The organism is Atopobium sp. BS2 (assembly GCF_000565075.1).
Lineage (GTDB): Bacteria > Actinomycetota > Coriobacteriia > Coriobacteriales > Atopobiaceae > Lancefieldella.
On sequence record NZ_JDFG01000012.1, the window covers coordinates 1 to 57671 of the forward strand.

General features: G+C 47.3%; 47 protein-coding genes and 3 tRNA genes (1 of these 50 running past the window's edge). 18 read left to right on the forward strand and 32 right to left on the reverse strand.

Annotated elements, in window-relative coordinates:
* Window positions 1-438: 438 nt before the first annotated feature.
* The 7 genes from HMPREF1492_RS07160 to rnd form a co-directional block, all read right to left on the reverse strand.
* Complete coding sequence (locus HMPREF1492_RS07160) at window positions 439-1989, reverse strand: Cna B-type domain-containing protein (RefSeq protein ID WP_051479328.1); 1551 nt, start codon at window positions 1987-1989, stop codon at window positions 439-441.
* Window positions 1990-2193: 204 nt separating this feature from the next.
* Complete coding sequence (locus tag HMPREF1492_RS00885) at window positions 2194-3363, reverse strand: acetate/propionate family kinase (protein ID WP_035435007.1); 1170 nt, start codon at window positions 3361-3363, stop codon at window positions 2194-2196.
* A gap of 133 nt (window positions 3364-3496) precedes the next feature.
* Window positions 3497-3841: a histidine triad nucleotide-binding protein gene (locus tag HMPREF1492_RS00890; RefSeq protein WP_035428759.1), complete on the reverse strand. Its 345-nt coding sequence runs from the start codon at window positions 3839-3841 to the stop codon at window positions 3497-3499.
* Between the two features lie 10 nt (window positions 3842-3851).
* Window positions 3852-4115 carry an exodeoxyribonuclease VII small subunit gene (gene xseB, locus HMPREF1492_RS00895; RefSeq protein ID WP_035428758.1) on the reverse strand — a complete coding sequence of 88 codons (264 nt, stop codon included), beginning with the start codon at window positions 4113-4115 and terminating at the stop codon, window positions 3852-3854.
* Between the two features lie 14 nt (window positions 4116-4129).
* Window positions 4130-5479 carry an exodeoxyribonuclease VII large subunit gene (gene xseA / locus HMPREF1492_RS00900; RefSeq protein ID WP_035435008.1) on the reverse strand — a complete coding sequence of 450 codons (1350 nt, stop codon included), beginning with the start codon at window positions 5477-5479 and terminating at the stop codon, window positions 4130-4132.
* A gap of 2 nt (window positions 5480-5481) precedes the next feature.
* Window positions 5482-6168 (reverse strand): zinc metallopeptidase, encoded by a 687-nt coding sequence (locus HMPREF1492_RS00905; RefSeq protein ID WP_035435010.1) that lies wholly within the window; start codon window positions 6166-6168, stop codon window positions 5482-5484.
* Between the two features lie 103 nt (window positions 6169-6271).
* Window positions 6272-7411, reverse strand: coding sequence for a ribonuclease D (gene rnd / locus HMPREF1492_RS00910; RefSeq protein ID WP_198014324.1), 1140 nt, complete (start codon window positions 7409-7411; stop codon window positions 6272-6274).
* Between the two features lie 89 nt (window positions 7412-7500).
* Between rnd and HMPREF1492_RS00915 the strand changes: the two genes are divergently transcribed.
* The 9 genes from HMPREF1492_RS00915 (at window position 7501) to HMPREF1492_RS00955 (ending at window position 14543) form a co-directional block, all read left to right on the forward strand.
* Window positions 7501-8430 (forward strand): diacylglycerol/lipid kinase family protein, encoded by a 930-nt coding sequence (locus HMPREF1492_RS00915; protein WP_035435013.1) that lies wholly within the window; start codon window positions 7501-7503, stop codon window positions 8428-8430.
* 177 nt (window positions 8431-8607) lie between these two features.
* Window positions 8608-9189 carry an HD domain-containing protein gene (locus tag HMPREF1492_RS00920; protein ID WP_232215578.1) on the forward strand — a complete coding sequence of 194 codons (582 nt, stop codon included), beginning with the start codon at window positions 8608-8610 and terminating at the stop codon, window positions 9187-9189.
* A 5-nt stretch (window positions 9190-9194) separates the two neighbouring features.
* Window positions 9195-10034 carry a putative ABC transporter permease gene (locus HMPREF1492_RS07165; RefSeq protein ID WP_232215585.1) on the forward strand — a complete coding sequence of 280 codons (840 nt, stop codon included), beginning with the start codon at window positions 9195-9197 and terminating at the stop codon, window positions 10032-10034.
* 59 nt (window positions 10035-10093) lie between these two features.
* Entirely contained in the window at window positions 10094-10810 is a 717-nt protein-coding gene (locus HMPREF1492_RS00930) for an acyl-[acyl-carrier-protein] thioesterase (RefSeq protein WP_035435019.1), read from the forward strand.
* A 1-nt stretch (window position 10811) separates the two neighbouring features.
* Complete coding sequence (locus HMPREF1492_RS00935) at window positions 10812-11243, forward strand: (deoxy)nucleoside triphosphate pyrophosphohydrolase (RefSeq protein ID WP_035435022.1); 432 nt, start codon at window positions 10812-10814, stop codon at window positions 11241-11243.
* A 200-nt stretch (window positions 11244-11443) separates the two neighbouring features.
* Complete coding sequence (locus HMPREF1492_RS00940; protein ID WP_035435024.1) at window positions 11444-11692, forward strand: hypothetical protein; 249 nt, start codon at window positions 11444-11446, stop codon at window positions 11690-11692.
* A 78-nt stretch (window positions 11693-11770) separates the two neighbouring features.
* The gene (thyA, locus tag HMPREF1492_RS00945) at window positions 11771-12619 is read left to right on the forward strand and encodes a thymidylate synthase (RefSeq protein ID WP_035435026.1); all 849 of its coding nucleotides are present in this window, start codon (window positions 11771-11773) and stop codon (window positions 12617-12619) included.
* A gap of 149 nt (window positions 12620-12768) precedes the next feature.
* Window positions 12769-13257: a dihydrofolate reductase gene (locus tag HMPREF1492_RS00950; protein WP_035435027.1), complete on the forward strand. Its 489-nt coding sequence runs from the start codon at window positions 12769-12771 to the stop codon at window positions 13255-13257.
* A 242-nt stretch (window positions 13258-13499) separates the two neighbouring features.
* Entirely contained in the window at window positions 13500-14543 is a 1044-nt protein-coding gene (locus HMPREF1492_RS00955) for a putative endonuclease domain-containing protein (protein ID WP_035435030.1), read from the forward strand.
* 350 nt (window positions 14544-14893) lie between these two features.
* On the opposite strand, the gene adhE is transcribed toward HMPREF1492_RS00955, so the two are convergent.
* From adhE to HMPREF1492_RS01005, 10 genes are all read right to left on the reverse strand, one after another.
* Window positions 14894-17512, reverse strand: coding sequence for a bifunctional acetaldehyde-CoA/alcohol dehydrogenase (adhE, locus tag HMPREF1492_RS00960; protein ID WP_035435032.1), 2619 nt, complete (start codon window positions 17510-17512; stop codon window positions 14894-14896).
* 67 nt (window positions 17513-17579) lie between these two features.
* Window positions 17580-18371, reverse strand: a complete 792-nt coding sequence (locus HMPREF1492_RS00965; protein ID WP_353573409.1) for a PLP-dependent transferase — start codon at window positions 18369-18371, stop codon at window positions 17580-17582.
* A gap of 16 nt (window positions 18372-18387) precedes the next feature.
* Window positions 18388-20154, reverse strand: a complete 1767-nt coding sequence (gene thrS, locus HMPREF1492_RS00970; RefSeq protein ID WP_035435034.1) for a threonine--tRNA ligase — start codon at window positions 20152-20154, stop codon at window positions 18388-18390.
* Between the two features lie 137 nt (window positions 20155-20291).
* Window positions 20292-20723 (reverse strand): zinc ribbon domain-containing protein, encoded by a 432-nt coding sequence (locus HMPREF1492_RS00975; RefSeq protein WP_012808713.1) that lies wholly within the window; start codon window positions 20721-20723, stop codon window positions 20292-20294.
* Between the two features lie 86 nt (window positions 20724-20809).
* The gene (locus HMPREF1492_RS00980) at window positions 20810-22234 is read right to left on the reverse strand and encodes a bifunctional folylpolyglutamate synthase/dihydrofolate synthase (RefSeq protein WP_035435036.1); all 1425 of its coding nucleotides are present in this window, start codon (window positions 22232-22234) and stop codon (window positions 20810-20812) included.
* A 12-nt stretch (window positions 22235-22246) separates the two neighbouring features.
* The gene (gene folE, locus HMPREF1492_RS00985; RefSeq protein ID WP_035435038.1) at window positions 22247-22834 is read right to left on the reverse strand and encodes a GTP cyclohydrolase I FolE; all 588 of its coding nucleotides are present in this window, start codon (window positions 22832-22834) and stop codon (window positions 22247-22249) included.
* A 21-nt stretch (window positions 22835-22855) separates the two neighbouring features.
* A complete protein-coding gene (locus HMPREF1492_RS00990) occupies window positions 22856-23725 on the reverse strand; it encodes a bifunctional 5,10-methylenetetrahydrofolate dehydrogenase/5,10-methenyltetrahydrofolate cyclohydrolase (protein WP_198014325.1) in 870 nt (289 codons plus the stop codon).
* Window position 23726: 1 nt separating this feature from the next.
* A complete protein-coding gene (locus tag HMPREF1492_RS00995) occupies window positions 23727-24380 on the reverse strand; it encodes a cyclodeaminase/cyclohydrolase family protein (RefSeq protein WP_035435041.1) in 654 nt (217 codons plus the stop codon).
* Window positions 24380-26053: a formate--tetrahydrofolate ligase gene (locus tag HMPREF1492_RS01000; RefSeq protein WP_035435042.1), complete on the reverse strand. Its 1674-nt coding sequence runs from the start codon at window positions 26051-26053 to the stop codon at window positions 24380-24382. Before HMPREF1492_RS01000 ends, HMPREF1492_RS00995 begins: the two co-directional genes overlap by 1 nt.
* Before the next feature lie 76 nt (window positions 26054-26129).
* Entirely contained in the window at window positions 26130-28817 is a 2688-nt protein-coding gene (locus HMPREF1492_RS01005) for a valine--tRNA ligase (protein ID WP_035435292.1), read from the reverse strand.
* Window positions 28818-29114: 297 nt separating this feature from the next.
* On the opposite strand from HMPREF1492_RS01005, the gene HMPREF1492_RS01010 reads away from it, so the two are divergent.
* From HMPREF1492_RS01010 to HMPREF1492_RS01025, 4 genes are all read left to right on the forward strand, one after another.
* Window positions 29115-30833 carry an ABC transporter ATP-binding protein gene (locus tag HMPREF1492_RS01010; protein ID WP_035435046.1) on the forward strand — a complete coding sequence of 573 codons (1719 nt, stop codon included), beginning with the start codon at window positions 29115-29117 and terminating at the stop codon, window positions 30831-30833.
* Window positions 30834-30867: 34 nt separating this feature from the next.
* On the forward strand, window positions 30868-31602 hold the full coding sequence (locus tag HMPREF1492_RS01015) for a tRNA threonylcarbamoyladenosine dehydratase (RefSeq protein WP_035435048.1): 735 nt from the start codon (window positions 30868-30870) through the stop codon (window positions 31600-31602).
* Window positions 31595-32365 (forward strand): TatD family hydrolase, encoded by a 771-nt coding sequence (locus tag HMPREF1492_RS01020; protein WP_035435051.1) that lies wholly within the window; start codon window positions 31595-31597, stop codon window positions 32363-32365. The genes HMPREF1492_RS01015 and HMPREF1492_RS01020 overlap by 8 nt, the downstream gene beginning before the upstream one ends.
* An 86-nt stretch (window positions 32366-32451) precedes the next feature.
* A complete protein-coding gene (locus HMPREF1492_RS01025) occupies window positions 32452-33528 on the forward strand; it encodes a glycosyltransferase family 8 protein (RefSeq protein WP_035435053.1) in 1077 nt (358 codons plus the stop codon).
* 44 nt (window positions 33529-33572) lie between these two features.
* On the opposite strand, the gene clpX is transcribed toward HMPREF1492_RS01025, so the two are convergent.
* The 6 genes from clpX to carA form a co-directional block, all read right to left on the reverse strand.
* A complete protein-coding gene (clpX, locus tag HMPREF1492_RS01030; RefSeq protein ID WP_035435055.1) occupies window positions 33573-34871 on the reverse strand; it encodes an ATP-dependent Clp protease ATP-binding subunit ClpX in 1299 nt (432 codons plus the stop codon).
* Between the two features lie 26 nt (window positions 34872-34897).
* A complete protein-coding gene (locus HMPREF1492_RS01035) occupies window positions 34898-35506 on the reverse strand; it encodes an ATP-dependent Clp protease proteolytic subunit (RefSeq protein ID WP_035435057.1) in 609 nt (202 codons plus the stop codon).
* Window positions 35507-35637: 131 nt separating this feature from the next.
* Entirely contained in the window at window positions 35638-37047 is a 1410-nt protein-coding gene (gene tig / locus HMPREF1492_RS01040) for a trigger factor (protein WP_084054947.1), read from the reverse strand.
* A gap of 59 nt (window positions 37048-37106) precedes the next feature.
* Window positions 37107-37192 (reverse strand) — tRNA-Leu (locus HMPREF1492_RS01045).
* A 145-nt stretch (window positions 37193-37337) separates the two neighbouring features.
* Window positions 37338-40559, reverse strand: a complete 3222-nt coding sequence (carB, locus tag HMPREF1492_RS01050) for a carbamoyl-phosphate synthase large subunit (protein WP_035435061.1) — start codon at window positions 40557-40559, stop codon at window positions 37338-37340.
* Window positions 40559-41812 (reverse strand): glutamine-hydrolyzing carbamoyl-phosphate synthase small subunit, encoded by a 1254-nt coding sequence (carA, locus tag HMPREF1492_RS01055; RefSeq protein WP_035435296.1) that lies wholly within the window; start codon window positions 41810-41812, stop codon window positions 40559-40561. Before carA ends, carB begins: the two co-directional genes overlap by 1 nt.
* A 165-nt stretch (window positions 41813-41977) precedes the next feature.
* On the opposite strand from carA, the gene HMPREF1492_RS01060 reads away from it, so the two are divergent.
* Complete coding sequence (locus HMPREF1492_RS01060) at window positions 41978-42649, forward strand: DNA-3-methyladenine glycosylase (protein ID WP_035435064.1); 672 nt, start codon at window positions 41978-41980, stop codon at window positions 42647-42649.
* Window positions 42650-42805: 156 nt separating this feature from the next.
* On the opposite strand, the gene gdhA is transcribed toward HMPREF1492_RS01060, so the two are convergent.
* Complete coding sequence (gdhA, locus tag HMPREF1492_RS01065; RefSeq protein ID WP_035435066.1) at window positions 42806-44137, reverse strand: NADP-specific glutamate dehydrogenase; 1332 nt, start codon at window positions 44135-44137, stop codon at window positions 42806-42808.
* Between the two features lie 155 nt (window positions 44138-44292).
* Between gdhA and HMPREF1492_RS01070 the strand changes: the two genes are divergently transcribed.
* A tRNA-Pro gene (locus tag HMPREF1492_RS01070) sits at window positions 44293-44369 on the forward strand.
* Between the two features lie 23 nt (window positions 44370-44392).
* Window positions 44393-44468: transfer RNA gene (locus tag HMPREF1492_RS01075), tRNA-Gly, on the forward strand.
* Between the two features lie 564 nt (window positions 44469-45032).
* On the opposite strand, the gene HMPREF1492_RS01080 is transcribed toward HMPREF1492_RS01075, so the two are convergent.
* The 7 genes from HMPREF1492_RS01080 to HMPREF1492_RS01110 all read right to left on the reverse strand — a co-directional run bounded on the left by HMPREF1492_RS01080 (window position 45033) and on the right by HMPREF1492_RS01110 (window position 55291).
* Window positions 45033-46922: a SpaA isopeptide-forming pilin-related protein gene (locus HMPREF1492_RS01080; protein WP_035435067.1), complete on the reverse strand. Its 1890-nt coding sequence runs from the start codon at window positions 46920-46922 to the stop codon at window positions 45033-45035.
* 220 nt (window positions 46923-47142) lie between these two features.
* Window positions 47143-49407, reverse strand: a complete 2265-nt coding sequence (locus HMPREF1492_RS01085; RefSeq protein ID WP_035435069.1) for a glycogen/starch/alpha-glucan phosphorylase — start codon at window positions 49405-49407, stop codon at window positions 47143-47145.
* Window positions 49407-50900, reverse strand: a complete 1494-nt coding sequence (gene malQ / locus HMPREF1492_RS01090; protein ID WP_035435071.1) for a 4-alpha-glucanotransferase — start codon at window positions 50898-50900, stop codon at window positions 49407-49409. The genes HMPREF1492_RS01085 and malQ overlap by 1 nt, the downstream gene beginning before the upstream one ends.
* Window positions 50901-50961: 61 nt before the next feature.
* Window positions 50962-52155 (reverse strand): ABC transporter ATP-binding protein, encoded by a 1194-nt coding sequence (locus tag HMPREF1492_RS01095; protein ID WP_035435073.1) that lies wholly within the window; start codon window positions 52153-52155, stop codon window positions 50962-50964.
* A gap of 48 nt (window positions 52156-52203) precedes the next feature.
* A complete protein-coding gene (locus tag HMPREF1492_RS01100; RefSeq protein ID WP_035435075.1) occupies window positions 52204-53043 on the reverse strand; it encodes a carbohydrate ABC transporter permease in 840 nt (279 codons plus the stop codon).
* Complete coding sequence (locus tag HMPREF1492_RS01105) at window positions 53043-53897, reverse strand: carbohydrate ABC transporter permease (RefSeq protein WP_035435076.1); 855 nt, start codon at window positions 53895-53897, stop codon at window positions 53043-53045. Before HMPREF1492_RS01105 ends, HMPREF1492_RS01100 begins: the two co-directional genes overlap by 1 nt.
* A gap of 83 nt (window positions 53898-53980) precedes the next feature.
* Window positions 53981-55291: an ABC transporter substrate-binding protein gene (locus HMPREF1492_RS01110; protein WP_035435078.1), complete on the reverse strand. Its 1311-nt coding sequence runs from the start codon at window positions 55289-55291 to the stop codon at window positions 53981-53983.
* 294 nt (window positions 55292-55585) lie between these two features.
* Here HMPREF1492_RS01110 and HMPREF1492_RS01115 point away from each other — a divergent pair, with 294 nt between their 5' ends.
* Window positions 55586-56305: a GntR family transcriptional regulator gene (locus HMPREF1492_RS01115; protein WP_035435080.1), complete on the forward strand. Its 720-nt coding sequence runs from the start codon at window positions 55586-55588 to the stop codon at window positions 56303-56305.
* A gap of 7 nt (window positions 56306-56312) precedes the next feature.
* Here the strand turns inward: HMPREF1492_RS01115 and HMPREF1492_RS01120 are convergent, their stop codons facing one another.
* On the reverse strand, window positions 56313-57197 hold the full coding sequence (locus tag HMPREF1492_RS01120; protein WP_035435082.1) for an ABC transporter permease: 885 nt from the start codon (window positions 57195-57197) through the stop codon (window positions 56313-56315).
* A 173-nt stretch (window positions 57198-57370) separates the two neighbouring features.
* Between HMPREF1492_RS01120 and HMPREF1492_RS01125 the strand changes: the two genes are divergently transcribed.
* Window positions 57371-57671: the 5' portion of a diacylglycerol/lipid kinase family protein gene (locus HMPREF1492_RS01125; RefSeq protein WP_035435084.1), read on the forward strand. It continues 629 nt past the right edge of the window; the window shows 301 of its 930 coding nt (coding positions 1-301); the start codon lies at window positions 57371-57373; its stop codon lies off the right edge, out of view.

A 57671-nucleotide genomic window follows, 5' to 3' on the forward strand; every position in this document is an offset into this window, starting at 1 on the left:
AAGACGTATACATGACGCTGAAAATATCTAAAACATGCAGATTATCGTCATTAGATGTGTAAAATGCCCGCAATTGAGCAGAATATCTGACTTAAGTGTGTTCCTTAGGTGCGGAATTTATCTATAGTTAAATTTCTTATATAAGTCTATTCATGTATAAGCATATTAGATGAAGTTTATGCATAGAGATGCATATCAGGTAGTGCAACCGCCTAGCTGCCTGGCTATCTTGATTAGGAACATGTCAATTCTTTAGCAGAACCTACCAAAGCTGCGCTATTTTGTGCGCCAGGCCTAAAAGCCGACGCTAACACGCTGCAGAATCATAATCACCTGCATATGAACTGCCTCCCATTTCTTATGTCCAAGAAATGGAAGGCAGTTCAGAATAAATCTCACAGGCTCTTTTACGTTTAACTTACGTTGTTGTAGCGTGCGTTACTGAGCGCGCCTCTTACCAAGAACACCAGCTGCAATAAGAACAGAAGACGCAGCTGCTACAGACGCTGCAGCAAAGGAAGCATCACCAGTTGAAGGAAGCTTAGGCTCCTTCTTCTTTGGCTGCTTTGGCTTCTTAGGAGTCTCTGAAGGTGGAGTGGTTGGAGTTGGAGGAATGTGAGTATTAGTAATAGTAAAGCCACTGGTAACATCACCTGTTACCTCAGCCGTATAACCCTCAACCTCGTCCTCAACAACGGTGTACGTAATAGCTGTTGTAGTGCCAGCCTGATTCTTATCGAGGTTACTAAATGTTGCAGTCCAGCCATTTGCGTCAGAGAGAACCTCACTCTTACCAGTATCTACGCCGTCTGCATAAAGGTGTACGGTAACTGAAGTAGGACGAGTGCCGTCAACGTTATTCTGGTCATCCCAAACCTTAGACACAGAAACGCTTACCTGCTGCTCGCCAGTTGCAGTACCGGCACCGCGAGGATTAATCCACCAACCTTCACGAGTGAAGTTATCGGTGTTGCCATCAAAATCAAGAGTTGCTCTATTGTCTACCTGGGTAACGTTTGCTGGAACAATGGTCTTGTACTCAAGCCAGCAATCCTGGATAAGTGGTTGGAAACCAGCAAAATTAACCTGATCATTGAGTCGAGCAAAGTCAAGAGTGTAACCATTAGGGGTAAAGGTAATTGCAGGAAGGATCTGATCTGCAGAGAGAGTCTGAACAGCACCGTTAACAAGGTGGAGAACAAAAGAGTGCTTAAGATATGGACCAGCAAGCTCATCTGAAGGATTAACGCCAGTACCAGTAAGCTTTGATGCATCAACAGTATAAGGATTGACAATCTGATCCTTAACGGTGGCATTAAGCAGACCAACCTGGGTGATATCAGATGGAGTTAGGTTAACAACCCAGCTGGTAACGTAATAATCATTTCCAGTTGTAATAGTTGCACCAGAAGGAAGTGTATAAGTTGTCTCTGCAGTTGCACCAGTTCTGTTGTACTTAGTAATTGCAGTATCCATTGCAGCAATAGAACCGCCATACGTCATGTTAAGGCTGGTGTTACCAATATTGAGCGTAGTGCTGCCATTGCCTCTCTGTGCAATTGCGCTTGACCAATTGAGCGAGAAAGACATCTGGCCATGAACGTTAAGAAGACCCGCAATATTGTTATTGAAGGTAACAGTCATGGTATTAGGGTTACTGGTAGGAGTTGCCGTACCAACAGAAATACTATTTCCGTTTGCATCTACACCCATAACCTCAAAAGGAGCTGGAGTATTATTCTCTAGCTCTGGAGGAAGCGTAATAGTAAAGGTATCACCTGGTTGTGCAGGAGCACCATTGTTGAGAGCATAATCAAAATTTACACGCACGTTACTACCAACTAATGTTGTATAGCTAGCGTTTGAAATAGTTGGTGTGTACTCAACAGCTTGTGCCTTTGTGTTGAATACAGTGAGCGCAGCAAATACAGTGAGCACGAACATAACTGCAAAGCTCAAAGACCTGCTAACTAAACCCTTAGACTGCATGATGCTCCTCACGAATAGTTCAAAGATTAATTTATCTGCACACAAATAGCTGTACAAAACAATAAGATTTCTTTGAAACTCTAATTACCTACTTAATAATATAAAGTTCTAAAGTACTAATATCAAAGAACTATCTATATCTTCATAAAAAAACTCCCGCACAGCGTGCGGGAGTTAATAAATTGTTTGGATTGTAAGCAAAACTTACTTACCCAGAAGCTCCTGAACGTCAAGAGCGATCATGTACTCTTCGTTGGTAGGTACAACCAGGACGCGTACCTTTGAATCTGGAGCAGAGATGTCACGGATTTCGCCGGAGCGAACCTTGTTCTTCTCCTCATCAATCTTGACACCCATCCACTCAAGCTCTTTGACAACGCCAAGACGCATCTCATCGGAATTCTCACCAATACCAGCAGAGAATGCCATGGTATCAAAGCCGTGCATAGCCTGAGCCATCTCCATGATGAGCTGAGACGTACGGTAGTAGAACATCTCAAGTGCAAGCTGGCAGTTCTTATCGCCAGCATGAGCGCCATCCTCAATATCACGAGAATCGGAGTGACCAGACAGAGCGAGAAGACCAGACTGCTTGTTCATCATAGTGTCAATCTCATCGATGGAGTAGCCGCCAACGCGAGAGAGATAGAAAACGGTAGCTGGGTCAATAGTGCCGCAGCGAGTGCCCATGATAAGGCCATCAAGTGGAGTAAGGCCCATGGTGGTCTCAAGATCGCGACCATCCTCAATAGCGGATAGAGAAGCACCAGAACCAAGGTGGCAGCTAACCAGCTTGTGAGTCTGACCGTTGGTAAACTCATTGGTTGCACGCCAAATGTAGCGGTGAGAAGTACCGTGAGCGCCGTACTTGCGGACGTGGTATTTATCAACAACATCGCGAGGAAGAGCATAGCGATGTGCCTTCTCTGGCATATTGAAGTGGAAAGAAGTATCGCAAACGATTACATTGCCAACCTCTGGGAAGAGCTCACGGCAAATCTCAATAACATCGGCCTCAGCATAGTTATGAAGAGGAGCAAGTGGAGCAACCTCACGAACCTGAGCCAAGACCTTATCGTCTACAACAGCAGACTCTGGGAAGTACCAACCACCCTGAACAACACGGTGACCAATGCCATCGATTGGCTTATCAATAGTCTTAAGGATGTCAAAGACATGCTTAATAGCAGTCTTGTGATCAGGAAGAGCAACCTCAAGCTTCTGCTTCTCTCCACCAAGCTCCTCGTGACCAACAAAAGAACCTTCGATACCGATACGCTCGCAGTTTCCTTTTGCGTAAACCTCGCGGGTGTCAACGTCAAGAAGCTGATACTTAAGAGATGAGCTACCTGCGTTGATAACCAGTACGTTCATGTGACTCCTCTTTCCGTGAAGCAGTGCAGACTATTAGGTCTTACTCTCCTACTTCAAATAAACATAACCGCATGACATCATAAACCCCAAGATACCCCGGAGTTAAATAGACGAGCAAAAAACTTGAATATTTTTATTTTCCGCCCATAGAATCATTCAACTGCTTGCCACCTAAAACGTGGAAGTGGACGTGATTGACTGACTGGCCACCATGCTTTCCGGTATTGGTAACAACGCGGAATCCAGTCTCCTTAATTCCTGTCTTTTCTACTACCGCAGCTATAGCCTTAGTAACACTCTCAAGGGTTGCAGCAGGAATACCATCAATGATGTTGTCGTAGTGGTTCTTTGGTACAACAAGAACGTGAACAGGAGTAATAGGATTTAGGTCATTAAAAGCTACAACGTTTTCATCCTCATAGAGAAACTCTGTAGGGATTTCTTTGTTAGCAAGCTTACAAAAAATACAATCAGACATAACCTCTCCTTTACTCGTCTAAATATGCAGTAGAAGGCGCTGCGGTTGTATCAGTAATTGCAGCTCCTGCCTGGGACTCATCAAGCAGAACCTTAACCTTCTGCTCTGCAGTATCAAGCCTTCCACGAAGATCCTTTACCAGCTCAACGCCACGAGCATACAGAGCCAAAGACTCCTCGAGCTCCAAATCTGTGCCCTCAAGCTTACGAACAATCTGCTCAAGCTCAATAGAAGCATCTTTAAAAGTCAGCTCTTCAGTCTTCTTAGTATCCATGTTGTTCCCCTTATCTATGAAAGCTCAATATCAGAAACAGTTGCCTTAATTGTTCCATCCGTCATTTTGACCAGCAATGAATCTCCAACCGAGGCATCTTTGGCCGTTTTAATGACAGACCCCTTTTCATCTTGGACATATGCATATCCCCTTGTAAGAACCTTTAAAGGAGAAAGTGCATCTAGTTTTCCTGCAAGCGAAGAAAGAGAAGCCTCATATGGATGAAGCATGGCTGCACTAGCTCTGGTAAGTCTTTGCGACTCAACAGAAAGCATCTCTTTTTTTCTTAAAAGAAGCGCTGGTAGAGCATCCATTAATCTTTGCTCTGTCTGATTAAGATCTTCCGTTCTCGTAGAAATAATATAAGCAGGATCTTTTAGACACGGACGATCAGACAGCTTCTCTAGCTGGAATTTTTTACTTGATAGGGCATTTCTCATTGCCAAGTTGGAACGCTGTGCAACAGTAGTTAGATCCGTCTTATAGAACTGCAAAATCTTTCTTGTTGCGTTTCCAAGGCGAGAAATTCTGTTGTTAAACGTAGTTTGTAGCTCACTAATAGCGGGCGCCACAGACTCTGCAGCAGCTGTTGGCGTTGAAGTTCTTCTATCAGAAACCATATCTGCAATGGTGGTATCTGGCTCATGGCCAATACCTGTAATAACAGGTACAGGACACGCTGCGATAGCACGCGCCACTCCCTCGTCGTTGAAGCACATAAGGTCTTCAAATGAGCCTCCACCACGCACCAGCAAGATTGCATCTGGACGTGTAGTTGCGGCCACCTGAAGCGCCCTAATGATAGTTGCGGGTGCATGAGTACCCTGAACAGCGCAGCCAGACACTTCAAGCTCTACTAGAGGGTTTCTACGCGCAAGCGTACGCTTAACGTCATCAATGACGCTGCCAGAAAGTGACGTAACTACACCAATGCGTGTACAGAACTCTGGAATGTAGCGCTTTCTGGAAATATCAGTAAGACCCTCTTTTTCTAGCTTTTTAGCAAGCTGGGCAACCTTTTGACGAAGGTCTCCTTCTCCGGCAATCTGAATAGTGCGAGCATGAAAAGAAAGCTTGCCGCTTGAAGCGTAAATATCAAACTTTCCTGTCATCTGAATCTTCATACCGTCTTGCAGCGTAATGCCGCTAGCAGCATAAATCTTTGACCAGACGATAACCGCCATAGAGCTAACAGGGTCTTTTACGTCAAAGTAGCAATGACCAGATTTGTAGTTTGGTCCTCTAAATCCAGAAACCTCTCCCACTACCGTCATAGATGGCATTGAAGCAACTTCATTTTTTGCAAAGAGCACTGCATCAGATACTGAAAGAACAGAATCTTCTTTCTCTTGAATCTGATCCATTACTAGTTCCTGTTTCTAGAAGAACCAAGTAGATATAAAAGCTGAAGTGCAGAAACCATTGCAGCAGCTACATAAGTAAGAGCAGCAGCAATTAGTACCTTTTTAGAGCCATTGTAGTCAAAGCCTGCGGGAGCGTTTGCCTTCAAAAAGGCCAATCCACGCCTTGAGGCATCAATCTCTACAGGAAGCGTAACTATATGGAACAAGAAGGTAAATGCATAGAGCCAAATTGCAAGCACAGTCATGCCTGAAACATTGAGCAAGACACCAGCAAGAAAGACATAAATCCACGCTGCAGATGCCAAATTAACAACAGGAACAAGAGCGGAACGAACGCGAGATGGCATATACATTTTGGCTGTCTGAACTGCATGGCCTGCCTCGTGACAAGAAACAGCAACAGAAGCTACGCTGCCCTCTGAGAAGTTTGCATCAGAGAGGTGCAGGCAATTGTCACGTGGATCATAGTTATCGGTAAGTTCACCAGAAATCCTCTTGATACCAACATTAGCTGCTCCATTTGTGTCCATCATGGCGCGAGCAACAGAAGCGCCGGTGGCATTAAACCCTGAAGGAACTAAAGAATACTTTTTAAATTCATGCTTGATGTACCACTGAGTGCCCAATCCGAGCACCAACGAGGCAACTACTAGAACAACGTATGGGATAAACGCACCAGAGTAATACATATTTTTCTCCTATCTATGTATAAAGATGAGTATACCCAACTCACCGGACAAAAAGTCAGATTTGAATGAGCAACCACACTTGCCTTAGATTAAAGCGCCTCAATTACAACAGCTCTACTCGACCATTTTTGACGGTAAGTCCTACCTCGCCATTGAGTAGTCCAACAAGCTGCTTGCCCACTAATTGATAGCGCCATCCAGTTTTAAGTCTTGCATCAACCTTGTCCAAAAGCAGATCAGTAAGATCGTCTTTATTGGCAATCAAAGGAGATGCAATTCCTTCTTTTTCTGAGACAATCCTGATAAGAGCATACATAAGCTCAACAACACCTTCAGAACCAGCTGAAGGATGAGCATGATGCTCAATTTTTGGACACTGATCAGCGGGAGTCTTTTGACCACGTTTGATTGCATCCAAAAGATGCACTACCCCACCTTGAGAAATCTGCTCGGTACCGCGAATTTTGCGTAGTCTATCAGGTGTTGTAGGCACACGACGACAAATCTCAATAATAAGTTCATCGGAAAGCACCCATTTACGTGGAACATCTCTTTTAGCCGCAGTATCTTCTCGCCAAGCACAAACCTCTCGAGCAATGGCAAGCTGTCTGCGTGTAAGCGAGCCAGAACGCTTCAAACGAAGATACGCCTGATAGGGGTCTCGACGATACTGCTCAATATTGGTGTGCTGGTCCATCTCTGGCTTTACCCAGCTTAAACGGTCAAGCTTGATGAGTTTCTCGATCATCTGATGATAAATTGCAGGAAGATATCTGACGTCATCCTCGGCATATACCAGCTGTTCTTTATCAAGCGGTCGCTTTGACCAGTCTGTTAAAGACTCTGCTTTAGCAAGCTTAACGTTAGCAAAATTTTCTACCAACCCGGCGTAGCTCACCTGCTGACGCATGCCTAAAAATGCAGCTGCTACCTGCGTATCAAATACAGGAGCGCACGCGCAATCCATTTTTTCTAGCAAGACTTCAAGGTCTTGTGAGCACGCGTGGAAAATCTTAACAATCTGCGGATTTTCCAGGAGCTCTTTAAGCGGAGTTAGGTCATCAATAAGTAACGGATCAATCGCAGCAATCTCTGAACCTGTGGAAACCTGTACCAGGCAAAGCTTGGGGAAGTAGGTTTTCTCGCGAAGAAACTCCGTATCAACTGCAAGGATATGCGAAGTCTTTGCTCGCTCACAAAATGCGGAAAGTTCTTCTGAGGTTGCTATATACAATGCGTCCATCCAATTGCCGATTAAGTACCTAACGTAAAGCGATACACTCATACGTATCAAAATGATATACCAGCTTGTCGCAAATCTTCGGAGGATATATGAGAACCCTCATCATTCACAATCCTTGCTCGGGTTTTAGCTCTGACGCAATCTTTGAATTTGAGCGCGCTCTTTTGAAAAGCGGCGACGAATGCCTGGTAAAGCTAGTTGAAAGCCATTGGCGCACAGATGAGGTTCTGAGTTCTGTTCAGCCTGAAGATTTTGACGTAGTGGTGCTCTCGGGCGGAGATGGAACCGTATCTAGCCTGCTCTACGGCCTTAGAGGATGCCAGACACCTATTCTTGTCTTCCCTTCTGGAACCGCTAATCTTCTAGCTGCAAATATTGGAAACGCTCCTGAACCTAACGCACTGGCGCTGGCCTGCAGAAACCTTCAGACCGCACAGCTTGATCTGGGTGAGATTACCTGGACCACAGTGTCGGGAGAAACCCATGTAGCTGGAGTTCCTTTAATGGCCGGTACAGGCCTTGACGCAGAAATTATGCGTTCAGCTATACCCCACAAACAAACCTTTGGAGAAGCCGCATACTTTACTGCGGCCCTAGCCAACCTTATGCCGCCAGTTCACGACTTCAAAATTACCGTTGACGGCAAAGTACATGAGCTTCAGGGCATTGGCTGCCTTATTGCAAACAGCTCCATGATGCAAGCAGGAATTGAATTAGCCCCTGGTAATCGTATGAATGACGGTTTGCTTGAGGTTATTGTCATTGAGACTCACATGACTGCAAAACTGGTACGCCCACTGCTTTCTGGTTTCTTTGATCGCACGGGAGACTCGCTTGGTAGGCCCTACCTCAATAGCTTTAGCGGCAAAGAAATTACCGTTGAATCAACAGCACCTATGCCACTGGAAGTAAATGGCGAGGTCACCTGCCACGACATATACGCCTATTCTGCTAGGTGTCTTCCTGGCGCGGTAAACGTAGTAGTGGACTACATGAGCCCTTACAGTAAGAAAGCATAAGAGCAGTTAAACAGCACAATAGGCACCGCCAAAGCTTGCGTTTTCTTTTCTTTCGTTTTCGTAACATTCAGCCAAAAAGATTGCACGTAACCGTCAGATTAACTAATCTTTTATAGATACATTGCTAAGGTACGCACGCAAATTTCTGATGTGTGCGCACAGTTGATGGGATATTTTTTGGTTGACGTTTCTAAAATTCGCGAGAGGTTCGATGAGCTTTCGACTCCTATTCTGAAGTCCGGAAGACTCTATCAGCTTGCAACTTTTACACAACATGGAACTACCAGCACGCTCGACCACGTTATTGCGGTTGCTTATAGCAGCCTTGCCTTTGCCATGAACGCTGGCATCAAAGTTGACGAGCATGCCCTTGTACGTGGCGCGCTTCTTCATGACTACTACCTCTACGATTGGCACGATCACGAGGCCGCGCCAGACAACTGGCACGGATTTACGCACCCTCGCCATGCACTTGATAATGCCCGCGAGGATTTCCCTGATTTAACCCCTGTTGAGGAAGACATCATCTTGCATCACATGTTTCCTCTGGTTCCTATTCCACCTCATACCAAAGAGGCTTGGATTGTAACAACCTGCGATAAAGCTTGTTCAACTGCAGAAACACTAACAGGCAATCCATACAAAAAAGAGGGATTCCGCCCAACGGGTTTCTCGACACCTGAAAGCGATTTTCAGGGCACAACAAACAGTGAGTCAGATGAGTCTAACGACTACATGGATTACGGAAACCTCTCGTGAGCACCATGACTGAGACACTGCGTACACTTTTTGCACTCGATAAGAATATTGAGGTCTTTGTACAGCATCTGCCTCAGATGGTCATAATTTTTGCGCTGATTTCTTTTGGCGGTTGGGTGTACGAGACCATTTATTGCTCCGTTGTTGAGGGTGAGTTTACTAAACGCGGCTTTCTTTTTGGTCCTACCTGCCCCATTTATGGCATTGGTGCGCTTGCGGTTTGGCTGGTACTTGGCCAGATTTCAAATCCATTTGTTGTCTTTTTTATTGGCGGATTTTTGGCCACCGTTATTGAGTACTCGACCGGCCTCTTTTTGGAGCGTCGCTTTAAAAAGAAGTGGTGGGACTACTCCATGTTTAAGTTCAATTTGCATGGTCGAATTTGTCCCCAGGCCAGCGCGGTGTTTGGCGCGTTTTCTGTTACCTCAGTTTTTGTGCTCGTTCCAACGATGCTTAATATTTTGATGATTTTCTCCAAGCATACTGTCTCGGTTGTGGCGTTTATTGTGGTTACGCTTTATTTTTTGGACACAGTTGCGAGCCTTCTTTGGAATGGGCCTACTACCCATCACAAAGTTGAAGCCGCAGCTCAAGATGCATCAATAAAGGTTGAAGAAGCCGCACAGAATGCTTCGCAGAAAGTAAGCGCCGCGGCACAAAACGCATCGCAGAAAGCAAACGCAGCAGCTCAAAAGGCAAATGCGGCGGCCCAGAATGCAACTCTTATTGCTACCCAAAAGGCTCAACAGGTTTCGCAAAAAGTCCAGGTAACTAAGCAGAAACTTGACGATACCACGCAAAAAGTCAGAGACCGCTTGCCGGGTTCGTTCCCATGGGACAACTAGACGGGTTTCTCGGCATATTGTAATACCTCAGCAAACGCTGATTTCGAGTTTGGATTTATATGTACACCATTGAAAGTAGAGTTAGATATAGCGAGTGCGATGAGACCGGAAAGCTTTCCCTGGTAGGCGTTATGAACTACCTGCAGGATTGCTCGACGTTCCACTCAGAAGATATTGGCCGCGGCTTTAAGCAACTGACCAGCGAGGGATACGCATGGGTTCTGGCAACGTGGCAGATTCAAGTTGACCGTCTTCCCCAGTTTGGCGAGAAGATCTGCGTAGGTACCTGGTCGTATCAGATGAAGGGTCTTCAAGCATCTAGGTCGTTTGTTATTAATGATGCAGACGGCGCAACCATCGTAAAAGCGGACTCTACCTGGTATTTGATGGATATCAATGAAGGCAAGGCTGCTCGTGTTCCAGAAAGCGAGAACGTCTACATTACTGGCGAGCCTCGCGTAGATTTGCCACCAACTCCTCGTAAAATTGCACTTGAGGGAAACGCCGTTGATGGTCCAGCTATTCTTGTTTCTCAGCAGCACCTGGATACAAACAAGCACGTTAATAATGCTCAGTACGTGCTCATGGCTGTCGACACGCTTGTGGCCCTTGGCTATTCTCACAAGCTGCGCCGCATTGTGGTTCAATACAGAAGTCAGGCACGCTTGGGCGACACCATTACTCCCCAGGTATACGCCGATGAGACGGGTTTCTCGGTAGTGCTCAAAGATGCCGAGAGTTCCACCGTTTTTGCAACAGTCAGGCTGGAGGGATAACATGTCCGAGGCCAAAACAGTCAATGTAGCTGCAGCTATCTTCTATAAAGACAACAAAATTCTTGCCGCTTGTAGAGCTGATGCGGATAATGCTGGCTTCTGGGAGTTTCCTGGCGGAAAAGTTGAGGCTGGAGAAACCTCAGAGCAGGCGATGCGTCGAGAAATTCAGGAAGAGCTGCACTGTAGCGTGCAGGCAGCGTTTTTCTATGACACGGTAGCTTACTCCTACCCCACCTTTGACCTGCATATGGATTGTTATATCTGCACGCTGAGTGAGTCTGAAGAGCCTGTCGCGGATCCAGAGATTCACTCGGAGCTTCGATGGCTTGCTCAAAACGAGCTGCTTGACGTGCAGTGGCTTCCCGCGGACATTGAGCTCATTAAGCAACTTGGCACGTTCTGGAACGACATCTTTGCGTCGCAGCACCTGTAGGAGCCGCGGACGCGTGAACCACGGGCGCGAGCGCTGCGGGTGCGAGCGCTGCGGGTGCAGGCGAGCTGCAAGTGTGGAGAAGCTGTCGTGTGCAGAATACTTTGCAGAGAATGTGGAGTGACAAAAAGAGGGGTTTCTCGCCATGAAATCCTTGGGCGACGACGGGTATCATCAAAGTATAAGCGTTTGATTGAGGATTGATGGCAAAGAAAGACGACAACCAAGATACCAGGCACAACAGACATGAATTTGGCGACGAGGGCCCTGATTTTGACCCAAACGATCCGTCGCAGATGCCTGATGGCTCTCCTTTTCCTGCGGGCTTGCTATTTTTTATAGTTATTATGCTGCTCTCGGGATTGGGACGTTCTTGTGTCGCAAGCAATCAGACTTCCTCTAGCCCGCTTTTTGGGGACCCCTACAGCGCTTATTCTGATAGCAATTGGTAAGGTACTTGGATAAGACTTGCTATATAAGCATCTAGCAGGTATTTATTCCATTTTGAACAGTAATTTGAAGGATTGAATATGAGCAAAGCAGATCGCATTTTTATTGATATGTGTTCCGACATTATTGAAAACGGCACCACCACCGAGGGCGAGAAGGTCCGTCCTACCTGGGAAGATGGTACCTCTGCATACACAATCAAGAAGTTTGGCGTCTGCAATCGCTATGATTTGCGTGAGGAGTTTCCTGCGCTGACGCTTCGCCGCACTGCGCTCAAGAGCGCCATGGACGAAGTTCTGTGGATTTATCAGAAGAAGTCCAATAACGTGAACGACCTCAACTCTCACATCTGGGATTCGTGGGCTGATGAGTCTGGCTCCATTGGCAAAGCTTACGGTTATCAGGTTGGACAGGTTTCTCACTATGCTGACGGCGATTATGACCAGATGGATCGCGTGCTCAAGGATCTCAAAGAGAATCCATTCAGCCGTCGAATCATGACCAACTTGTACACCTTTGCCGACCTCTCTGAGATGAACCTCTACCCTTGCGCATTCAACGCAATCTATAACGTTACTCAGGAGCCAGGCAAAGACAAGCCAACGCTTAACCTGTTGCTTGTTCAGCGTAGTCAGGACATTCTTGCTGCTAACAACTGGAATGTTTGCCAGTACGCAATCCTGTTGATGATGGTTGCGCAGGTCAGCGGCATGGAAGCTGGCGAGCTGGTTCACATGATTGCCGACGCTCACATTTACGATCGTCACGTGGATATTGTTAAAGAATTGATTTCTCGCCCAACCTTTGATGCACCAAAGGTGAGCCTGAACCCTAATGTCACCAACTTCTACAACTTCACTACTGACGACCTCATTGTCGAAGATTATCAGCACGGTCCTCAGGTTAAAAACATTCCGATCGCTGTTTAAACGCAGCTGCTGCGGACGCGGTTGACGCAGACGCGGCTAGCGCGGCAGACACGCCCAATCGGACATGACCGGTACAGCCGGTATGCCCGAGCGGACGCTCAAGCTAAGACCATCATTTCATTTAAGACGATACTTGCCAGGAGAACCACATGAACGCAATTGTTTCTGTAACACACGATTGGGGCATCGGATGCGACGGGGACCTTCTCATCCCCAACAAGGCCGACATGAAGCATTTTGTCGAGCATACGCGCGGTTGCACAGTTGTCATGGGCAGAAAGACGCTGGAGAGCTTCCCTGGCGGACCGCTTAAAGGTCGCCGCAACATCGTCATCTCTAGAAACGCCGATTACCAGGTCGAAGGCGTTGAGGTTGTGTCGTCGGCAGAGGAAGCACTTCGTTTAGTTGAGGATGAAGCTCCCGAGAAGGTCTGGCTTATTGGTGGAGCTTCGATTTACCGCACCCTTCTCGACAAGTGCTCTTACGCGTACGTGACAAAACACGACACCGTAGTTGACGCGGACACATACTTCCCCAACCTGGATGAAGACCCTGCGTGGGAAGTTTGTAACGAGGAAGACGGCGGCGTGACTCCGGAAGGCATCGCTTTCAAGTTTGTTACCTACAAGCACGTTTAACTGGTGTGCGCGATCTACAAGGCCGTTCAGTCTCTGCGCGTTCAATCGTATGAATTTCATGTTGATTGGTCGAAACGTTTCATAGACTCTTTGATTTAGTTTTTATCTAAGTCCTCTTTTACCTGCATGTATGAGGGGACTTTTCTTGTTTTGGAAGATTCGAGTTAAAGGGCTGGCAAACAACCGACAGATTGCTGAAAAATCGTGCTGGTATATTCGTTTCTCATTCTAAGGAGGAGCGGATGGATATTATTTTCTCGCATGAAACTGCACTACAAATCTGCGCACAACTTAAGACACGCAGAAATGATGATGTTCTTTTGCAACGGACAACGAGGGATTTGCGCGCAACATATTCTGCGTGTTCAGATGAGGTGTATGAAGAAAAACTCCGATTTCTTAAGAAAGAATATGGCATAGTCTTGTCTAAAACCACTCATGAAATACTCAGAGACAATTTAAGGACTAGATTTTCTGAAACGCGAGTATCACACCAGTTCAAATGTCTTTTGCCGGCAGGCTCCCTTATTGATCTGGGGCAGAATATTTATTGTGTTACGCCTTCCCTAGCTGTTTGCTTACTCTCTAGGAATAAAAGTCCTCTTCATCAGATTGTGCTTGCGAATTTACTGATGGCCAGTTATGGTCATCTCCCAAACGGTGAGCTCTGCGAATTTGATACGTCGTTGGTTGCTCCGAACGAAATTGCGTCTCTATTGAATGCGCTTGAACCTTATTCTCCTGGATTACATGTCACACAAAAGAATATGCGCTTTTTCTTTTCTGATGCAGCCTCTCCCATGGAAGTAAAGATGGCAATTAGATCTGCTCTCCCATATTGTGAAGGTGGTTTCAATCAAACGCCAATTGCGTTGAATAAATCGTATGTAATAAAAGACCAAATAAACCCAGGGATACCAGCAAAAGAACGAAAGCTTGATTTGCTGTTCGGGAAGATGTCTAAATCAAATTTGTCTGGATTAAATTTAGTGGCTATCGAATATAACGGTGCGTATCATGATGACTTCTACCAGCAAAGAAAAGATAATCAAAGAACTAACGAACTGAACTCAGTGAGTATTAAAGAGTACTTTGTAAATGCGGATATCTACAGGAATCAGCTGGCAATGCAAAATATGTTCCTGAGCATTAAAAAAGACTTGGGAGACAGCAATCTGTACCGGATCAAGCAGACGCTGCGCCAGTATTCTCATGAGCAATTCATTTTGATGAATAAACTTGACTCAATATACAGATTTATGAATGAACTAATATATAAAGTTTAACTATCCCTAAATTGCCCTATGTGACAACACAGCAAAGTCAGATAATCTGCAAAATTCGATGTCAATAGCACATCAAATGAAGATATTCTGCACTAAACACGCATTTTTGGAGCAATGTATAGCCTTTTTTGACAGATTATGTGACATAGGTGTGTTTTGTGAATCTGTAATCGTAGGTCCAATTAAATTTGCCCCTCGGGCGATTAGGTAGAAGGTTTAGAAAGCCAACAAAAGAGCCGGTTACCTGGGTTTTAGGTAACCGGCTCTTGCTTTGTGCTTTACGCGCTTCGTGGTGGGCGCTCCGGGGTGGATGCGCTACGTAGCGGTTGCGACTGTGACGCACGCGAGAGTTAGTCCTCGTAGAAGCCTGGCTCGCGACCGTAGTAAGCATCCAGGTAGAGCTCGCGGAGCTCGGAAACAAGTGGATAGCGTGGGTTTGCGCCAGTGCACTGGTCATCGAATGCCTGCTCGGACATCTCATCAAGGGTATCGAGGAAGTACTTCTCATCTACGCCGTAGTCCTTGATGGTCTCCTTGACGCCGATGTATGCCTTGAGCTCCTCAATCTTCTTGACGAAGTTCTCAAAGACCTCACGGTCATCCTTGCCGGTAACGCCGCAGAAACGGCCTGCCTCAGCGTAACGTGCGAGGGTGTGTGGATGATCGTATTGTGGGAAGGTTCCCATCTTTGTTGGACGCTCAGCTGCGTTGTAGCGCATAACGCGAGTAAGGATAACTGCGTTTGCCCAACCGTGTGGAATGTGGTGGAAAGCGCCCAGTTTGTGAGCCATAGAGTGGTTGATACCGAGGAATGCATTAGCAAATGCAAGACCACCCAGGCAGGAAGCATTTGCCATGTGATCGCGTGCCTCAACATCGTTTGGATTGTCATAAGCACGTGGCAAGTACTCAAAGACCAGCTTCATGCCGCGAAGAGCCATGCCATCTGTGTAGTCAGATGCCATCATAGAGACAAATGCCTCGAGGCAGTGAGTAAGAACGTCGATACCAGAAGCAGAGGTCAGGCCCTTAGGCTGGCTCATCATGTTGTCGGTATCAACAATTGCCATGTTAGGCAGCAACTCGTAGTCTGCAAGTGGGTACTTAACGCCGTTGTCAGCATCAGTGATGATGGCAAATGGAGTTACCTCGGAACCAGTACCAGAAGAAGTTGGAATAGCAACGAAGAATGCCTTGTTGCCCATCTTAGGATAGTTGTAGACACGCTTGCGGATATCCAAGAAGTCCGCTGCCATGTCCTCAAACTTCTCCTCTGGGTTCTCGTACATGGACCACATAATCTTACCTGCGTCCATAGCAGAACCGCCGCCGATTGCGATGATGCAGTCTGGCTCGAAGGAGCGAATGCGAGCTACACCCTCAAGAGCGCACTGAAGTGTTGGGTCTGGAGCAACATCCCAGAATGAAGAGTGGACGATGCCCAGGGAATCCAGAGTCTCCTCGATGGTCTTGGTGAAGCCACTCTTGTATAGGAACTGGTCTGTGACAATGAAGACGCGCTTCTTGTTGTAGACCTCTTTGAGCTCACGGAGAGCAAGAGGCATGCAGCCCCTCTTGAAGTAGACCTTCTCAGGTACACGAAGCCAAAGCATATTCTCTTGCCTCTCTGCAACAGACTTGTAGTTAAGCAGGTGCTGTGGGCCAACATTGCCGGAGACGGAGTTGCCGCCCCAGGTGCCGCAGCCAAGGGTTAGGGATGGAGCCATCTTGAAGTTGTAGAGGTCTCCAATACCACCCTGAGAGGAAGGTGTATTAATCAGGATACGGCAGGTCTTCATTGCCTCCTGATGCTTAGCAATCTTCTCTTTCTCGTTAATGTTGACGTAAAGAGAGCTGGTGTGACCGTAGCCACCATCAGCAACAAGACGCTCAGCCTTAGCAATAGCCTCGTCAAAAGTCTTTGCACGATACATGCCAAGAACTGGAGAAAGCTTCTCGTGAGCCATCTCTTCTGAAGGCTCAACAGAGGTTACCTCGCCGATAAGAACCTTGGTCTTCTCTGGAACATCAACACCAGCGGTCTTTGCAATGAAGTGAGCAGACTTACCAACAATACCTGCGTTAACAGCGCCGTTAACAATGACGGTCTTACGGACAGCGTCAAGCTCTTTGCCCTGGAGGAAGTAGCAGCCGCGATCAGCAAACTCCTTCTTAACCTGGTCATATACGCTGTCAAGAACGGTAACGGACTGCTCGGAAGCGCAAATCATACCGTTATCGAACGTCTTGGAGTGGATGATGGAGCTAACTGCAAGCTTGATGTCTGCAGTATCGTCGATGATAACAGGAGTGTTACCAGGTCCAACGCCCAGAGCTGGCTTACCAGAAGAGTAAGCTGCGTTAACCATACCTGGACCACCGGTTGCCAGGATGATGTCAGCATTGCTCATGACTGCTGCAGTCATATCAATGGTAGGAGCTGGTACCCAGTCGATAATACCCTTGGGGCAGCCGGCCTTCTCGGCAGCATCGCGAACAATACGAGCGGCAGCAATGGTGCACTCTTTTGCGCGTGGGTGTGGGGAAATGATAATGGCGTTTCTTGTCTTCAGAGCAAGAAGTGTCTTAAAGATTGCGGTAGAAGTTGGGTTAGTAGTTGGAATAACTGCAGCTACGATACCCATTGGCTCGGCTACAACTCGATAACCTGCAGCTGGATCATCCTCTACAACACCACAAGTCTTCATATCCTTGTATTTGTTGTAAATATACTCTGCTGCGTAATGGTTCTTGATAACCTTATCTTCCATTACACCCATGCCAGTTTCTTCAACTGCCATGCGAGCAAGAGGGATACGATTTTTCTCAGCCGCAAGAGCAGCTTCATAGAAAATCTTATCGACCTGCTCTTGAGTGAATGTTGCAAACTCTGCCTGTGCTTCGCGCATCTCTTCGAGGCGCTTGAGCAAAGTATCAACATCCTCAATTTGAGTAGCCTTCTTTGCCATAAAATCCCCTTCTATTTAGGAACATTAATTCAAATTATACCAAGGTCTGCTAAACAAATACTTACCGTTAACCAAGTCTCTCAAAATTTATAATCTGCGTTCTGGCGTCTTCATCAGTTGCTGTAAATCTATGCCATTCACCTGGCGATTCTTTCCACATGTAATCCACATACGGACCAAATCCACCCACCAGCTGCGATGTTGCGCACGCAAAGCTCGGGTCCGTCTTGAGACCCGGATAGCGCACCGCCTCGACGCACGGATGGCACGCCAGGTACGCGGCAACCACCTGCGCCGCGTCGCTCGCCGCGTGGCGAGAAACCCGTGCACTCGCCTGCTCTTCCGCTCCCGTGGCAGAAATCGTCACGTCCTCTGCAGGACACGCTTTTGCTTCAACCGCCTCTGCGACCCACGGTATGCAGCACTTTCGCATGCACACGACAACATATCCCGGCACCCGAGCGTCCTCGGCCACTGTAAGCTCTGCCCCCAAGCGACACGCGGGGCTCAACTCGGCTCCGATCGTACGCACGTCTGCCACCAGCAGCTCCCCTGCTGCAGCTCTGCCTTTGATGTCGCACACCTCAACGGGCACGCCAGCAAGCGGCTCCACGACGGTTGCACCGCCCGAAACCAGTGTGGCGAGAAGTTCGTCTACATAGGAAACAGGGACAAGCCGCGCACGGCCTGCCCCTGTCATTTTTACGTATTCAGCTACAACGTCAGTTGCAGTTTGCGTGACAACGTCGGTTGCGGTTTGCGTGACAACGTCGGTTGCGGTTTGCGTAACGCCGTCGATTGCACCGACACTCTTCGTGCCGCCTGCGCCATCCTGCGCGGTGCCACCCATAACCTGCACTTTGTCCGAAACCTTATTAACCAACGCGCTCAGCATTCTCTTTGACAACCTGAGCAATGAACTCGTCAAGCTCTGCAACGTGAGTCTCGTTGGAGCGGTCGCGGACAGAAATGTTTCCTGCCTCAACCTCCTGCTCACCAAGGATGAGCATATAAGGAACGCGATCCAGGGAGCGAGCCTCACGGATCTTATAGCCGATCTTCTCGTCACGGTCGTCCACCTTAACGCGAATACCAGCGGCAGCAAGCTTATCGGCAACCTCATGAGCATAAGGGCGAGACTTCTCGGAGACAGGAAGGACCTTGACCTGGCATGGGCTCAGCCAGACCGGGAACTTGCCTTCGTAGTTCTCGGTCAAAATACCAATGAAGCGCTCGAAGGAACCAAAGCCAGCGCGGTGAATCATGATTGGCTGCTTCTTGGTACCGTCGGAGTCAATGTACTCAAGCTGGAAGTTGTGAGGCAGCTGGAAGTCAAGCTGGATGGTACCGCACTGCCAAGAACGACCGAGGCAGTCGGTCAGATGGAAGTCAATCTTTGGACCGTAGAACGCGCCGTCGCCCTCGTTGACAACGTACTCAATGCCCATAGACTCAAGTGCGTCTCGCAGGCCCTGCTCAGCGCGCTCCCAATCCTCATCAGAACCCATAGAATCCTCTGGGCGCGTAGAAAGCTCAACGCGGTATGGGAAGCCAAACTGTGCATAGTAAGCGGTAATGAGGTGAGACGCATCCGTGACCTGCTCAGTAATCTGATCAGGACGGATAAAGAGGTGTGCATCGTCCTGAGTAAACTCACGAACACGGAACAAACCGTGCAGAGCGCCCTTCATCTCATAACGGTGATCAAGACCAGCCTCAGCCAGCTTCATAGGAAGATCCCTATAAGAACGTGGCTTGGACTTGTAAATCAAGCATGCACCAGGGCAGTTCATAGGCTTAATTGCAAAGTCCTCTTCATCTACCGTGGTGGTGTACATATTCTCTTTGTAGTGGTCCCAGTGACCAGAAGTCTCCCAAAGGGAACGCGAGAGGATCAGTGGGGTCTGAACCTCCTGGTAACCAAAGCGAGCCTGCATCTCATGCCAGTAATCGGTCAGGGCGTTGCGCAGAGCCATACCGTTTGGAAGCCAGAATGGAGAGCCAGGACCAAAGTCGGACATCATGAAGAGCTCCATCTCACGACCAATCTTTCTGTGGTCGCGCTTCTCGGCCTCTTCAATCATCTTGAGGTACTGAGCAAGTTCATCTTTGGAACCAAACGCAACACCATAAATTCTGGTGAGCATCTTGTTGTTCTTATTGGCCTTCCAATACGCACCAGAAATGCTGGTCAGCTTAAAAGCCTTAACACCCTTGGTGTAGAGCATATGAGGGCCAACGCACATGTCAACATATTCACCCTGCTTGTAGAAGGTGATGTGAGCGTCAGGAGCAAGATCGCCAATGTGCTCAACCTTGTAAGACTCGCCGCGCTCCTTCATGTAGGCAATAGCCTCATCACGAGGAAGTTCAAACGTCTCAATCTTGAGGTTCTCTTTGACAATCTTCTTCATCTCAGCTTCGATAGCTGGGAAATCGTCCTCGTTAACCTTAGTGTCTCCAAGATCAACGTCATAGTAGAAACCGTTTTCGGTTGCTGGACCATAGGCAAACTGTGCGTGTGGGTACAGACGCTTCAAAGCCTGAGCAAGCAGGTGAGCTGCATCGTGGCGAATAACCCCAAGCTCTTCAGCTGCATCGTTAATCTCGCCAACATGGCCGTCGTTATATAAAACCTTCATGTAAAACCCCTCAGAGGTAGCTACTCATAGAAACAGGCACGGCGCCTACTCTGCTCACACAGGAGCTTAGGAGCAGACGCCTACATAGTCTCTGTTGTAAAACACCAGATTGCCATCATAAAGAACAAAACCAAACGTTATTGAATGCGAGTGCGGCAGTAAGGGCAAACCTTCCAGTCTGCGTTCAGTGGACGATGGCATGTTGGGCAAACGTTTCTAACCTGCGTATTGCAGATTGGGCACACGATAAAATCGCGGTCGATTGGTGCGGAGCACTTAGGGCAAATGCCGTAGTGAGACAGCTGGTGCTCACGAAGGGCAATGTCAAGGTCCTGCTCCTCACGGTCAATGAGGTAGCTGCTTGGACGCAGAATAACGTAAGCAAGCAGGCCAACAACAGGAACAACAGAAATGACTGCCCACATCCACCAAGGCTCTGCGCCACGACGCTGAGCATCGCGAATAACGTAGATGATGGAAAGGATATAAAGCATTACGACGCAAATGACCATGAGGTAAATAACCATACGTACCTCAGGTGTAATAATCTGATCAAGAATCTCCTGCATCTGACAGCCCCTTCTGCTGGCTTTTTGTTCTCTCCTAAATCGTACGACAAACCGCCTCAAAAATGGGCGAAATGTCGCAGATAAATTTATTTTACCAAAGCATCGCTAAATTGTGCAGCAACCTCGCCAGCAAGTGAAATTGTTCCACATGCCACAAAACTCTTCTCGCGCAAGGCGTCCACTGCCTCAGGGACGCTTTTGTAGACCGCTACCACGTTTGCGCCGCAGGATTTGTACAGCTCAGCAAGCTCATCTGCATCCATGGCGCGATCGTTGTCCGTCTGGGTTACCGCTACCTCAGGGAACTCTTTGGCGAGAAGTTCTGCGATGCCCTTAACGTCTTTATCTGCAAAAACTGCAGTCAAAAGCATGGGTCGATTAGCAACTTCTGGCTCAATTGAGCGGATAGCAGTTAAGAACGTCTCGATTGACTGGGGGTTGTGAGCTGCGTCGATAAGCACTAAAGGCTTAGGCTGAAGCAGCTGGAACCTGCCAGGTGTAGGACACCTAGTTGTGGAGAAAAACGCTTTTTCTGCATCAAGCGGACGACCCAGAAAATCCTCAGCCAAGCAGGTTGCCAGAGCAATATTTGCTGCCTGGTAGCTTGGTTTAAGTGCAGCAAGGTCTTCGTAGATTGCACGCGGCGTCACAACCGTAAGCTCTAGCGGAAATCCAATGCTCTTAGGTTTTTTGGTAATGAAGAAGTGAGCGTGTGGCAACTCTGGGTGGTCAGATGTCTGACCAGCAAAAACCTCTCCTTCAACGTCTTCAGGCTTGTCAGCCACAAGAAGGGTTGGGACAACGCCCGCGGAAGCCGCCTGGGACAAGAATACGTCCTGGACACTCTGAGGAGTTGTCGTTCCCACACCAAGCACGCAGGTACGACCAGGTTTGATGATGGCGGCCTTCTCGCCAGCAATAGCCTCGAGGGTATCGCCTAGGATACGCGTGTGGTCCAGGCCAACGCCCGTGATGGCAACGGAGGTGATGTTTTGCGCAGCGCTTGTTGCGTCCCACCTACCACCCATGCCACACTCAAGCACACAGACGTCAATCTCTGCCTCGGCAAAGACCACGAGAGCTGCGACCGTAAGCAGGTCAAACTCGGTGATGTCATAAGGGCGCTCGCCCAAAGCGGCTCGCTGAGCGTTGACGCGCTCCCCCGCTACCTGAGCTGCAGAGACACCGTGAGCAAAGGCAGCCTCAGAAACAGGCGAGCCGTTGATCTCCATGCGCTCGGTATAGCTGATGAGCTCAGGAGATGTGTACAGAGCGGTCTTGAGACCCTCTCCCTTGAGCAGGGCTGCAGTGTATCTAGAGGTAGACGTTTTGCCGTTGGTACCTGCAATCTGAACACTCTTGAAGCAAAGGTCAGGGTTACCCAGCTCTTTGAGCATGTCTTCCACGCTCTCCAGCAAAGGCTGGATGCCAAATTTCTTTGTATCGTGAAGCACCTTTAGAGACTGCTCATAACTCAACTCAGGCACAGAAAAAGGAACGGAATAACTCATTGCACATACCTCTTATAGGCCGAGCAGACGCATAGCTTCTGCACGGGTTTTCTCGTTAGTTTTAAAAATGCCACGAACCGCAGATGTGGTGGTCAAAGCGCCCGATGCCCTAATGCCGCGCATACTCATGCACGTATGCTCAGCCTCCATAACCACTAAAACGCCCAAGGGATCAAGCTCTTCTACCATAGCATCAGCAATCTGGCCTGTAAGGCGCTCCTGTACCTGCAAACGGCGAGAATATCCACTGACGCAGCGAGCAATCTTGGAAAGGCCGGTAATACGACCATTTTGTGGAATGTAGCAAACGTGCGCCTTGCCCACAAACGGCAAAATGTGATGCTCGCAGGTAGACGAGAAAGGAATGTCGCGGACAATAACCATCTCTTTATTGCCCTCTTCATGGAACTGTTTGCGCAGGTGAGCTGCAGGATTTTCCTGCATACCACCAAAGAGCTCCACGCAAGCACGAGCAACACGGTCTGGTGTATCAAGCAGACCTTCTCGCTCTGGATCCTCACCAATAGCAAGCAAAAACTCCTTGACCGCGGCTTTTACGCGCTCTTGGTCAAGCTCTTTATAGTTATTTTCCGCTGCCATGAGGCAACCTACCTTTCACTCTTATGCAAGCGTTCTTTGAGCTGCAGCAACAACATGGCGAGCAAGAATTGCCGTTGTCACGCTACCCACACCGCCAGGAACAGGAGTATAAGCACTTACCAGAGGAGCTACCTGCTCTGTATTGACGTCGCCAACCAGCTTTTGAGTTGCTTCATCCCAGTTAATGCCTACGTCAACGATGATCTGACCAGCTCTTACGAAGTCAGCCCCAATAAGGTGCGCACGACCTGCAGCCACAACCACAACCTCTGCCTGCTTAAGCGTAGCGGCAAGGTCTTTGGTTTTGCTGTGGCACACCGTAACCGTGGCGTTTCTTGCGCTTAAAAGCGCAGCAACTGGACGACCAATGACATTTGAGCGACCAACAACTGCAACAGGCGCTCCCTCAAGGGGCACCTGGTAAAAATCAAGAAGCGCCAGAACTGCCTCTGCAGTACAAGGTCCCAGAGCACCAGGAGTTCCACAAAGCGTTGCGAGCAGCATTGAATCAGTCGCACAATCAACATCTTTTTCTGGAGCTAGATGCTGGAGCGCTTCATGCTCATCAATTTCAGCGGGAAAAGGACGCATAGGCAGACAACCATGCACCGATGCGTCGGCAGAAACCTGATCAAACGCAGCATTTACCTGCTCTTGCGTAGCGTCTTCTGGAAGCTCAATGATCTCAACTTCAAAGCCAACCTTCTCTGCACGCGTATATGCCGCGCGCTCATAGGTAAGGTCATCACTTTTCTGCCCAATGCGAACAATAACCAGCTTAGGAGTGACCCCTTGTGCACGAAGTTCCTGAACCTGAGCAGCAAGTTTTTCAGTTATTGCCTTAGCAACAGGAGCGCCACGAAGCTCCTTTGACAGAGACTCTAAGCTCATGTTATGCCTCCTGTCTCAGCTGTGCGCTCACCGCATCACTTACGGCGTCAGCTCGTGATACATAGGTGTCCAGAAGCTTATCCGCCTCATCAAGCAGCGTTTGAGCGTACGCCGAATCATGCATAGAACGAGTGTTTACAAACAGCGTATGAGAAGCGGCAATCAAAGCGCCACGTGCCAAGGCAGCACCGCAGCCCACATCGGATAAAAGCATACGGGAGCCCTTAATAAGCATCTCTTCAAGAAGCTCAATGGACTCGCATACTTTTCTCATAACCTTTAGTGGTGGCTGAGCTGCTTCTTTAAGAGCATCTTCAACAATTTCTGCTCGCTTTGGGTTGTCCTTGGGCACGCTAAACGCACTTGACACCAGCAAAAACTGACGAGAGTCCTCGTCCATCAACTCCATAAAGTCCTGACGGAGCGCACTGGCTCGAGCAATATATTTTGCAAGATCATCTTCATGCTGAGCGTAGGCAGGTTTTCCTTGTGCGTAGACACCGGCCATTGAAGCCAAAGATACTGCAAGCGCACCTACATAAGCGGCAGCACTACCGCCACCAGGAATAGGCTCTTTAGCAGCAAGGTGTTGAGCATAAGAGTCTGCACTATAGGTTGTAAACGCTACTTCTTCAGGTGAAGAGGGATAAGACATTAGAAAAGACCCACAATTCTTCCATCATCAAGAACATCAATGTGCTCTGCAGCAGGAACCTTTGGAAGTCCTGGCATGGTCATAATAGAGCCCGTAAGGCAGACCACAAAGCCAGCACCTGCAGAAACACGAACTTCTCGCACAGTAATCTTAAAGTTTTCTGGAGCACCCAATTTGGTCTGGTCATCAGTAAATGAGTACTGGGTTTTTGCCATACAAATAGGAAGCTCACCAAAGCCAAGCTCTTCAAGCTGCTGAAGTTGCTTGGCGGCACTTGGAGCAAATTCAACACCATCGGCGTGGTAAATCTTGGTAGCAATGTCAGTAATTTTCTGCTTCAAAGACTCTTTGACATCGTATGCAAAGGTGAGTTTAGACTCAGTCTGACAGAGGCGCATGACCTCTTCTGCCAAAGCTTGACCACCCTTTCCACCTTTTGCCCAAACCTCAGACAGCACTACATTTACGCCACGCTTCTTGCACTCCTCCTCTACCAGAGCAAGTTCTTCTGCGGTATCGGTTGGGAATGCATTGATAGCAACAACTACAGGAAGACCGTAGACGGTCTGAATGTTGTCAACATGACGTAGAAGATTAGGAATGCCCTCTTTAAGCGCCTCAACGTTTTGCTGGTTAAGATCTGCTTTGGCAACGCCTCCGTTGTACTTAAGAGCACGAACGGTTGCCACCAAAACAACAGCCGATGGAGCAAGGCCAGTAGCTCTGCATTTGATGTCCAAGAACTTCTCGGCACCAAGATCTGCACCAAAACCAGCCTCGGTAACAACGTAATCAGCAAGACGAAGAGCAGTCTTTGTTGCCTCAACCGTATTGCAACCGTGAGCAATGTTGGCAAAAGGACCACCGTGGACAAGAGCAGGTGTGTGCTCAAGTGTCTGGACCAGATTAGGCTGAATAGCATCTTTGAGCAGCGCTGTCATAGCGCCCTCTGCGTGAATATCGCTAACGGTTACAGGCTTGCGGTCATAAGTGTAGGCAATAACCATTCTACCCAGGCGCTCTTTAAGGTCTTTGATGCCGGAAGCAAGGCAAAATACAGCCATGACCTCGGAGGCAACGGTAATATCAAAGCCGTCTTGTCTTGGCATTCCGTCAGCAATGCCGCCAAGACCGTCAACAACATTTCTGAGCTGGCGATCGTTCATATCAACGCAGCGCTTCCACACCACGCGGCGTGGATCAATGTTGAGGCTATTACCCTGCTTGATGTGGTTATCCAGCATGGCGGCGCAGAGGTTGTTTGCAGCGCCAATAGCGTGGAAGTCTCCGGTAAAGTGAAGGTTGATATCCTCCATAGGAACTACCTGGGCATAGCCGCCACCTGCAGCACCACCCTTGACGCCAAAGACAGGACCCAAAGAAGGCTCTCTCAGGGCCAACATGGCAGACTGTCCCAAGCTGGACAAGGCATCTGCCAGACCAACCGAGGTAGTAGTCTTTCCCTCGCCTGCCGGCGTTGGGTTAATGGCGGTTACCAGCACAAGTTTGCCGCGAAGAGGCTTATCTGCCAGAGCACGTGCATCAAGCTTTGCCTTATAGCGACCATAAGGCTCCAGAAGGTCCTCTGGAATACCCGCACGCTTTGCCACCTCAAAGATGGGAAGCATCTCGGATGATTGAGCAATCTCGATATCGGATGTAACCTCAGACATGTTGTTCCTAACCTAAAGTGGACTGTTTGCACGTACTAAACACATGATGCGGCTGTTACACCGCATCAAGTTTTACCTATGAGAAGTCGGCAATCTGCTGCTCTAGCTGAGCAACAAGCGTAGTAAGTTCTTCTGCGCGTGCACGTTTTTTCTCGATAACTTCAGGCGCTGCCTTAGCAACAAATCCCTGGTTAGCAAGGGTGCGCTCCACGCCAGAGAGCTCCTTCTTTGCAGACTCAAGATCTTTCTGAAGACGTTTAGCCTCAGCAGCAAGGTCAACAAGCTCGCCAAGAACAACGTACATTTCAAGGCCAGCATCGGTGACAGAAACAGAACCAGCAGGCTTCTGAGGCGCCTCAGCAACCTCAAATGAGCTTACGCGACCAACGTTCTGAATGAATGCTGCTTGCTCCTTCAACGCTGCAACATCCTGTGCTGGAGCTTTAACCACAACAGCAAGGTCTGTCTTTGGCGACAGCCTATAACGAGCGCGAGAAGAACGAACAGCAGAAACAACGGTCTTAGCAAGCGAGAAGTTATGCTCAGCTGCCTCGTCAACAAAGTTTGCAAGCTCCTGTGGGTCTGGCCACTCAGAGACCATCAAGAACTCCGCATCGTGACTCAAAAGACCAGATGCAGGAAGGGCATCCCAAACGCTCTCGGTAACAAATGGCATGGCTGGATGCAGAAGCCTCATGCTGACATCCAGGACAAAGACAAGGTTGCGCTGAACCTGCAGGCGCTGATCAGGAGTTCCGTCCAGAAGGCGACCCTTGCAGAGCTCAATGTACCAATCGCAGACATCATTCCAGAAGAAGGACTGAATGTTGCGAGCATACTCACCAAAGCCATAGGTCTCAAGCTGCTCAGTTGTCTCTGCAACAACCTTTGCAAGGCGCGAGAACATCCATGCATCTTCTGGTGTCTCTGCCTTTGGCATGCCGGCAGTGTAGCCGTCCAGGTTCATCTGAACAAAGCGACTTGCATTCCAAATCTTAGTAACAAATGAACGTGCCTGATCAGTTCTTGGAGACTCAATAAGCTCACGAGTCTTCTTATCAAGAACAGCATCAAACTTAACGTCCTGGTTGTTAGTGATAAGCGTAAGCAGGTTATAACGCATGGCGTCAGCACCGTACTTAGCAATCAGGTCCATAGGATCTACGCCGTTACCCTTTGACTTGGACATACGGCTGCCGTCCTTAGCCAAAATGGTTGCGTAGATGTAGACATCATGGAATGGAATCTCTTTGGTAAAGTAGAGCGAACTCATAATCATGCGAGCAACCCAAAGAGCAATGATGTCTCGAGCGGTTACCAGGACCTGTGTTGGGTGGTGACCCTCAAGCTGCTCAGGATGATCTGGCCAGCCCTGTGTAGCAAAAGTCCACAGCTGAGAAGAGAACCAGGTATCCAGAACGTCCTCATCCTGATGAACGTGATGGCCGCCACACTTTGGACAGACGTCAGTGTCTTCCATAAGAGCATCCTGCCAGCCACAATCATCGCAGTAGAACACAGGAATGCGGTGTCCCCACCAAAGCTGCCTGGAGATATTCCAGTCACGGAGATTCTCCATCCAAGTGAGGTAGGTCTGAGTCCAACGCTCTGGGTGGAAGGTGACCTGACCGTCTTCGACTACCTGTGCTGCAGGCTCTTTGAGCTTATCAACGGCAACAAACCACTGCTCAGAGAGCCATGGCTCAAGAGTTGTGCCGCAGCGGTAGCAATGCATAACAGAGTGATCAAGGTCTTCAACGTGATCAAGCAGACCGTGCTCTTCAAACCAAGCAACAATAGCCTCACGAGCCTGATCTCTATCAAGGCCGGAGAACTCACCATAGCCGTCAACAACAACTGCGTGCTCATCAAAGATGTTGATCTGCTCAAGATTGTGAGTCTGACCCATAGCAAAGTCGTTAGGGTCATGAGCTGGAGTTACCTTAACAAAACCGGTACCAAAGCCTGCGTCAACATGCCAGTCAGAGAAAATTGGAATCTCTCGATTAACAATGGGCAGAATAACAGTCTTTCCAACAAGATCTGCCTTTTCTGGATCTTGAGGAGAAACAGCCACGCCGGTATCGCCCAGCATAGTCTCTGGGCGAGTAGTAGCTACGGTAATGTACTCAACGCCATTAACAGGCTCTTTGAGTGGGTAACGTAGGTACCAAAGATGGCCCTTCTCGTCAGCGTACTCTGCTTCATCGTCAGAGATAGAAGTCTCGCAATGAGGACACCAGTTTACGATGCGCTTACCGCGGTAAATAAGCTGGTCATGATACCAATCAACAAAGACCTTACGTACTGCCTGAGTGTACTCAGGAGACATAGTAAACTTCTCGTCATTAAAATCAATGGAGCAGCCCATGCGCTTAATCTGAGAAACAATGGTTCCGCCGTACTCGCGCGTCCAATCCCAGCAAGCATCCAGGAACTTCTCGCGACCAATTTCAAGGCGAGAAATACCCTCTGACTTAAGCTTCTTGTCAACCTTAGTCTGGGTTGCAATGCCTGCGTGGTCAGTTCCTAGAATCCAACGAGTTGAATAACCGCGCATGCGAGAATAACGAATGTAGGTGTCCTGGATGGTGTCATCCATGGCATGACCCATGTGAAGGATGCCAGTAACGTTTGGTGGAGGGATAACTACCGTACGGTCTTCAGTTCCTTTGCTGCGACCATAGCAATCTGCCTTTATCCACTTTTCAATGAGCTCAGGTTCAGCTGCCTGAGGATCATAATTCTTGGGCATTTCTTCCACAGTAATCTTGCCTTTCATATGCTTTTAGCAGTATTCCTATTAACCATTTGAACAGTATAATGCATTAAAACAGATGTGGTTTAGGGGAATATATTAATGTAATTTTAATATTACATATAAAAAATTACACTTTGTATAAAAAGTAGTAGTATTGATTTGTCACAACATTCAATTCAAAGTTTTAGCTGAAAGAAGCCATAACAAACATATCAAACACTAAAATTGATTGAAAAAATCAACAACATTTAAATCAAAAGTATAGTCAACAACTTTTTCTACAGGTTAAGAAGGTTTGACATGAAAAGCACTGTTAAAGAAATTCAAAACGACCTTAAACGGAGTCTTTTTTGGAGTAATAAAAAGTTGTTATTCGGCTCCTTTTTCTTTACAACTTCTTTAGAACTAGTTACGGTATGTTCACCCTACATAACTTCAATTCTCATGAATTCCGCTGTGTCAGGATCATTTAATGATTTTCTACAAGGTTGTCTATTTGCCGCCATATTAACAATCTCAGCAATTACAAATAAATTAGTGGTTCGTTATTTTGTTCCTAATTATCTCTATCATGCTGCTAACTCTTATCGCAACACCGCATTTAAATACATGCTGAAAAAAGGTATAAACTCGTTTGAAGCAAGTGGTAGTTCCGTTTATGTATCTGCACTTACTAATGATTTAAATACTATAGAGACTACATATCTTGAACAGATGTTTTCTTTGGTAAGCGATAGTATATCTTTCATTGTGGCCCTCATAATGCTCATGGTTCAAAGCATTCCATTAACTATGGTAGCTATTGCCGCTTCAATTCTTCCTCTAATCATTGGCGTAAAGCTAGGCGGAACACTCGGTAAAATTCAAAAAGAATCTTCTGCGAAAACTAGCCAATTCATTGCCCAAGTCACTGATCTAGTAAAAGGCTTTCCTTTGATAAAAGCTTACGGTGCAACAAAGGCTGCAGTGAGACTTTTTGAGAAAGACAATACCGCTCTTGAAAGCTCAAAAAGAGAAAGTAGAAAAACTACTCGATTCATTAATACTTTGAGTTGGAGTGCTTTCGGCTTATCTCAATGGGCTGTTTTGATTGCTGGTACATATCTTTGTATTTCAAATCAAGGAGTAACACCTGGTGTAATTCTTATGGCCACGTTACTTATGAACTACATTAGTCTCCCTTTACAAACAATTCCACCGGTACTTGCATCACGCAAGGCCTCAAATGATTTGATTTTAAAATTTTCTGAGACTCTTGCTGACAATGAAGAAGAAGAGGGGCAACAGACATTAGATAAAGTTACAAAAGGAATAGTCATCAACAATCTTTCATTTGCTTACGAACAAAATAAAGCTGTGCTGAAAAATTTATCAATCAAACTTCTACCTAATAAAAGTTATGCAATTGTTGGAATATCAGGATCTGGAAAGTCTACTTTATTTAATCTTCTTATGGGTGGCAATTTAAGTTATCAAGGAGATATATTTTACGATAGCTTAGAGTTAAGAACTATTAATAAAAAGAGTCTCTATCAAAACGTTTCACTTGTACAACAAGAGAATTTCTTATTCAATGCATCAATTGAAGACAACATTACTATGTTCGAAAACCACTCAAAAGATGCTATTTCTCAAGCTTGTGAAAAGGCTGGACTTACAGAGTTCATTAAACAAAATAAACTGAGCTATCAATGTGGTGAAGCAGGTTCAAACCTTTCTGGTGGCGAACGTCAAAGAATCTGTATTGCTAGAAGTTTGTTAAAGGGTTCTAAAGTTCTGTTTTTCGATGAAGCTACATCAGCACTTGACCATTCAACTACTGACCAAATTATAAATTCAATAACAAATCTCAAAGGCACACTACGCCTAGTTATTACACACAACTTAGAGGAAGCTCAGCTGAAAAAATTTGACGAAATTATTGTAATGAAGGAAGGTAGTATTATCGAAAAGGGTTCGTTTGAGGAACTTATGCAACAAAATCATTACTTTAAGGCCCTCTATACTCTTGAACAATAAATACTATCTGCAGATACATTTTATGAGGAGCTCTATGTCTGCCACAATTCCTGAAGCCACTGCTCGACTTGAACTTGTCCTGGGAAAAGATCGCCTTGGACAGATTCAAAATTCCTGCGTTATGGTCTTAGGACTTGGCGGCGTCGGCTCAAACTGTGTCCAGGCGCTGGCTAGAGGCGGTGTGGGTTCCTTTGTTTTAGTGGATGCCGATGCAGTGGAGGCATCCAATCTTAACAGGCAGGCTATTGCCTACGTAAGCACCATTGGAAAAAGAAAGGTTGACGTTACCAAAGAGATGATTCTGGACATTAATCCAGACGCTCACGTGGTCACCCTTGACGCTTTTTTGCTTAAAGACAACGTTGATGAGCAGCTCTCTGCTCTTCCAAAACCTGATGTTGTAGTTGATGCTATCGACACCATTTCTGCCAAATTGGCTGTTGTTGCATGGTGTCAAAAAAACGATATCTACCTCATCTCCAGCATGGGTGGAGGCAATAAAATCCACCCAGAACTCCTGGAAATCACTACGCTTTCAAAAACGCATACTGATGCTCTTGCAAGAGTAATGAGAAAAGAGTCCAAGAAGCGCGGCCTTGCTGACTTCCGCGTGCTCTACTCCCCCGAGCCAGCGCGACCAGTTTTTGCACCAGAGGGCGCAACGGGTAAATCTGCCAAGCTAGGCACTATGTCCTACTACCCTCCCATTATGGGCCAGATGATTGCATCAGACGTCATCTTGCATCTGTCAGGGCTTGCCTATGAGTAACCTCACGTATTTTGATGCGCACGTCCATGCCAACCTTATAGACTCTCCACTCAATGTAGCGAGAAGTTCTAGTGAGGTTGGATTAGGTTTCTTTACCTGCGGCGTTACTCCTCACGACTACCTAGAACTTGCTCCTCAGCTTACGCAAGACAACATCCGTGTGGGACTTGGAGCGCACCCCTGGTATATCTCTGATGAGCGCGTTACTCAAAAAGACATAGAGCTCCTTTTAGAGCTTATGGAGCAGACATCTTACATTGGCGAGATTGGACTAGATTTTTCTTCTCGCTATTGTGTTGATGGGTTGCAAGATTTGCAGGTTAGAACGTTTGCGCAGATCTGCACACGTGCAGCAGAGCTTTCACGCAACGGCCAGCCACGAGTGTTCTCGATGCACACCGTTAGAAGTGTTGATGCGGTACTAGATATTCTTGAGCAGACAGGAGCTGCTCAAGAATGCATTCCTATCATCCACTGGTTTAGCGGTAGCTCAGAAGAGCTCCAAAGGGCTATTAAGCTTGGCTGTTGGTTCTCTGTTGGCGAGATGAGCCTTAAGACCAAGCGTGGCCGTGAATACGCTAAGGTCTACCCAAAAGATAAACTCCTTACCGAGACTGACCTTCCATCCAGTGATCAGACGAATATTAGCGCGGCGGACATTGTGGATAGCCTGAAACGCGCGCTTAGCGGTCTTAGCGAGGCCCGTGGATACTCTGTGCAAACTGAAGTAATGGCAAACGCAGCAGGCGTTTTTGGCGTCTAAGTGATAAAGTCTTACGTATGAGAAGATTACGTAAAATACCTACACAACGCCTTGTTGGAACAGGCAGGGCGCAACTTTCTGGAGCAATGCTTGCCAGCTCATCCGATGAGCTGGGTCTTGCTCTTAATGATGTTGTGCTTGTTTTTGCCTGCAGTGATAACTTTGTGCCGTATTTGTCTGTAGCAATTCAATCCATCATTGAGAACGTCAATCCAGAGCGTCGTTACGACATCATTGTATTGACTCGTGACCTCACTCCTACCAGCATGATTACGCTTACTCGTCAGGCTCAGCTTGTTGATAACGTCCATGTTGGTTTCTTAGATGTTGATGCTGCTCTTGGTGATATTGAGCTTCCTCATCATGGTCACTTTAGACCAGAAACTTACTACAGACTGCTTGCTCCCTCGCTGCTTCCTAACGTCAATAAAGCCATCTACCTTGACTCTGACCTGGTAGTTAATACCGATATTGCAAAGCTCTATGATATTGATGTCACCGGGTATTTGGTAGGCGCTACGCGCGACGCAGATACTATTGGCCAGATTGATGGCTATGACGCTACAGTTGGTCCCTACCTCAAAAATGAGCTGGGTATGGATGATCCTCACGATTACTTCCAGGCAGGCGTCATTTTGATGAACCTTGAAGAGATTAGAAAGCAGATTTCTCCTGAAGAGTTTCTTAAGGTATCAACCATGCGCGCATGGCGCTGGCTTGATCAAGATGTTCTTAACAGGTTTGTGAACGGCCATTATCTTCGTATTAATATGAAATGGAATTACCTGGTAGACTGGCAATTCCTTCGTCGTGATCATATTGTTGCTCAGGCACCAAAAGACGTGCGAGAAGAATACGAAGAGGCTCGTAAGAATATCTGTATTGCTCATTTTGCAGGACCAGACAACAGGCCTTGGCTCTATCCAAACTCAGATCTTGCAGGCCTTTTCTGGTTCTATGCTCGTCGCTCCCCTTATCTTGAGGAGCTTCGTTCACAGCTTGAAGAGTCAAGACGTACGGTAAGAGGTCTTTCTCACCGAGTACAAAGTGGTGTTCTTTTCCGCGGCTTAATGCCTTTGTTTGATACCGTCTTCCCACCAGGCACCAAGACCCGCACCCAACTTATTACGTCATACAACAAACTTGGCGGCGGCAATCTATAACACAAAAGGAGGTCTTTCGACCTCCTTTTTTATTGCTATGCGAGTTATTTCTTTTTGCCCTTGATGATTTCTGGGGCGTTTTCTCCGCCAACGCTTTCTGGAGTAACCACAACCTTTGTGATATCCAAATCTGATGGCAGATCAAACATGGTCTCTTGCAGTGTAGACTCGCAGATTGCACGAAGACCACGAGCTCCGGTACCACGAGCCAAAGCCTTCTTAGCAATCTCTCTGAGTGAATCCTCAGTAAACTCCAGATCTACTCCCTCAAGCTCAAACATGCGCTTGTACTGCTTGGTAAGAGCATTCTTTGGATCTGTGAGGATACTCATCAGATCTTCCTCACCAAGCTCACGAGTAGAAGTGATAACAGGAATACGGCCCAAAAGCTCTGGAATCATGCCAAACCTGTGCAGGTCCTGAGGCATAACCTTGGCGATAAGCTCAGACTCACCTTCTTTGACATTCTGAGCAACGTCAGAGTTAAAGCCAATTCCCTTTTTACCAATGCGGTCAGCAACAATCTTATCCAGGCCAACAAAAGCGCCACCACAGATGAACAAGATATTGGTGGTATCAATGTGAATAAGCTCCTGCTGAGGATGCTTACGTCCACCTGTTGGAGGAACACTTGCAACGGTACCCTCAAGAATCTTCAGAAGTGCCTGCTGAACGCCTTCACCAGAGACGTCACGAGTAATAGAGAGATTCTCGGCCTTGCGAGCAATCTTATCAATCTCATCGATGTAGACAATGCCTACCTGAGCGCGCTCAACATCGCCATCTGCGGCAGTAATGAGCTTAAGCAGGATATTCTCGACATCTTCACCAACGTAACCAGCCTCAGTAAGGGTTGTTGCGTCAGCAATAGCAAACGGAACCTCAAGAAAACGAGCAAGCGTCTGAGCAAGCAGTGTTTTACCAGTACCAGTTGGGCCCAGCAGCAAGATGTTGGACTTTGCAATCTCAACATCCTCCTGGCCCTCCTGAGGATCATCGTTACCTGAAAGAATACGACGATAGTGGTTATACACTGCTACCGACATAGCACGCTTAGCGTCTTCTTGACCCATTACGTACTGAGATAGCTCATCGTAAATCTCATGTGGAGTGGGCAGATCTTTGATAACAGGCTCATCAGAGTGAGTCTCAATCTCTGACTCTTCATCAAAGCCGAGAGACTCATCAATCATATCTGAGCAGGTTGAGACACATTCATCGCAAATGCAGACGCCACCTGGGCCCTGGATAAGCTTATTTACCTGCGACCTACTCTTTCCACAGAAAGAACAGTGCATCTCATCTAATCCGCCAAAAGGCGAGAAGTCCTGGTCTTTAGCCATAACTTAAACCCTCAATACAAGTACAATTATTGATCGTTACGAGAAGAGATAACGCGGTCTACCAGGCCGTAATCACAAGCCTCCTGTGCACGAAGATAATTATCGCGCTCGGTGTCTACATTGATCTTCTCGATAGGTTGTCCAGTATAATCCGAAAGCAGCTCATTGATGCGCTGGCGAATCCACTTTGTCTCATCTGCAATAATCTGGATATCGGTCTGCTGACCCTGAACGCCACTGGATGGCTGGTGAATCATAACCATAGAGTTAGGAAGCGCAAGACGCTTACCCTTTGCACCGGCTGCAAGAAGAACGGCACCCATTGATGCTGCCATACCAACGCAGATGGTAGACACGTCAGGCTTAATGAAGTTCATGGTGTCAAGAATGCCCAGGCCTGCATAAACGTCTCCACCAGGAGAATCAATGTAGAGAGAAATATCCTTGTCTGGATCCTGGCTCTCAAGGTGCAAAAGCTGTGCAATGACCAGGTTTGCAGAATCGCGCGTTACCGGCTCTCCCAAGAAAACAATACGATCATTGAGCAGCCTAGAGTAGATGTCATAGCTACGCTCACCACGAGGAGTCTGCTCAATAACATACGGAATAGTTGGAATGTTTGTTGGATAATGCATAATCCTCCTTCAAAAGTCTTTCCTTAGAAACATACCCCGGGAAGCATGTCTCTAACCCGGGGTATGAAAAATTCAAAGTAACTGCAACTTTTGGCGCAGTCTTTCTGGCGAGAAACCCAACCAGTTGCGGACTACTCAGCGTCCTTCTCTGCGTCCTCGTCCTTCTTAGCTGCCTTCTTCTTAGCAGTAGCCTTCTTAGCAGGCTTCTTCTCTGCCTTCTGCTCTTCCTTTGCAGCCTCAGCAATCTCGTCGACAACGGTGACGGTTGCGTTGTCACGCAGCCAGTCAAGAGCCTTAGAGCGACGGATGGACTCGCGAATTGCAGGAAGACGGCCAGCCTTGCGCCACTCCTCAATTGCAGACTCAACGTTAGGAACACCAGCGCGCTCAAACTCTGCGCGAATGTCATCCTCAGTTGCCTCAAGCTTGAGCTCTGCAGCCACTGCGTCAAGAGCCAGGGACTGACGTGCGCGCTCCTCAGCCTGAACACGAAGATCAGAGATGAAGTCATCAGTCTTAATGCCGCGTGCAGCCAAGAACATATCAAGAGTCATACCCTGCTGCTGAAGACCACTCAGGAACTCCTGAGCAATCTCGTTGAAGACCTCGTTCTTATACTCCTCTGGAACCTCATCAAGCTGAAGACGCTTACCTACAGCCTCGACAACGCGGTCCTCTTTAAGAGTTGGAAGAGAATTCTTCTTGTCGGACTCAATCTCAGACTTAACAGCCTCACGGAGTTTCTCGACAGTATCATAACCAAAGGTGTTCTTTGCAAACTCGTCGGTCAGCTCTGGAGTGACGGACTTCTTGTGAGCAACAACCTTGACGTTGATATCGTAATCGTGGGAGTGAACCTCATCGCCGTGAGTGTGGCTGTGAGTCCACTTGACCTCTTTCTCCTCACCTGGCTTCATGCCGATGAGTGCCTCCTCAAGCTCCTTTGGAGCCTGGGTGCCGTTAAGGGTAAGAACGCGGTCCTCGCCCTCCATGTGAGCAGCGCCCTCAATGTTCTTGATGTCTACACCAATGGTGTCGCCCTCTTTAACAGCGCGCTTCTCCTTGGTGTTCTCAAACTTAGCCTGATAAGAAAGAAGCTGCTTAATCTGGTGATCAACCTCAGCCTCAGTTGCCTCATTTGGAGGCATGTTGATTGCAGGAGCATCGTAAGAATCAAGCTTAGCCTCAGGACGAACGTTGAAGACTACCTCATAGAAGTAATCCTGACCCTCAACAGGAAGGTCTGCATCCTGGTTGTAATCACCACGGCCAACAGGAACAAGATCAAGCTCCTCAAGGAGCTGTGGCTCTGCTGCGCCGAGAAGATCGTTGGTTGCCTGAGCAAGGACTGCCTCGCGGCCAACAATGCTATCAATGACAGGACGAGGTGCACGGCCCTTGCGGAAACCCTGGAAGGAATACTTGTTTGCAATGTCCTTGTAAGCCTGCTTAATGGCAGCGTCTACCTCTGCAGCAGGAACTGTAACCTTGACGGTGAGTTTCTCGTCAACTGGCTTATCTGCGGTAACGGTGATGTTCAACGTTCCTCCAGTGTCTCGTAAAAAATGCTGGCGTACCAGCTCTTAACCAAATTTCTGCATGGTGCGGGCGGAGGGAATCGAACCCCCACGGACTTAGTCCACTAGAACCTAAATCTAGCGCGTCTGCCAGTTCCGCCACGCCCGCATATTTATGCAGCCTTGCAATAATAACAAACTTTTGCGCTCTTCACTAGGAGAACTTCGTATTCTAAACACTTCCCTCACGAAAAAGACCGGCCTTTTTCAAGACCGGTCTTGTTCAAGTGAAAAGCTCATTCTCCAAGCACGTTTTAAAGATCTTGTAGTGCAAAGGTCTCGGGCTCGCTCTTTCTTGCCGCGGCTAGTGCCTGGATAAGAGCGGTAGCTGCAGACATTGCGGTGACGCAGGTAATACCCTGGCTGACAGCTTCTGCGCGCATCTTGGTGCCGTCGCTATGAGCCTCGTGACCATGAGGCGTATTGATGATGAAGCTGACGGTTTTATCGCGCATAAGGTCAACAACATTTGGATGACCATCGGAAATGCGGTTGACGGTGGTGCAGTCAATTCCAGCCGCACGCAGCGTCTTTGCGGTACCGCCCGTGGTGTAGATGCCATAGCCAAGGTTCTCCAGAGCCATAGCAACAGGAGCAATGGCGCGCTTATCGCGGTCGCACACACTGATGAAGACGGAGCCCTGCTCAGGTAGCTTGTTCTCAACTGCCTCACGAGTCTTTGCGTACGCTGCTGGGAAGGTGCGGGCAATGCCCATGACCTCGCCGGTAGACTTCATCTCTGGGCCAAGGATTGAGTCGGCGCCAGGGAATCTAGACCAAGGCATGACCGCCTCTTTGACCGCGTAGTAATCGACGGTGCGATTTTCGTCTGGAAGCAGGCCTTGTGCTCTGAGCTCACTGATCTTCTCGCCAGCCATGATGCGAGATGCGTATTTGGCCAGGGAAACGCCAGTTGCCTTTGACGAGAAAGGCACGGTTCTAGAAGCGCGAGGGTTGAGCTCGATGACAAAGACGTGCTCGTCGCGGACGGCGTACTGGATGTTCAGGAGACCTCGAATGCCGCAGGCAAGTGCCAGCTTTTTGGTGATGGCCCTAATCTGGTCAACAATCTTTTCAGAGAGCGAGAAGGGCGGCCAGCAGCAGGCGGAGTCGCCAGAGTGAATACCGCACTCCTCGATGTGCTCCAGGACGGAGCCTACGTAGCACTCCTCGGTGTCGCAGAGAGCGTCAACGTCCAGCTCAATGGCGTCCTCCAGGAAGGCGTCCAGGTAGACAGGACGATCTGGCGTGACGTGCGTCGCGGACTCCATGTAGGTGACCAGGTCGGAGTCATCGTAGACAATGGCCATGCCGCGACCACCAAGAACGTAGCTTGGGCGGACAATCAGTGGGTAGCCAATGCGGCGAGCGGCGTCGCGAGCCTCGTCCATGGTAGAAGCAACTGCCGATGGTGGGCAGGCAATGTTCAGGCGGTCAAGAAGGGCTGCGAAGCGGTCGCGGTCTTCTGCCAGGTCAATTGCCTCTGGCTGAGTGCCCATGATTGGAACGCCAGCATCCTTCAAGGCGCGTGCTAGCTTGATTGGCGTCTGGCCACCAAGGGTGACAATGACGCCTTCCGGCTTCTCAACCTCAATGACATCCATGACGTCTTCAAAGGTCAAAGGCTGGAAATAGAGTCGATCAGAAGTGTCGTAGTCTGTAGAGACCGTCTCTGGGTTGCAGTTGACCATGACCGTCTCATAGCCCTGCTCGCGAAGAGCGTAGGCAGCATGAACGCAGCAGTAGTCAAACTCAATGCCCTGACCGATACGATTAGGACCTGCGGAAAGAATCATGACGCGTGGCTTTTCTGCCTTCACGTACTCCGTGGCATTGCCCTTCTCGTAGGTGACGTAGTGATACTGCGTGGTTGCACCAAACTCACCAGCGCAGGTATCAACTGTTTTGACCTGTGGGCGAACACCCAGCACTTCCCTAACGGCGCGGACAACGTCTGTCTTGGTGCCGGTAAGGTGTGCCAGCTGCTCATCCGAAAAGCCCAGCTGTTTGGCAGCAAGCATGTTATCGGTAGTGAGACCAGAAAGCCCCAGCTCTTTGATGCGTTTCTCGGCGTTGATGATACCTGCCATGCGATGCAAATACCAAGGATCAATGCCGGTCATATTATGGATACGCTCAACGCTCCAGTTTCTGCGCAGAGCCTCAGCAACATAGAAAATACGCTCTGGTGTTGGCTTGCTGACCAACTCATCAAAGTTTTTCTCGTCAAAGACATCGTGGCCGTCAGCACCTAGACCAGCGCGGTCTTGCTCCAGAGAGCGCAGTGCCTTCTGCAGGGCCTCTTCAAAGGTTCTGCCCATAGCCATAGCCTCGCCGACCGACTTCATGCGGGTAGTCAAAACGCGACTGGTACCCTTGAATTTGACGAAGGCAAAGCGAGGAACCTTAACCACGCAGTAGTCGATGGAAGGCTCAAAAGCAGCTGGAGTTGCCTTGGTGATGTCGTTAGTAATCTCATCCAGCGTATAGCCAACAGAAAGCAGCGCGGCCATCTTTGCAATTGGGAAGCCAGTTGCCTTAGAAGCCAGTGCGGAAGAGCGGCTAACACGAGGGTTCATCTCAATAACAATGACGCGGCCGTTAGTTGGATTGACCGCAAACTGAACGTTAGAGCCACCACAGGCAACGCCTACACGCTCGAGAATAGCGATGGAGTAGTCGCGGAGATTCTGGAGCTCTTCATCGGTAAGCGTCTGAGCTGGCGCAACGGTGATGGAGTCTCCCGTGTGGACGCCCATTGGATCGAGGTTCTCGATGGAGCAGACAACAATACCGTTACCTGCGGTATCGCGCATGACCTCCATCTCAATCTCTTTCCAGCCCTCGATGGACTCCTCTACTAGTACCTCGTGCTCTGGAGAAAGCAAGAGGCCCTGCTCCACAATCTCTACAAGCTCTTCTGGGGTATGTGCAATGCCGCCGCCCGCACCACCAAGGGTGAAGCTTGGGCGAATGACCACGGGATATCCCAGGTCAGTAACGATGCGCTGAGCGTCTTCCATGGAGTGAGCAATGTCTGCGCGAGCAACCTCTAGGCCAATATCCTGAACTGCCTCGCTGAAGAGCTCACGGTCCTCACCGGTACGAATGGACTCCAGGTTGCAGCCGATGACCTCGATGTTGTACTTGTCAAGAACGCCTGCCTCGCCAAGGCCAATGGTGCAGTTCAGAGCGGTCTGGCCTCCCATGTTTGGCAGAAGCGCGTCAGGACGCTCGCGCTCAATGACGCGGGTTACGGATTCAACAGTGATTGGCTCAACGTAGGTTCTATCTGCAGTTTCTGGATCTGTCATGATGGTTGCTGGGTTTGAATTAACCAGAACAACCTCAAAGCCCTCTTTACGAAGGGCGCGGCATGCCTGAGTACCGGAATAGTCAAACTCACAAGCCTGACCAATAACAATTGGGCCAGAGCCAATGACCAGGATTTTCTTAATATCAGTACGCTTTGGCATTAGAAGCGCCTCCCCTCACGAACGTCGATGGCAAGATAGTCAGACTGTCCCTCCATCAAACGAGCAAATGCCTTGAACAAGTAGGATGAATCGTGAGGTCCTGGGCTTGCCTCAGGGTGATACTGAACGGAAAACGCTGGAATATCCAGGAACTGAATGCCCTCTGGAGTACCATCGTTAAGGTTTACGTGTGTGAGCCTGACGCGGCCAAACTCCTTTGTCTGGACAACAGGAGCAATACGCCTTGCGGACCACTCGCAGAGGTTGTCAAAGTGCTCGGAGATTCCACCGGACTCCTCTGCAATGAGCTTGCCCAGGCTTGGGAAAACCAGGCCGTAGTTGTGGTTTTGAGCAGTAATCTCAACCTTGCCAGTTAGAAGATTCATGACTGGTTCGTTGCCACCGTGGTGTCCAAATTTGAGTTTCTCGATATCTGCACCTGCGACAATGGAGAGCATCTGGTTGCCCAGGCAGATACCAAAGACGGGGACCTTGCCCAGAACGCCGCGAGCGGCCTCCTGCGTAGCGTCAACCTGCTCTGGGTCACCAGGGCCGTTGGAGAAGAAGATGCCGTCTGGGTTGTAGGCCAAGGCGTCCTCTGCAGGTGTGTTCCACGGTACAACCGTGACCTCGCAGCCGTTTGCTGCAAGACCCTGGAGAATGCCGTTCTTCTCGCCACAGTCGTATGCGACAACGTTGAAGCGCTTCTTGGACGTAGCGGAGACCACGTGAGGTGCGTCGACGGAGACGTCGGGGACAAAGTTGTGCTCGGAGATGTTGGGCGACGCCTGGACGCGCGTGAGTAGATGGGCGGGATCCAGGTCCTCGGTGGAGATGGCCGCCTTCTGTGCACCATGGTCGCGCAGGTGCATGGTCAGCGCGCGGGTATCGATGCCCTCGATGGCAACGACACCGTTTTCCTGCAGAAACTCTGGCAGGCTCTGCTTGGATGTCCAGTTGCTTGGCTCGTAGCACATGTCGTGGACGACAAAACCACGCAGGTGCAAGACGTCTCGCTGCATGACCGCAGGATCGATGCCGTAGTTGCCTACCTGCGGATAGGTCAGCGTGACAATCTGGCCGGCGTAACTTGGATCGGAAATAATCTCCTGGTAGCCGGTCATAGACGTGTTAAAAACAATCTCGCCGAAGGTCTCTCCGCTAGCACCACAGCACCTCCCCTCGAAGGTTGTTCCGTCTTCGAGAACAAGCAGCGCGCGAGGCTGCGAGGTGGCACTTGCCAGTGGATTCATATACTCTCCGATCTGCGTAGGAGCATGCCGAGCCATAAAAAAAGAGCACTCCTTGTGGAGGCTCAACAGCGAACATGCGCACTCAACGCTATGGGCCTTGCCGGTGTCTCGCACCGTCCTTAAAGGTTGGTAGTATTGTAGCGCATAACCAATAAAGGAGATGGCATGTTTCCAGATTTTCTAGAGAATCCCTCAGATGTGGCCGCGCCGCTGCTTTTGGGATGCACTCTGACAAGGACAATTACGCTTAATGGCGAGAAACACAAACTAGTTGCAAGAATTGTGGAGACCGAGGCTTACGACCAAGATGATCCCGCAAGTCATGCGTTTGGCGGTCCTAGCGAGCGCAATGCAGCCATGTTTGGACCTGCGGGTCACCTCTACGTTTACGTTTCGTACGGTATGCATCACTGCTGCAATGTGGTGTGTGGTCCTGAGGGATTTGGCAGCGGATGCTTGGTGCGCGCGGTTGAGCCTCTTGAAGGCACGGCAGCTATGCGCGAGCTCCGTGAGGCTGGACGCGCGGGTAAAGCGCATACGGGACATGCAGGTAAAGAGCAAGCGGAACGTGCTGGCAAAGCGCAAGCAGAACGTGCGCGTAAGCACCCGCTCAAGCTGCGCGACCTCACCAACGGGCCAGGTAAGGTCTGCGCTGCGCTTGGCATTGACAAGGAGCTCTACGGACATGACCTGACAGTTGAGCCGCTTGTGTTGGACTTTACTCCCCTGTTACCAGGAGAAACAATTGGGCGTTCACCTCGCGTAGGTATCAGCAAAAACACCAATGCTCAGAAGCGCTTTTTCATCAAAGGAAACGAGTTTGTTTCAAGAGCGTAAGCGCAGGGCGTAGAGCGCGAGAAAACTGCGATCAATAAGCGATACAAAAAGGACCTTGGGAGACCAAGGTCCTTTTAAATCATACGTTAAAGCCAACGATGTAATTAGCTCAAATACATGCTACAACAACGGGTTTCTCGCCAAATGCGATGCAAACTAGCAGACACCCTGCGCCATCATTGCGTTTGCTACCTTGAGGAAGCCGGCGATGTTTGCGCCAAAAACCAGGTTTCCGGGGTGGCCATACGTTGCTGCGGCCTCTGAAGCAGCAGTGTAGATGCTCTCCATAATTCCCTGCAACTTGGAGTCTACCTCCTCAAACGTCCAGGAAAGATGCTCGGCGTTCTGGGACATCTCAAGACCGGAAACAGCTACGCCACCTGCGTTTGCAGCCTTGCCAGGTGCAAAGAAGACGCCGTTTTCGATGAGATAATTGGTTGCCTCGAGGGTGGTTGGCATGTTAGCGCCCTCAACGACGTACTTGGTGCCGTTAGCAACAAGTTTCTGCACGTCAGCAATCTCGAGCTCGTTCTGAGTTGCGCATGGCATGGCGATGTCACACTTCTGACTCCAAGGACGCTCGCCTGGGAAGAAAGTAGCAGAAGGACGTGCGTCGGCGTACTCCTTGATGCGGGCGCGACGAACCTCCTTGACGTCTTTCAGCAGCTCAACGTCAATACCCTCGGGGTCATAAACATAACCTGAGGAGTCAGATACGGTCACCACGGTTGCTCCGAGTTGCTGTGCCTTCTGGGCAGCGTAGGTAGCGACGTTTCCGGAGCCGGAGATGCAGACCGTTTTACCTGCGAGCGAATCGTTCTTCTCGGCAAGCATGTGGGTGAGGAAGTAAACTGCGCCGTAACCAGTAGCCTCAGTACGAGCAAGGGAGCCGCCGAAGGAGAGGCCTTTGCCGGTCAGGACGCCGGTCCACTCGTTGCGGAGGCGCTTGTACTGGCCAAACATGTAGCCAATCTCACGTGCGCCGGTGCCGATGTCGCCAGCCGGAACGTCGGTGTTTGGACCGATGTGACGAGCAAGCTCAGTCATAAAGGACTGGCAAAACGCCATAATCTCGCGGTCAGACTTGCCCTTTGGATCGAAGTCAGAGCCGCCTTTGCCGCCGCCCATTGGAAGCGTGGTCAGAGAGTTCTTGAAGATTTGCTCAAAGCCGAGGAACTTCAGGATAGAAAGGTTAACTGTTGGGTGGAGACGAAGGCCGCCCTTGTAAGGTCCAATTGCAGAGTTAAACTCGATGCGGTATCCGCGATTAACCTGAACGTTGCCAGCGTCGTCAATCCAGGGGACGCGGAACATAACAATGCGCTCTGGCTCAACAAGACGCTCTAGCAATGCGGCTTTCTCGAACTCTGGATGAGCATCAAGTGCAGGTTGGATGGTGGTAAGAACTTCTTTTGCTGCCTGGATAAACTCAGGCTGATCTGCGTAACGCTCTTCAAGCTGTGCGATTACCTTAGACGAATAGCTCATGAAACCCCTTTCGAAGTGGTTACGAATAGCATAGTCATCCAATGTTTCGATTACATAACAAAATAGAAAAATCTGATAGACAAAAATTAGTTCAAAAAAGATTGCAATTTATTCTTGCTCTTGGGCGATTTGTCACCTATACTTTTCTCTCGGCTCGGGGTGTAGCGCAGCTTGGTAGCGCAACTGCTTTGGGAGCAGTGGGTCGCTGGTTCGAATCCAGTCACCCCGACCATTTTTTCTTTTTGCTTTACCCTTGCGGCGGTAGTTCAATTGGTAGAGCATCAGCCTTCCAAGCTGACTGTTGCGGGTTCGAGTCCCGTCCGCCGCTCCATAAAATTTCCTATTTTAAGTTATCTCCTGTTCAAGGCATAATTCTGAATATTTATCCCGCCTCTTGTTTCTTCATGAGTGCTGGTGTTTTTTAGACGAGTTAGAGATTTTTCCACGGCTATCTCTGTTTTCACAGACATCTTATTGGCAATTTTCTTCTTTACTTGTCATGATCAACTTTTGATTTATTAAATTGAATATTCATGCAATTAAATTCATTTCCATGAATACGTAATTTTTGCGCTCAAAATTATGTGCCGAAAAAGGTAAAAAACGCGTTTAGTTGGAAATGAAAATTAAAAATTAGACGTTTTATCTCCAACTAAGACGATTTTTTACCGCCTCAAAAACTTTTATCTGGACAAACGTTGTATGCAGAAAAATGTAATCTCCAACTAAACGCATTTTTTACCGCTTGAGGATATGTTTTGACTCAACCAGTGTTGATTGCACAGACTGCACAGGCCAACGCCCAACTAAGCATCTACCCTGCTCTACTTTACCAGCAAAAAAGAAGGCTGTGCGAAGCACAGCCTTCTTTGCACTTGTAATCTATACGCCAAAACTAACGGCGAGCCTTTACAGAGTACGCAAGACCGGAAGCAATAATACCTGCAGCAGCAAGTGCGCTTGCAATGGACATTGCATCGCCAGTATCTGGCAGGTTAGACCTCTTCTTCTTAGGAGTCTTAGGCTTTGGCTCTGGATTAGGCTCCGGCGTTGGGGTTGGTGTAGGAGTTATTGGCTTATCAGCTGTAGCAACTTCCGCAGGAACAATGGTCTGATCTGCAGCATTGAATGTTGCAGGAGCTACCGTAAATGGAATCTGATTTGCATTGAGTTCATATCCCTCTGGAGATGCAGTCTCAACCAGGTAATAATTGCCTGGCGTCAGATAGAACTTATCTCCATCCTGATAGATACCCTTAGTCAACAAATCTGCAGTTGCCGCAGTGTTCTGAACCAGTGTAGTCAGCTCAGTCTTTGTAAGAACATCTCCGGATGTAAAGGTACCGTCTGCACCAGTAGTAAGCCCCTCTTTAACCAATGTGCCATCGGCTTTGTAGAGGCTATACGTTGCACCAGCGACAGGCTTGGAGGCATCATCAGAGTCAGTCTTCACAAGCTTCAAAGGAGAAGGAACTGCACGATACGTGAGGTAATACTGCCTGGTACGGTTTACAGAACCATCTGCGTTGAAGCCAGGGGCTAAAACCGAATTATCACGAGGGCCAGAGTTATACGTACCAATTGCAAGAGATGTTCCCTCTGGAACATCAATATCGTTTGCAATGTAGACGTAAGAATCACCAGGTCCCGCAGACTTAATCTCGTCAACCGACTTGCGAACAGTGGTCAGCAACAGATTAGTTGAAGGATCAGTCTCGAACTTATTACCGCCGGCAACAGAGTCATCTGCAGCAACGCCAGCATACTCGGGCATGTACACAACATGACCCTTTGTGTTGTAACGCGCAGACACCTGACGATCCTCAAATGCTGCGGAGGTTGTATATGTAGCAGCCAGATCATCAAGACCAAGAACACTTACTGCACCGTTACCATAAATAGGAAGGCCAGCATTTCTTTGCGCAATAGGATCACTTAGACCAAGACCATTAAGCTGCCTGTATGCAAGATCGTCGACATAGTGATACACAGCCGTTGCTGTATCAATGACACGCGCAGGATAACGTTTGGTGTATGCGTGAGTGCCTCCCCAAGATTTCTTAATGCCACCCTGAATTCCCAGTTGATAAGACCTATCAGAAATGTTCAGTGGTGCGGAGAACTCAATGTACTGACGAGCTGTGACTGGTGCAGTAAATACAGCAGCAGGCTCTTCATAAGAAGTGCCGCCCATAATAGACTGACCATTAACCTTGACGGTAAACATCAAATTAGTCTTTGGACCACCACCCGAAAGAGCACCTGTTGCATCCATTGGTTTGTACGTATCAACAGCAGAATGAACAGAAACGGCCACCTTACGCAGGCCATAACCATTTGGATCATTGTGTGGGAAGTTGAGCAGGTTATCCGTATCGCCGAGAAGAACGTAGTAAGCGCGAATTTCTCCGCCTTCAGCAATCATCTGCGCAACGGAATATTTAGTTGGATCCATGTCCAGCTTGAGCGCAGTACCATCGGGCTTTACCCAGTAATAACGAACGATGACACCTGTACGATCTTCTCGCGGCTTAGCCGCCTGAGCGGTAATCTCGGCCTGGATTTCAGCATCAGAAATAAAATCTGGGAACGGGTTGGCAACGGTCTGAGTTCCATCAAGCGGCGCGCCGTCCACATCATCGGAATAAATTGCTGGGTCAGCAGCATATGCCGTGTGTGGAAGAGTAAACGCCAAAATTGCACCCACAAATAGCATAAGAATTGCTAAAACCGTAAAGCGAGAAAATCGAGTGCTTCTAACGCTTCTAACAGAAGTGCTGTTCATACATCCTTCTTCCCTCGTGAAGGGTGAATATTTATATATACCATAGCTCATTTCTTGTCATTTATGCAGATGAGACCAAAACAGATGATATTTTTGCTAATAAAATTGGTAAAGAAACACATCAAGCGGTCTAGACTACTTGACTAGACCGCTTGTTTAGAATGCTTGTTTAACAGCCACTGGTTAAAACAACTGACTCGCTGGTTTGTACTGCGTGTCTTTACTTATCAGGAGTAAGGTGCCAAATCTCATTGTTATATTCGGCAATAGTTCTATCAGATGAGAACGTTCCTGCCATAGCAATATTTACAAGAGACTTCTGGAGCCACGCTCTCCTATCCTCATAATCATCGAACACGTGCTCTTTTGTTGAAATGTATGCTTCCAAATCAAGCAGCGTCATAAACCAGTCTTTTGAGCACAAGTTTTTGTGGAGACGCTCTAGGCGCTCCTCATTTCCAAGAGAAATAAACTCTGGGCTAATTAAGAAATCAACGAGTGGTTTAATCTGGGGTTTCTTATAAAACTCTTTTGCTTTGTAACCTTTGTGCTCATAAAGGCTTACAACCTCATCACTTGAAGCACCAAACGCGTAGATATTCTCCTTGCCTACCAAGTCGGCAATTTCTACATTTGCACCATCAACTGTGCAAACGGTAACAGCGCCGTTAAGCATGAACTTCATGTTGGAAGTTCCAGAAGCCTCCTTGGAAGCCAGTGAAATCTGCTCAGAGATATCTGCTGCTGGAATAACGTGCTCAGCGGCAGTAACATTGTAATTCTCGATCATTATCACCTGAAGATATGGTGAAACATCTGCATCGTTTGCAATCAAAGACGAGAGAACAAGAATTGCATGAATGATATCTTGAGCAGCCACGTATGCTGGTGCAGCCTTACCACCAAAAATGACAGTAATAGGATGCTTTGGAAGGTGTCCAGACTTAATATCAAAATATTTCCAAATCAAATAAAGCAATAGCATTTGCTGACGCTTATATTCGTGGAAACGCTTCACCTGGACATCAATAATGGAGTCGGCATTAACTTTTGCATCTTGAGTGTCCAGCAAAAATTTGACCATTCGATCTTTTGCTGCTTGCTTTATTTCCTGCAGTTGATTGAGGACTTCTTCGTTATCGCGATACTCTAAAAGCCCCTCGAGATGAGCGGTTGTTCTCCAATCATCTCCTATCAACGCATCAAGATACTCGGCAAGCTCGGGATTACAACCCATGAGCCAGCGACGGAAAGTGATTCCATTAGTTTTGTTAGAGAATTTCTCTGGGTACAAATCAAAGAATGACTTGAGCTCTGTCTCTTCCAAAATCTTAGTATGAAGCGCTGCAACGCCATTGATGCTAAAGCCGTAATGAATGGCAAGGTTAGCCATGTGAACTTTCTTATCAATGATGACTTGTACACTTGGATCAGCGACGGTACTGCGGATACGCTCGTCAAGTTTTTTGATAATTGAAGCAATCTTTGGAGATACTTCCTCGATAAATTTAAGAGGCCACTTTTCAAGAGCTTCTGCCAAAATTGTATGATTTGTATATGCGACAAGTGAAGAAACAATGGCTACAGACTCTTCAAACGAGATATCGTATTTCTCAGTCAAGATACGAATAAGCTCTGGAATTACCATTGTGGGGTGCGTATCGTTAATCTGAATCACAACATAGTCAGCGAGGTCATGAACATTACTGCCGCGCTCAACCGCCTCTTTAACAATCAGCTGTGCAGCATTTGAAACCATAAAATATTGCTGATACACACGAAGAAGCTGACCGTCTTCGTCCGAATCGTCGGGATACAAAAAGAGTGTTAGATTCTTTTTTAAAGCAGTCTTATCAAAATCAATAGCGTCATCAGAAACTAATGATTCGTCGATACTTTGCAGGTCAAACAAACGAAGTCTGTTTTTCTTTGTTCGGCCATATCCCAAAACATCAATTGAATAGAGCTCAGACGTCACCGAGAAATCTCTAAATTCCACGGTAAATGATGTCTTCTCGTCTTCAAGCCACCTATCATCAGCAAGCCAAGCATCTGGAACGGCAGTTTGCTGTCTATCTAAAAACTGCTGATGAAAGAGGCCAAAATGATACTTAAGGCCTACACCATCGCCTGGCAGACCAAGTGTTGACATGGAGTCGATAAAGCATGCTGCCAATCGACCAAGACCACCGTTACCAAGTGAAGGCTCAACTTCAATCTCTTCGATGTCTTCGAGCGAATGGCCTGCTTTAGAAAGCTGCGATTTTACTTCGTTATAAATTCCCAGATTGATGAGGTTATTTGAAAGCAGCTTGCCAATCAGAAACTCTGCGGAGATGTAATAGAGCCTCTTCTTACCATTATTTAACGGAAGAGCTTCCGACTTACTCTTAACCACTTGAAGCAGTAATTCAAAAACCTGCCTGTCAGTAATTTCAGACAGGGGTTGGTTAAATTGTTGAAGAGATAAAGTGTCTAAGTTCATTACTTCTCCTCTTTGTACACTCTGAAGTACATCTCAGTAATAGTTCTTAAAAAATCTTCTATGTGACGCGTAATGGCTCCTTGCTTCATACGCCAACACCAGTTACCTCCAACAGTGGCTGGAACATTCATGCGTGCAGAATCATCTAAGCCAAGAAGATCTTGCATGGTGTGAATACAAGTGTCACTCACAGAAGCTGCAATTCCACGTGAAAGCGCCTCACCAATTGGCTCATCTTTTGAGCGATGCAGGTAAATATCTGCCTGTTCACGCTCTCTATCAGTAGCCTGAGTCTCATACCAACCACGAGCAGTTGGATTATCATGCGTTCCCACATAAGCAATGGTATTTGCAGTGTAATTGTGAGGAAGATCTCTTGAATCATGCTTTCCATCAAATCCGTACTGCAAGATTTTCATTCCTGGGAAACCAGTTTCATCTCGCATGGCGATAAGCTCTGGTGTAATTAAGCCAAGGTCTTCCGCAATGATTGGAAGCTTACCCAGCTGCTTTTCCAGTTCCTTAAACAGCTCCAAATCTGGCCCTTTAGTCCATTTGCCTTCTGTAGCATTTGCAGCTCCGTAAGGAATCTCCCAATAGGCTTCAAAACCTCTAAAATGATCAATTCTAAGCACATCAAACATCTCAAGATTTGTCTGTACACGCCAAACCCACCATGAATAGTGCGATTTCTTCATATACTCCCAGTTATAAATGGGATTTCCCCAATATTGACCGGTGGAAGAAAATTGATCAGCAGGAGTGCCCGCAACCGTAATAGGCCGTCCTGTTTCATCCGTTTTAAACAGTTCTGGCTGTGCCCACATCTCAACAGAATCGCGCGAGACATAAATGGGAAGATCACCAATTATAAGTACTCCCCTTTTATTGGCATAAGTCTTAACCTTTGCCCATTGAGTAAAGAAGAAATACTGAGTCATCTTGTGATACAAAACTGACTTTTGCAGTTTCTTAATTTCTTTTGCAGTAGTCTCGTTTCTGTGCTGATAAAGTTTTGGCCACTCCCAGTAGGCTTTATGTCCAAACTCTTCCTTTAGAGACATGAACTCCGCATATGGATCAAGCCACTCTGCGTGATCGTGACAGAACTTCTCAAAATCAGCAGGAACATCTTGCATAAACCTATCAAAGGCACGGTTAAGTAAACGACGATGAGTTACAAAAAGCGCACCATAATCAACACAAGTATTGCTAGTCCCAAAAGAAATATCTTCAAAGTCATCTGACTTTAAATAGCCAAGTTTCTCAAGATCTTTTAAATCTATATAGTAAGGACTTCCCGCTGCAGCAGAAAAAGACTGATAAGGAGAGTCACCATAACTTGTGGTAGTAAGAGGCAAAACCTGCCAATACCTTTGTTTTGTCCTGACGAGAAAATCAATAAAATCGTAGGCTTCTTTGCCAAACGTGCCAATCCCATATGAATTTGGAAGAGAAGAAACGGCCATAAGTACTCCGCTTGCTCGTCCCATAGTTGCCTCTTTCACAAAAAGAGTACTGGCTTATCTTTTCAAGATAAGCCAGTACAAAGCTTTAATACTTAACTAGATTATCCTGTGTATTCTTATCAAAGAGATGAACAGCATTGTCTTCAAATTTAAACCACACTTCATCTCCAATTTTGAGGTTTCGCTTAGCAAACTCAGTTGCTGGAACGATAAGAACAAAGTTGCCGTCGTCTGTATGAACATGAAGGTGAACAGTGGAGCCCATAAGCTCGCTTACCTCAAGATTGCCCTTAAAAGCGCCAATTCCATTTGGCTCAGTCAAATAAATTTGCTCGGGCCTAATGCCGACAATGACATCTGTTGCTGGCGCAGCAACCCAAGACTGTGCTAACAGATTAGCCATCTCAGGAGAAATTTCAAATGACATGTTATCTGTCTCCACATGGAACTCATTGTCCACGCGAATAAGATGTGCGTTAAAGAAATTCATTTGAGGCATGCCAATGAAGCCAGCAACAAAGAGATTAGCCGGTCTATTAAACACTTCTTGTGGTGTTCCAATTTGCTGAACAAAGCCATCCTTCATAATGACAATGCGGTCGCCCAAGGTCATTGCCTCTGTTTGGTCGTGTGTAACATAAACAAAGGTTCCATTAACCTTCTGACGAAGCTTAATAATCTCTGTACGCATCTGATTTCTCAGCTTTGCATCAAGATTTGAGAGTGGCTCATCCATCAGGAAGACTTTTGGATCACGGACAATTGCACGACCAATTGCAACGCGCTGACGCTGACCACCAGAAAGTGCCTTTGGCTTACGATCAAGATATGCTGTAATACCTAATGTTTCTGCAGCTGCACGGACCTTCTCGTCAATAACTTGTGGATCAACCTTTTTAAGCTTAAGAGTAAACGCCATATTGTCATAAACGGTCATATTTGGATACAGCGCATAGCTTTGGAAAACCATTGCAATGTCTCGGTCTTTTGGTGCGACATCATTAACAAGCTTTCCATCGATATAAAGCTCGCCAGAAGAAATATCTTCTAGACCTGCAATCATACGCAGTGTAGTAGATTTTCCGCAACCCGAAGGGCCAACAAGCACAACAAACTCGTGCTCCTTAATAGTGAGATTGAAATCCTGAACAGCAACAACGCCTTCTTCAGTTACCTCAAGATTGCTCTTTTTCTGCTCAGTTTTCTTACCAAAGAGAGTCTTGCGCTTCTTCTCATTTGGGTAAATCTTTTTTATATTCTTCAAAACGATTTCTGCCATGATAAAACCTTTCAGAAATGCCTACAGCTTGCTGTAATACATTGAGATTTAGCCTTTTACAGCACCAGAGACGACACCATCGATGATGTAGCGCTGGCACAGTAAATACATAATGACAATTGGGATAATAACCATCATGATGCAGGCAAACATTGGACCCATCTCAACGCGTCCATATCCACCTCTAAAGTACTGAATCAGAATTGGGATAGTTTGGAATTTGGTTCTATCCAGAACAAGATATGGAAGCAAATAGTCATTCCAGACCCACATAGTTTCGAGAATACCAACAGAAATATACGTTGGCTTCATAATAGGCAAAACAACATGGAAGAATGTCTGAAGCGGATTGCAGCCATCAATAGTTGCAGCTTCCTCAATCTCAAGTGGAATAGTCTTAACAAATCCAGCAAACATAAATACTGCTAATCCAGCACCAAAGCCCAAGTAAATGAAGCAAATATTGAAAGGAGTATTAAATCCAAGCGTGTTTGCCATATTGGACAGTGTGAACATAAGCATCTGGAACGGTACTACCATCGAGAAGACAAACAGATAATACAGAATATTACTAATGCGATTTTTTACACGGACAATAAACCATGCACACATTGAGCAACAAACCAAAATCAGCGCTACAGATGTGATGGTAATAACTAGAGAATATCCAAAGGCTGCTAAAAAGCCCTGCTTATCCAAAGCAGCAATATAATTAGCAAAACCCGCAGAGTTCTCTGAAGTTACAAAATCAAACGCCGTGGATGTGGTAATAGTTGTTTCTTCTTTGAATGAATTCATCAAGATCATAACCATTGGATAAATCCATGCAAGAGAAAGGATAGTAAAGAATACAGCTAAAATTTTGTTAATGATCTTATCGCGCTTCATTATTGCTGCACCTCCCTCGACCTGGTGGCTCTTAGCTGAATCATGACAATACAAATAACTAAAATGCAGAAAATAACAGCTTTAGCCTGGCCGATACCCATCCACTTTGCTCCCTGTCGAGCGTAGAAGGTGTTGTAGATATTAAGAGCAAGCATTTCGGTTGCGTGCTTAGGCTCACCTGCAGTAAGTGCTAAGTTCTGATCAAATAATTTAAAGCCATTTGTTACCGTCAAGAAAAGACAAATAGTAATGGTAGACATAAGGTTTGGAATTTTTACCTTCCAAAGTGTCTGCCAAGCATTTGCTCCATCGACTCGTGCTGCTTCAAGATAATCACTTGGAATAGATTGCAGGCCAGCAATATAAATAATCATCATGTAGCCAACTTGCTGCCATAAGGTAAGAATAATCATTCCCCAGAATCCAGCAGTGCTATTAAGCGCAAGAAGCTGCTCGCCCACAATAGAAAGCGCGCAGTTAATCAAAATATTCCAGATGTATCCCAGAACAATGCCGCCAATAAGATTAGGCATAAAAAAGACAGTTCTAAATGAATTGGTACCCTTAAGGTCTTTTCTAGTTAAGGCAAGCGCAATTGCAAGCGCTAATACATTAATAAGAACTGTTGAGACTAATGCAAATAATGCGGTATACCAAAAAGCATTAGCAAACTGTGGGTCAGAGAAAGCTGCTACATAGTTATCTAGACCAACTGGTTTAGCATCGCTAATGGTAATAAATTTACAAAACGAAAGATAAAATCCCTGCACAAACGGAATCATAAAGCCAAACAAAAAAGATAGCGCAGTAGGCAGAACAAATAATGGCCACCACCGCTTCAACATCTTAGCCATAGAGATACCCTCCAATAACAAGAGACGAGAAGAGAGATCTCTCTTCTCGTCTCTCACCAATCAAAGCATTACTAGAAGGACTACTATGCGTTAGCCTCTTTTTCAGTCTTCCAACCGTCAACAAATGCAGACTTAACAGCATCCCAGTCCTCTGTTCCTGCTGCATAGCCCTTAAGTGCACTGGAGAGATTGTTCTTCCACTCCTGAGAAGGAATGTAAATGAAGTCCCAAGCAACAGACTCATTGCCCTTCTTTGCATACTCAGCTGCAATGTTTGCAAGAGCATTCTTAGTTGCCTTTGCGTTCTTGAATGGAATGGTGAAGCCCATTTCCTCAGCAATTGCAGTGGTAGCTGTATCAGAAGTCACGCACCAATAGATAAAGTCAAGTGTTGCCTTCTGAGAAGCGTCGTCTGCCTTGGAGCTTACGCACCAATAGTTCTCGCCGCCGGAGCACATACCCTGCTTCTCTTCACCCTTAACACCAATATAAATTGGAATCATACCAAGAGCATCGTCACCAAGCTTCTTGATGTCATTGTATGCCCAGGTACCGTTCTGGTAGAAGACTGCGTCGCCGTTAACAAACTCTGCCACAGCGTCATCACCAGTCTTGCCAGAAAGCTCTGTTGGGCTGCATGTGGCATTGTTGATATAGAGATCAAAAATCTGCTTGTAGTTAGGGAGATACGTTCCCTTAATTTCTTTAGCCTCAGGATTACCAGTATCCTTGAACTCATAGTACAGAGGAAGATTTGCAAGGTGTGTGGTAAAACGCCAGTCAGAACTGGAATCAAGGCCAGCACTGGTAAATGCGCCCTTTACGCCAAGCTCTGCTTTGCGAGCCTGAATATCCTCAACGACCTTCTTCAGTGAGGCAAAGTCCTTGATGTCGTCTCCCTTATAGCCAGCCTTCTCAAGCAGCTTCTTGTTGTAGATAATGCCGTAGTCTTCCTCTACATAGTCAACACCGTAGACAACGCCATCCTCCTGAAGTTTAAGAGCGTCATTGGTGAGCTCATCCAGAATCTTGGCACCCTTTAGGTCAATACAGTAATCCTTTACACCAATAAGACCAGAAGGACCATTTGTCTGGAACAGTGTTGGAGCTACAGAAGCGTCCTTGTTAATCTCAGACTGGAATGTCTGTGCATAGGTATCAGAAGCAGCAGTTACTACCTTTACAGGAACCTTTGTTTCCTCAGTATACTTAGCTGCAAGATCTTTCCACTGCTGATCAGCCTCAGGCTTGAAGTTCAGGAAATAAACTGAACCGTTTGCAGAATCAGACCCTCCCTGCTTTTTGTCGTTATTTCCTCCACAAGCAACAAGACCCAGTGAGCAAAGAGCTGATGCACTTAAGGTGACAAACTGCCTACGATTGATACCGGACATAAGACTCCTCCTTAGAGAGTGCTCCTAACCCTTTGCTAGGTTGCATCTCTTCTCATGATTTTCATAAGCTATGCTTTGATACACGTTCAAAACAATTTTGCTTATGTCTACAAAATAAAAGTATATTAGTATTAACGAGTTGTTTAAACAACTCACTTCCGAGCGGTATGAAATTATCGGTAAATGGTATGAAAGGAATCATTTTATGTAACTTTCATTTTATAAAGCTACTATCTAATCAAGAGCAACTTGAACATGCAACTCCAACCTTCAACAGCACGTTAAGGAAAAAATATGCCAAGCGCACGGTTTAATACGATTTATCATGATTTAAAAAATAAGATCTTAGACGGGACATATGCGTATGAGTCCTATTTACCAACCGAGATGGAGCTTACTAAGATATATTCCTGCTCCAGAAACACCGTTCGACGTGCGCTCACACTTCTGTCCGATGAAGCTTTTCTTCAGCCTATTCACGGTAGAGGCGTACGCGTTATTTGGCAGAAAAAGCCAAGTGAGGTTATTGGCTCATTAGAAGGACTTGAGTCCTTTCAAGAATATGCCCACAGAAACAATCTTGTACCTGAAACAAATGTCATTGTCTTTGAGCACGTTCCTTGCACAGACGATATTTCTCATCAAACTGGTTTTAAAGCAGGAGAAGAACTTATTCACATTATTCGAATCCGTAAACTCGACGGATCTTCTCGCCAGATAGACAACGACTACCTTTTAGCATCTGCCGTTGGAAATCTAACCATTGCTGATGCATCAACGTCTATTTATGCATACCTAGAAAACACGCTTCATATGAAAATTCTAAAGAGCAAAAGAACCATCAGTGTTGAGCTGGCAACTGAAGAAGACCAGCGACATTTAGAGCTTGGAGATTTTAACTGCGTTGCAGTGGTGGAAAGCCATTCATTCAACTCAAAAGGCGTTATGTTTGGCTTCACACAAACTCGTAGTCATCCAGAAACGTTCTGCTACAAGGTTATTTCAAAAAGATAATCTGCGGTTAAATGTGCAGAATAAATTTCTTCTCTAGTTTGTGGAAAACGGTATAGCCAATTACGAGGGCAAGAACTGCAGAAACAAGGCAGCCTAAAATGGTGCTTGTTGCAGGAAACTTCTGGAAAAGAAGGCAGTCTCTAATAAATGTTACAAAGTGGAACATTGGATTAAAACGCTCAATCTGAAGCATCCAAGGCGACATGATATTAACGGAGTAAAAGAGCGGTGTACCATACATCCAGGCAGTGGTTACAACGCTCCACAGGTGAATAACGTCTCTAAAAAAGACTGCAAGGGCCGAGAGAAGCATTGCAAGACCGATGCAAAAACAAGCCAGAAGCAGCAAAGCAACAGGTGTGAGCAATGAATAAATTGTCAGCGGAATGCGGAAGACAAGCATAACAATGCCAACAGCAATGAGCGAGAAAAGATAGTTTACAACCGCAAAAAGCACTTTCTGAACAGGGAAAACAACACGATTGATGCGAACCTTCTTAAGCAAGCTAGATGCATCAATAATTGAGCGCATTCCCATAGTGGTTGCATCGTTCATCAGCTGAAACGCTGTGTTACCCAGAATAAGATACAAAGGATAGTTCACAACATCCTCGGCGCGGTTGCCTAAAAAAGTAGAAAAGACAACTGCCATAACGGTCATCATCAAAAGTGGGTTCAAAACTGACCACACAACGCCCAAAATGGAACGGCGATATTTGAGCTTGAAGTCTTTACTTACCAGCTGACGCAAAATGAACTGGTCACGCTGATGTGTTGGATACCATGCATCTCGAGCAGAAACAGCAACAAGACTTGCACTTGCACTATTAGTATTTGCAGAAACTACACTTGTGTCCTGCGCATTATTAGTTTGTGTTGAAGACTCGCTCACGCGCTATCCTTTTCTACCGATTTCTGTATGGTTTATCCTAGCACAGACAGACAAAGCCGTTTAAACTTGAAACGTTGTTGAACTGTTTTCTCCACTATTTTATTTTGATATGTGGTGACAAGACTATTTAGTAACAGCGCGCTCAACAGCAGCGCTTGTAGAAATGGTGCAAAATGTCTCAATCCCCTCTTGGACGCACGCTTATCATTGCTAATCCGGCTGCTCATAGCGGTAAAGGCGCAGCTGGTGCAGAATTTGCCCGTCATTTCCTTACCAGCTATTCTGCTGCAACGGACGGTTACGAGCTCAAGCTCACCACAGCTATGGGAGACGCTCGTATCATGGCCGCAGAAGCCGCAGATTTTGACACGGTTGTCGCACTTGGCGGAGATGGCGTCATCCACGAGGTGGTCAACGGCCTCATGACCTTATCGCCAGAGGTGCGTCCAGCGCTTGGCATTATCCCTATGGGCT

What these genes read in the sequence shown, in the direction of transcription:
- HMPREF1492_RS01100 (WP_035435075.1), bottom strand. Translation starts at nt 53,043, where the DNA reads ATGAAGCGCGATAAGATCATTAACAAAATTTTAGCTGTATTCTTTACT.
- rnd (WP_198014324.1), bottom strand. Translation starts at nt 7,411, where the DNA reads ATGGACGCATTGTATATAGCAACCTCAGAAGAACTTTCCGCATTTTGT.
- HMPREF1492_RS01115 (WP_035435080.1), top strand. Translation starts at nt 55,586, where the DNA reads ATGCCAAGCGCACGGTTTAATACGATTTATCATGATTTAAAAAATAAG.
- HMPREF1492_RS01010 (WP_035435046.1), top strand. Translation starts at nt 29,115, where the DNA reads ATGAAAAGCACTGTTAAAGAAATTCAAAACGACCTTAAACGGAGTCTT.
- HMPREF1492_RS01000 (WP_035435042.1), bottom strand. Translation starts at nt 26,053, where the DNA reads ATGTCTGAGGTTACATCCGATATCGAGATTGCTCAATCATCCGAGATG.
- malQ (WP_035435071.1), bottom strand. Translation starts at nt 50,900, where the DNA reads ATGGGACGAGCAAGCGGAGTACTTATGGCCGTTTCTTCTCTTCCAAAT.
- HMPREF1492_RS00935 (WP_035435022.1), top strand. Translation starts at nt 10,812, where the DNA reads ATGTCCGAGGCCAAAACAGTCAATGTAGCTGCAGCTATCTTCTATAAA.
- HMPREF1492_RS01105 (WP_035435076.1), bottom strand. Translation starts at nt 53,897, where the DNA reads ATGGCTAAGATGTTGAAGCGGTGGTGGCCATTATTTGTTCTGCCTACT.
- HMPREF1492_RS00890 (WP_035428759.1), bottom strand. Translation starts at nt 3,841, where the DNA reads ATGTCTGATTGTATTTTTTGTAAGCTTGCTAACAAAGAAATCCCTACA.
- folE (WP_035435038.1), bottom strand. Translation starts at nt 22,834, where the DNA reads ATGGCAGCGGAAAATAACTATAAAGAGCTTGACCAAGAGCGCGTAAAA.
- HMPREF1492_RS00905 (WP_035435010.1), bottom strand. Translation starts at nt 6,168, where the DNA reads ATGTATTACTCTGGTGCGTTTATCCCATACGTTGTTCTAGTAGTTGCC.
- HMPREF1492_RS07160 (WP_051479328.1), bottom strand. Translation starts at nt 1,989, where the DNA reads ATGCAGTCTAAGGGTTTAGTTAGCAGGTCTTTGAGCTTTGCAGTTATG.
- HMPREF1492_RS00955 (WP_035435030.1), top strand. Translation starts at nt 13,500, where the DNA reads ATGGATATTATTTTCTCGCATGAAACTGCACTACAAATCTGCGCACAA.
- HMPREF1492_RS07165 (WP_232215585.1), top strand. Translation starts at nt 9,195, where the DNA reads ATGACTGAGACACTGCGTACACTTTTTGCACTCGATAAGAATATTGAG.
- HMPREF1492_RS00980 (WP_035435036.1), bottom strand. Translation starts at nt 22,234, where the DNA reads ATGAGTTATTCCGTTCCTTTTTCTGTGCCTGAGTTGAGTTATGAGCAG.
- carB (WP_035435061.1), bottom strand. Translation starts at nt 40,559, where the DNA reads ATGCCAAAGCGTACTGATATTAAGAAAATCCTGGTCATTGGCTCTGGC.
- HMPREF1492_RS00975 (WP_012808713.1), bottom strand. Translation starts at nt 20,723, where the DNA reads ATGCAGGAGATTCTTGATCAGATTATTACACCTGAGGTACGTATGGTT.
- HMPREF1492_RS00990 (WP_198014325.1), bottom strand. Translation starts at nt 23,725, where the DNA reads ATGAGCTTAGAGTCTCTGTCAAAGGAGCTTCGTGGCGCTCCTGTTGCT.
- HMPREF1492_RS00950 (WP_035435027.1), top strand. Translation starts at nt 12,769, where the DNA reads ATGAACGCAATTGTTTCTGTAACACACGATTGGGGCATCGGATGCGAC.
- HMPREF1492_RS01015 (WP_035435048.1), top strand. Translation starts at nt 30,868, where the DNA reads ATGTCTGCCACAATTCCTGAAGCCACTGCTCGACTTGAACTTGTCCTG.
- thyA (WP_035435026.1), top strand. Translation starts at nt 11,771, where the DNA reads ATGAGCAAAGCAGATCGCATTTTTATTGATATGTGTTCCGACATTATT.
- xseB (WP_035428758.1), bottom strand. Translation starts at nt 4,115, where the DNA reads ATGGATACTAAGAAGACTGAAGAGCTGACTTTTAAAGATGCTTCTATT.
- clpX (WP_035435055.1), bottom strand. Translation starts at nt 34,871, where the DNA reads ATGGCTAAAGACCAGGACTTCTCGCCTTTTGGCGGATTAGATGAGATG.
- HMPREF1492_RS01085 (WP_035435069.1), bottom strand. Translation starts at nt 49,407, where the DNA reads ATGAACTTAGACACTTTATCTCTTCAACAATTTAACCAACCCCTGTCT.
- carA (WP_035435296.1), bottom strand. Translation starts at nt 41,812, where the DNA reads ATGAATCCACTGGCAAGTGCCACCTCGCAGCCTCGCGCGCTGCTTGTT.
- HMPREF1492_RS00885 (WP_035435007.1), bottom strand. Translation starts at nt 3,363, where the DNA reads ATGAACGTACTGGTTATCAACGCAGGTAGCTCATCTCTTAAGTATCAG.
- HMPREF1492_RS01080 (WP_035435067.1), bottom strand. Translation starts at nt 46,922, where the DNA reads ATGAACAGCACTTCTGTTAGAAGCGTTAGAAGCACTCGATTTTCTCGC.
- adhE (WP_035435032.1), bottom strand. Translation starts at nt 17,512, where the DNA reads ATGGCAAAGAAGGCTACTCAAATTGAGGATGTTGATACTTTGCTCAAG.
- xseA (WP_035435008.1), bottom strand. Translation starts at nt 5,479, where the DNA reads ATGGATCAGATTCAAGAGAAAGAAGATTCTGTTCTTTCAGTATCTGAT.
- thrS (WP_035435034.1), bottom strand. Translation starts at nt 20,154, where the DNA reads ATGAAGGTTTTATATAACGACGGCCATGTTGGCGAGATTAACGATGCA.
- gdhA (WP_035435066.1), bottom strand. Translation starts at nt 44,137, where the DNA reads ATGAGCTATTCGTCTAAGGTAATCGCACAGCTTGAAGAGCGTTACGCA.
- HMPREF1492_RS01020 (WP_035435051.1), top strand. Translation starts at nt 31,595, where the DNA reads ATGAGTAACCTCACGTATTTTGATGCGCACGTCCATGCCAACCTTATA.
- HMPREF1492_RS00940 (WP_035435024.1), top strand. Translation starts at nt 11,444, where the DNA reads ATGGCAAAGAAAGACGACAACCAAGATACCAGGCACAACAGACATGAA.
- HMPREF1492_RS01025 (WP_035435053.1), top strand. Translation starts at nt 32,452, where the DNA reads ATGCTTGCCAGCTCATCCGATGAGCTGGGTCTTGCTCTTAATGATGTT.
- HMPREF1492_RS01035 (WP_035435057.1), bottom strand. Translation starts at nt 35,506, where the DNA reads ATGCATTATCCAACAAACATTCCAACTATTCCGTATGTTATTGAGCAG.
- HMPREF1492_RS00995 (WP_035435041.1), bottom strand. Translation starts at nt 24,380, where the DNA reads ATGTCTTATCCCTCTTCACCTGAAGAAGTAGCGTTTACAACCTATAGT.
- HMPREF1492_RS00915 (WP_035435013.1), top strand. Translation starts at nt 7,501, where the DNA reads ATGAGAACCCTCATCATTCACAATCCTTGCTCGGGTTTTAGCTCTGAC.
- HMPREF1492_RS01110 (WP_035435078.1), bottom strand. Translation starts at nt 55,291, where the DNA reads ATGTCCGGTATCAATCGTAGGCAGTTTGTCACCTTAAGTGCATCAGCT.
- HMPREF1492_RS01095 (WP_035435073.1), bottom strand. Translation starts at nt 52,155, where the DNA reads ATGGCAGAAATCGTTTTGAAGAATATAAAAAAGATTTACCCAAATGAG.
- HMPREF1492_RS01060 (WP_035435064.1), top strand. Translation starts at nt 41,978, where the DNA reads ATGTTTCCAGATTTTCTAGAGAATCCCTCAGATGTGGCCGCGCCGCTG.
- HMPREF1492_RS00930 (WP_035435019.1), top strand. Translation starts at nt 10,094, where the DNA reads ATGTACACCATTGAAAGTAGAGTTAGATATAGCGAGTGCGATGAGACC.